The following is a 57075-nucleotide window of genomic DNA, read 5'->3' as shown; positions in this document are numbered from 1 at the left end:
TCAGAGGACCGACGAGCTGCGCACGGTCGCGGCGCTCGCGAACATCGGCAAGGCGGGCTCGGCGCTCGCCGTGCTGGGCGACGATGTCATCGAAACGGCTGATCCGCCCTCGGCGGCGGCGGACCTCTGGCTCGCGCTACCTGCAATAGAACGCGAGGTGACGGCGATTTTTGCATCGGGCCGCGAGGCCAGGACCATCATAAACGACCGTATACAGGAGGGCCTGATCGCCGAAGGGAGCATCAAGGGCGATGCCTATCCTGTCACCGTTTATGAGCGGATCAACACGACACGCGAGGAACTTCGCCATGTCTCGACCTATCGTGCCGGGCAGACACTTGAGGTTGGCGCCGGCGGTGCTCGCGATGTCGGCATTGCCGCCGGGCGCTACGACGTCGTCAAAATCCTTCGCGGGGGCAAGGTCGAACTCGCCGATGGGCGAAAGCGGCTTCGCTTCGACCCGCTCAAGCTTTCTCCGACCGAGCGGCGCGACCGTCTGCAGCTCACGGAGAAGAAGGCTCTGGTTCTGCGCGAGGGTGATCGCATCCGCTGGACAGCCAACGACAAGGAGCGCGGGCTCTTCAATTCGGCGCTTGCCCGGATCGCGGCTGTGGAGACCGGCGCGATCGTCGTCGAAACGGCGGACCGTCAGCAATTGCGCTTGGCAACCGGCGATCCGATGCTGTCGCGGCTCGACCTCGCCTATAGCCTCAATATGCACATGGCGCAGGGCATCACGACCGACAAGGCGATCACGGTGATGTCGTCCCACGAGCGGTTTTTGTCGAACCAGCGGTTGTTCAACGTCGGGGTGACGCGTGTCCGCGATGCGCTCACCATGATTGTCGATGATAAAGAGAAGCTCTCCCGCCAATTGGACATGAATCCGGGCAACAAGACATCCGCGCTGGAGACCCTCGGCCGGATCGATATCGACGGCGGCAGGAGTACCGTGCCGGTGGCGCCATTCGATCCTGGACCTATCGACGACCTTGGTCTTCCGGACCTGCCGCCATCGCCCGCCACCACAGCGGACGGACCCACCAAGAGTGAGACGCCCGATGCGCCCGACAAGAGTGGCCGAGGTGACACTTTGCCCTCGCTGCCCGAGCGTAGCCTGGGGCTCGACCTGTGAGAACAGAGACCGGCAGAGGCTCCGGATCGACGGGATGGCGGTTGTAAGATTCGTGGGAACGCTTCGGACCGGTCGCATGCACCGGCGCCTGCCGACAGGAGATGAAAATTGGCGGAGAGTCCTTGAGTTCTTTGGTCGGTAGCATTCTGATCACGCTGCCGATGACGGTGAATCTCATGAAGCTCGCCGCGTCGATCGATGCAAAGGGCGGAAACAGGAAGGACCCGCGCGCGCTCAGACAAGTATGGAGAGCCAAGTCGTGCAGCGCTGAACAAGGCCCGCATTTTTGTGATTGTCGCTAATGACACTTTACCCTCGGGCAAAGTGTCACAGACGACAAAGGTTGAGCCGAGGTGATTTGGGGGATTCACTTTTCGTTCCCCATGTGCTTGATTCGTTCCCATGCTGGAAACGCCACTCCAATCCCGTCCGGATAATCGTTCGCTCGATATGCCGGAGCTGCTCGAGGTCCTGGCGCATAGCTCCGCACGTCCGCGCTATGCCTTCATGGTACTCAACCTCATCGCCAAGGCGGCTGGACCCAATGGCAGCGCAGGCCCGCTTATCAGGAATGAAGGCGAGCAGGTCACTGTCCGCGACTGGCTATGCGATGCACTATCGCCGATGGGCCACCGGGATCCACGCCGGCTGGCCCTCGTGGAACGCGTCCGCGATGAAATGGCAGGAGACGGCATCCTCCCGGCCGATCCAGACGAGGCTGCGCGTGCGCTTGACGTCGAGGTCCGATTGCGCGTCAGGGCATCAGGCAAGACCAACGTCAGCCGCGCCGTCTCGGACCTCGTTCGCGCGGGTCTGCTGTTCCGGCATTATCAGGGCTATTGCGTCGATCATCACAATCGTGGCGGGCAACGCCAGGCGGTCTACACCCTTTCTCCCGCCGCGTGGAGCCTTCTTCAGGCCCGCGTATAAGGATTGCCGCAGAGGTTTGAGCGTCCCGGCGAGCACTCCTGCCGCCGTAGAGAAGAATCTGCCCTTAGAGGCTCCGCCCGACAAGCTCGCGCATGATTTCGCTCGTTCCGCCATAGATGCGGCGGACGCGCGCGTCGCGCCAGATGCGCGCGATCGGATATTCATTCATATAACCCGATCCGCCATGGAGCTGCAGCGCAGCGTCGCACGCTTCCCACTGCATCTCGGTGTGCCAATATTTGCTGGCTGCGGCCTCGTCGGCGGTGAGATCGCCGGCGACATGGCGCGCAATCGCCCAGTCGAGATGCGCCCAGCCGACCTGCAACTTGGCCTTGATGTCGGCGAGGACGAACCGTGTGTTCTGGAAATCGATCACATTCTTGCCGAAAGCCTTGCGGTCGCGCGTGAAAGCCACCGCCTCGTCGAAGGCGCGCTGCGCCGCTGCTTGCGCCGTGATCGAGATCGAGAGCCGCTCCTGCGGCAGGTCGCTCACGAGATAGACGAACCCGCCGTTCTCTCTTCCAAGCAGGCTCGAGGCCGGGACACGAACGTCGTTGAAGAAGAGTTCCGACGTATCGGACATCCATTGGCCAACCTTGTCGAGATTGCGACCCCGCGCAAAGCCGGGGCGGTCGGCCTCTACGAGGAACAGCGAGATGCCCTTGGCGCCAGCATCGGGGTTGGTCTTGCAGACCGTGATGATCACATCGGCGTTCTGGCCGTTAGTGATGAACGTCTTGGCGCCGTTGATCACATAGCCGTCTCCGTCGCGGCGGGCCGAGGTGCGCACGCCTTGGAGATCGGACCCGGCGCCCGGCTCGGTCATCGCGATCGCGACAATGGTCTCGCCCGAAAGCATGCGCGGGAGAAGTGCGGCCTTCTGCTCCTCGCTGCCATAATGAAGAATATAAGGCATTGTGATGTCGGTCTGCAGCGTGATAGAATCTGCCATCATCGCGTAGGTGAATTCCTCGTTGATGATCGCGTTGAAGCTGAAGTCGAGACCGAGCCCTCCATACGCCTCGGGCATCGTCGGGCACAGCAGCCCGGCCTCGCCGCACTTCAGCCAGAAGTCGCGGGCGACCTTGCCGGCGTCCTCGAACTCAAGGAGCCGTGACGAAAATTCCCGTTCGATAAACTTGCGCACCATCGCGCGAAAGGCCCGGTGCTCGTCACCGAACAGGCCGCTTCCATCACGCTCGAGCATTTCGGTCTCCTCTCTCAAGGCGACACGCTTAGGGAAGAGATTGACAAAGGTAAACCAGTTTATCTAATTGGGCTGTTCGCGCGGCGCGGCTGCGCAGGATGGGAGAGACCGATGAAAATCCTCGTCCCCGTGAAACGGGTGCTCGATTATAACGTGAAGCCGCGGGTCAAGGCCGACGGCACGGGTGTCGACCTGGCCAATGTCAAAATGTCGATGAATCCGTTCGACGAGATCGGTGTCGAAGAAGCGATCCGCCTGAAGGAAAAGGGCGTCGCGACCGAAGTCGTCGCCGTGTCCATCGGCCCGGCGAAGGCACAGGAAACGCTCCGCACCGCGCTCGCGATGGGCGCCGACCGTGCGATCCTCGTCCAGACCGACGATGCGGTCGAGCCGCTCGCGCTCGCGAAGATCTTCAAGGCGATTGCCGACGCCGAACAGCCCGGCCTTGTCATCCTCGGCAAGCAGGCGATCGACGGCGACAATAACCAGACCGGCCAGATGCTCGCAGCCCTCACCGGCTGGGCGCAAGGCACGTTCGCCAGCGCGGTGAACGTCGAAGGCGACCATGTCAGTGTGACGCGCGAAGTCGACGGCGGCCTTGAAACGGTGAAGCTCAAGCTTCCCGCGATCGTCACCACCGACCTGCGTCTGAACGAACCGCGCTACGCCTCGCTGCCGAACATCATGAAGGCGAAGTCGAAGCCGCTCGATACCAAGACCCCCGCCGATTACGGCGTCGACACCGCGCCGCGGGTCAAGGTCGTCAAGGTTTCGGAACCGCCCGTGCGCTCGGCCGGCGTCAAGGTTGCCGATGTCGATGAACTGGTTGCCAAGCTGAAAGCGATTGGAGTGCATTCATGAAAACTCTGGTTTGGGTCGAACATGACGGCAAGGCCGTCAAGGACGCCACGCTCGCGGTGGTCACTGCCGCGTCGAAGCTCGGCGAAGTCCATCTGCTCGTCGCCGGTTCGGGCGTCGATGCGGTTGCCAAGGAAGCCGCGCAGATTGCCGGCGTCGGCAAGGTGCATGTCGCCGACAACCCCGCTTTCGGTCATAACCTGCCCGAAAATATCGCGCCGCTCGTCGCCGAACTGATGGGCAGCCATGACGCGTTCCTCGCGCCGGCAACCACGACCGGCAAGAATATCGCGCCGCGCGTTGCCGCGCTGCTCGACGTGATGCAGATTTCGGAAATCCTCTCGGTCGAAGGCGAAAAGACCTTCACCCGCCCGATCTACGCCGGCAACGCGATCGCGACCGTCGAATCGTCGGACGCGAAGCTCGTCCTCACCGTCCGCGGCACCGCCTTCGAAAAGGCCGCCAGCACCGGTGGTTCGGGTGCGGTCGAAGCCGTCTCGGCTGGCGGCGACACGGGCATCTCGAGCTTCGTTGGCGCCGAAATCGCCAAGCAGGATCGTCCCGAACTGACCTCGGCGAAGATCATCGTATCGGGCGGCCGTGCGCTGGGTTCGAGCGAGAAATATCAGGAAGTCATCGTCCCGCTCGCCGACAAGCTCGGCGCCGCGCTCGGTGCTTCGCGCGCCGCGGTCGATGCGGGCTATGTTCCCAACGATTATCAGGTCGGCCAGACCGGCAAGATCGTCGCACCGGAAGTCTATTTCGCGATCGGCATCTCGGGCGCGATCCAGCATCTCGCCGGCATGAAGGATTCGAAGACGATCGTCGCGATCAACAAGGACGAAGACGCCCCGATCTTCCAGGTCGCCGACTTCGGCCTCGTCGCCGATCTGTTCAACGCCGTTCCGGAACTCACCGGCAAGATCTGAACGAGGAGAGCGCGGTCCCGTCCACCCTCGCAGCTCACGCGGCGTCTTCGTAGCTCTTTGCGAAGGCGCCGCGGTTCCGGAGGATCGCAACGATCTGTGCCGGAGCAAAGATCAGGATGATCAGAGCCAAGGCTGCAGGGACCGAGCCCTTCAGCCAGCCGACGTTCTGGGCCAGCCATGCGACGAGCGTGGGACCGATGCCGAGCCCGATCAGCGACAGGAACAGGAAGAAGATGGCAACGAGCTGCGCCCGTATCTGCGGCGGCGCCAGCAGCGGCGCCGTCGCCGCGAGCAGAATACCGAGGCCGAACTGCAGGGTGAAGGGTATCGCTGCGATCAGGATGGCCAACTCCGCGCTCGGTGCGAGCAACGAAGCGATAAGCAGCGGTGAGGACAGGCAACATACAAAGAGCGCAATCGTGAGCGTTGAATCGAAGCGACCTTTCGCGACCATTCGCCGCGCGATCCATGGCAGCAACAGGCCGCCGGCAAGGCTGGTGGCGACCCCTACCGTTCCGAACAAATAGCCCGCATCCGGCGCGGCAAGGCCGTAGGACCGGATGAGGTGCGTCGGGAACCAGGTCAGGATGCTGAAATTGATGGCCGATACGAGCGCCGTCACGGTGTAGAAACCGATATAGGTCCGGGGATGCGCGGAATAGTAGCGCTTGAGCTCGCCGATCGATGCGCTTGCACTGCCGCTGCCGCCCGCCGCAGGCATCGCCGGGAGTATAAAGGGGGCGAGCAGGGCGAGCAGGACCGCGGGCGCGCCGACCAGAATCAGTGTGAGGCGCCATGCGCTCATGTCGCCTACGAGGGGTAGTGCGCCCGACGTCGCCGCGAAATCCAGGACGGCGCCGCCGATCAGCATCGAGCCCGAGCCGCCGCACACGCCGATCATCACGAATATACTGATCGGCAGCGCGCGCTTGTTGGCCGGGAACAGTTCGGACAGGATCGACATCGCCGCCGGAACGAGCGCGGCCTCGCCGACGGCCACGCCGATGCGAAGCGCGACGAGCACAGCGAAGCTGTTCGCGAAAGCCGCGGCGAACGTGCTGAGCCCCCAGAGGAGCGCGCCGCCGAAGATGAGCATGCGCCGGCTGCTGGTGTCGGCGATACGCGCGAGCGGCAATCCGGTCAGGGCATAGACGATCGCGAAGGACGTGCCGATCAGCAGGCCGATCTGGACGTCGCTGATACCGAGGTCCGCCTTGATCGGCTCGACAAGCAGCGCCAGCGCAAGGCGATCGACAAAGGATATGATGTAGAGGAGGCTGAGAAGGACAAGCGCGGTCCACGCACGCGCGGAGCCGATCGCGGGTGCCGGGCTCGCCCCTTCGCTTCCGGGCGCAGTCGAGGGAGCGGCCGCGATGCTCACGCCCTTGTCTCGATCGCCTGTCGCTCCCCGTCATAGGCGGGATAGCTGTCCTTCATGCTTGCCGTATTGAGGAGCATCGAGGCGACGAGCCGGTCGGTTCCAGGCTCGAATATCTTCGTACGGACCCACATGCTCTCGGTCCTTCGGCTTTGCGAAATGCCGACGACCTCGCGCTCGAGCTCATAATCATGCCCCGCCAGCACCGGCCCGTTCTCAAGCCTGATCTCCTGGTCGACGAACAGGTCAACACGCGGCGATTTGAGCGGCCAGGGATCGTCCGATGCGACATGATGGACGAGCACGCTCACCATCTCTAGCGGCAGCACAGGCGAACCCCATGGCGTGTCAGCATCCGGCATGTTCCACGCCGATCGCTCGGTGACGCGCTCGAGCTTCTGGCGGAGGGTGAAGGGATAGAGATCGCCCATGGCTCTGTCGGGATCCATGCGAACGGCGACGCGCAGACGCTTCATTCCGACCGCCACCTTCTCGAGGATGACCCGGTGCAGATCGGCCGGTCCGAGCCCCGCGAGCTTGTCGTCGAGCGCCGTCGGTCCGCCGCCGCGGACGCTTGCGGTGCCGCGAAGGACCTCGGTTCCGTCGCGCTTGGTCATGTAGATGGTCGCACGATCGCCATTCTCCGGGTCGGTCTCAAGATGCGCCGACACCTCCTCGCCCTCATAGCAGGCGGCTTTGTAACTCGCGGACAGGCAGCCACTGGCGAACCAGTGCGATCCCCATGCGGCGACACCGAGCGGCTCGAACTGGCTGAAATGGGTCGGCCCCTCGATCGTTGCGGCCGCAAAGCCCAGCTTCTGCGCCGTTGCATCGTCATGGATCGAGGCATGCCCGTCGTAGCTCTGCTCGCCGAGCATATTCTTGGGGCTGCGGAAAGGACCGCTGATCCTGGTGCCGCTGCGCTCGATCGGCGTGCCGAAAATCTCCGAGGTCATTGCAAATATTCCTTCGGGCGGACGATCGTCCGCGCTCACATGGTCAGAACAATCCGGTCAGTTTGGCCCCGTCGAGAAGGATATTCTGTCCCGACATATACCCCGCTTGCGAACTGCACAGAAAAGCGCAGGTGGCCCCGAACTCTTCTGTTTTTCCGAACCGGCCGGCGGGAGCCTCGGCGAGCTGGAGCGCAATCTCATCCTCGAGGCTGATGCCCTTCTTCTCTGCGATAAACGCGAGATTCTTGCGCAGCCGCGCCGTCTCGAACTGCTCGGGGAGAAGATTGTTGATGGTTACGCCTTGGCCGATGTAGCTCGCGGCTATCCCCTTGGAGAAGCCCGTAAGGCCGAGGCGCGCCGCGACGGAAAGGCTGATCACTTCCTTGGGCGCCTTCACCAGCGCCGAGGTGATGTTCACGATCCGGCCGAAGCCGCGCTCGGCCATGCCGTCGGCAAACGCCCGGATCAGGAATATGGCGCTCAGCATGTTGGAATCGACGGCGGCCTGCCACTGGTCGCGGTCGAACTGGCGCCAATCGCCTGGCGGCGGGCCGGCCGCATTGTTGATCAGTATGTCGGGCGCCGGACAGGCCGCAACGATCGCCTCGCGTCCCGCTTCGCTCGTTGCATCGGCGACGATTGTCGAGACGGGGCTTCCATAACGCTCCCCGATTTCGCGGGCTGCCTCGGCAAGCACCTCTTCGCGGCGCCCGTTAATGAATATATGCACGCCATTGTTGGCAAGGGCTTCGGCGCACGCCCGGCCGAGTCCCTGGCTCGAAGCGCAAATGATCGCCGTCCTGCCGCTGATCCCAAGATCCATCAGTGTCTCCCATTCATGTCAGAAGCATTCGAGTGAGGCGTCTAGCGCGGTGCGGTCCACGGTGCGCAGCGTTGCGAGAAGCGGCGCGATCTTGGGCAGTTCGCGGCGGATGAAGAAGCGGCCCGCCGTTCGCTTTCCGTCGTGAAAGGCGTCGGCCCCGGCCTCGCTCGCGATCATCAACTCGAGCCAGATCCAGGCAATGACGAGATGGCCGACCGCATCGAGATAGAGCGACGCATTGGCCAGCCGCTCCTCGCTGTCGCCAATTGCGAGGAGGACCCGTGTCACCTCTTCGACCTCTGCGAGAAAGCCGTCGACAATTTGGGCAAGCTCGGCGAGCGCGCCACCGCAAATGACCGCTCTCGCGGCGGTCCCGGCGATCTGGTCGCGGAGCAAGGCGAACGCGGCGCCATTCTCCATCGACACCTTCCTCCCGAGAAGGTCAATCGCCTGAATACCGTGCGTTCCCTCGTGGATCGGGTTCAGGCGGTTGTCGCGGTAGAATTGCTCCACATCATAGTCGCGCGTGTACCCATAGCCGCCATGAACCTGGATCGCGAGGCTGTTGGCCTCGAGGCAAAATTTGGACGGCCAGCTCTTGGCGATCGGGGTCAGCAGGTCGAGAAGAAGACCGGTCGCGCGCGCCTCTGCCTTGTCGGCGCAGCGGATGCGATCGACCAGCGATGCGCAGTAGAGGTTGAAAGCCAGCGCGCCCTCGACAAAGCTCTTCTGGGTCAGCAGCATCGAGCGCACGTCGCTGTGGCCAATGATCGGTATTTGCGGCGCATCGGGATCCCGGTCGCGCAGCGCCCGCCCTTGTGGACGCGATCGGGCATATTCGAGCGCGTGGAGATAGCCAGTGTAACCGATGACGGCAGCACTTGTGCCGACGCCGATCCGCGCCTCGTTCATCATCGTGAACATGTAGCGCAGACCATCGCCCTCGGCGCCGATGAGATAACCCACGGCTCCCGCAGACCCGCCGGGCAGATACCGGCCCTCGCCGAAGTTGAGGAGAGTGTTTACGGTACCGCGCTGACCCATCTTGTGGTTGAGTCCGGCAAGACTGACATCGTTGCGGACAAGACTCCCATCGTCCTGTTCGAGGTCGCGCGGCACGATGAAGAGCGAAAGCCCCTTTACGCCGGGAGGCGCGCCTTCGATGCGCGCCAGAACGAGGTGGGTGATCGAGCCGCTCAGTGCATGCTCGCCGCCCGAGATCCACATCTTGTTCCCGAACAAGCGATAGGCGTCGCCATCAGCGATGGCCTTGGTGCGGACATCTCCCAGCGACGAACCCGCCTGCGGTTCGGATAGACACATCGTCCCGAAATTTTCGCCCGCGAGAAGCGGAACGGCATAAGTCTCCACCTGTTTCGGCGTGCCGTGCTCGATAAGCAGGTTTGCGGCTGCCATGGTGAGCAGCACATAGCCGGACACCGCGGGACTCGCGGCCTGGATCCACGCGAAGGCGGCTTTCTCGACCACGAAGGGCAGCTGCATGCCTCCAAGCTCGGATGGCTGCGCCGCGGCGAAGAGCCCGGATCGCCGAACCTGCTCCAGGGCATCGCCGATCTCCTTCGGGATGACGACGCTTCCGTCTGGCATCATCTCGGGTTCGCGCTGATCTGCGAGCTTGTTGACCGGCGCGACAACATCGGTTGCGAGCCGCTCGGCCAGGTCGATCACCGCAGCATAAGTCCCGTGATCGAGGTGGGCGTAAAGCGGCTCGGACGAGAGCCGATCGATGTCGAGCCAGTCGAACAGCAGGAAATCGATGTCGGCACGGGACAGGATCAGTGACATATGGTGGACCGTTGCTGACCGCGCGTTGCGTAGGCGGGTGGCGTCCACTCGCGGAAGATCACCGGCGGGGGCAGCGTCCGCCATCTCCGTGCGGGCTCAGCAGCTTGCCCGCAGCGCCGCATCTTCTGCGTCATGTCCCTCTCCATATCGTTGGAGCGAACTATCCGCGATCCGCGTGGTCCTGTCTGTCAAACTGTTGACAGCGCGGGCGGCCGGCGGGTCAGCCAGGGCCGAGACCTTGTTCGCCGAAACGGCGAAGCTGATCGATGTCCTTGATGAGCAGGTAGCGGCCATGATTGATGACCAGGCCGCGCGTACGAAGTTCGGTCAACGCCTTGTTGACGGTCTGGCGCGAGGTGCCGACCATCGCGGCGAACTCGGACTGGGACAGCGGCTGGGTCAGGAGGACGCCATCTTCGGTCTCGCGTCCGAAGGCACGCGCGGCCTCTTCGAGCCGCTGGGCTAGCCAGGCGACGATGCCGTCGAGATTGGAGCCGGCAAAATAGGAAATAAGCAGGCGCATATTCATACTGAGCAGGCGAAGCATTGCGTCGCCCAGATCGGGATGATCCGCGCGCAGGCCGTCGATCTGTGCTTTGGTAACGACCTGAAGTTCGCAGTCCTCATAGGCCTCGGCGGTCTGCGGTCGCTGCCCGCCATCGATCACGCTGCTCGTGCCGAAACACCCGCCCTGGTGGTAAATCTGGAAGAGCAGCTCGCGTCCGTCATCGCGCAGAACAGTCAGACGCACCGCCCCGCGGACAATCCGGAACATCGTATCGCCGGCGTCGCCCTCGGCGTAGATGAGCGAGCCCGCCGGACGCTCGATCCGCGTTGCCGCGCGCTCGAAGGCCGCCTGCGCTTCGGAACCCATCCATTGGTACATGTCGAAGCTGAGCTGTTTCACCTCGACGGAGTAAGACGGCTGCGTAGGGGACGCAACAGGCTTGGCCGCGACATGAGCCGTTGCCATATTATCGTGCCGTTCGGTGCCGAAGCGCAGTGCGGCGCAAGATTATAGCTCGACGTCCATGTTGCCGGACTTCTCGATCCCGTGGCCGAAGATGTCGCGGAGGTGATATTGCTGCTGCGCGAAGGACTTCCCGCCGCCCCAGCCGAGTTCCATGGCCCAGCCGGACGGCGTCATGAAATAGAAGGTCAGGGCCTCGTCGTTCGAATGCTTGCCAAGCTGCAGGGCAACGTCGATGCCCTGCGCCCTGACGATGTCGTGGGCGAGCCCGAGGTCGTCGAGTTCGCGATATTCGAGCATCATGTGGTTGAGTCGCGACGGCCCGTTGACGCCGAAGGCGAGCGAATGCTGGCGGTCGTTGCAGTGCATGAACACCGGATAGACCGTGCCTTTGGGCGACTGCAGATGATATTGGATCGCGCCCTTGAGTCCGAGAAGCGAGTAGAAGCGGTGTGACGCTGCGGGATCATCGGCCTGGATCAGGATATGGCCGATGCCTTCGCTTCCCGTGACGAACTTTCCATGCATGCGGCGCCCGGGGTGGAAGGGCAGGTGCACCTCGATGAGCGGCGCGTAGAAGAGTTCGACGGGGTTTCCGCTCGGGTCCTTAACCTTGACAAGGCCCAGCACCCGGCGCTCGGCCGCTTCCTCGGGCGTCGCGCGGCGATAGCTGTGGCCCGCCGCGTCGAGCCGGTCGAGGATCGCCTGCATCGCTTCCTCGTCGGCGACGCGCCAGCCGGCATAGGCGATGTCGTCGGTCTCGCCCGGATGGATAACGAAGCGGTGGTGCCAATAGTCCATCCGGAAATAGAAGCGGTCCGCTTCCTCGCCCTCGACGAGTTCAAGGCCGATCACGTCGGCGCCGAAGCGCTTCCACGCCTCCGCGTCGGTGACGTTGAGGCCGACATATCCAAGTTCGGTAACGCTGCTCATATCAGTCCCATTCTGCTTATCTCTGGTCTGTCGCTTTAGTCGTCGCGCTCCGGCGAATAGGTGGTGGCGTCGAACCTCGCGCCGCGGCTTTCGCGCATCTTTGGCAGCCAGTAGGGGAGTTTGCTCATCATTCCGCCATCAGCGAGGAGCGCCTGGCCTGTAACCATCGCGGCCGCATCCGACGCAAGGAAGAGCGCGATGTCGGCGATATTGTCGGGCGACGCGAGCCGCTGGAGCGGGGTCTCCTCGGCAAAAAGGCGGATGATGTCGGGAGGAAGCGTTGCACGTCCGCGCTCCGTCATGACCGCGCCCGGCACGACCGCGTTGCACCGGATATTGTCGCGGCCATAGGTGACGGCGACCTCGCGCGTGAGGGCGTGGAGGCCGGCCTTCGCAGCGCTGTAAGCGGATAGATCCATAGTCGCGGCAAGCGCACTGGCGGACGACGTGTTGACGATCGCGCCGCCTCTCGCTCGGATCATGGCCGGGATCGCGTAGCGGCAGCCGAGCATCGCGCTGGTGAGGTGTGCGTCGAGCGTCAACCGCCACTTGTCCGCCGTCATGTCGGCGATCTCGCTGTCGGGCGCGATTGTTCGCGGCACGCCGGCGTTGTTGAACAAGAGATCGAGGCGGCCGAACTTCTCCTCGGCAGCGGCGATCGCGCAGGCGATATCGGTCTCGACCAGAATATCTGTGCGTTTGAAGAGGGCCTGTCCGCCCGCCGCCGCGACGGCTTCGACAAGCGCTTGACCTCCAGCCTCGTCGACATCGGCAATCACCGGACGGCCGCCTTCGGCCGCGAGCTTGAGCACGAGCGAACGGCCGATGCCGGCGGCACCGCCGGTTACCACTGCTACCTGACCCTCAAACCTCATGCTGCGTCTTTCGCTCCTGCTCTCGATCGATGACGCCGGCCCCGGCGGTCCGCACCGCCGGGGCCGGCGCGCCCCTTTTTAGAATTTCACGGAGGCCCCGACACCGACACGGCGCGGCGTCTCGTAGGTGACGTCGGTGGTGAGAGGGCCGTTGCGAATTTCGCGGAACACCCTCTCGTTAGTGAGATTGGTTGCCCAAAGCGTGAACCGCAGATTTTCGTTCGAGGCGGTCCAGCTCAACTCGCCGCTGAGCAAGCTATAGGGTTTTTGCGAGAAGCGGTTGGCGAAGTCGAAATAGACGCGCGAGCTGTGATAGAAATTGCCCGACACGCCGATCCGGCCCGAGCCGATATCGCGGCCCCAGTTGAACCCGAGGTTGAAGCTGGTGCGCGGCGAGCGGGTCATCTGGTTGCCCGACGCGTCTTCCGACACGGGCGTATTGCCGCCGGTGGGGAGGGGGATGAACCCCTGCGCAAGCGGGAAATCCTTGTAGTCCGCATGGGTGAAGGCGCCCGACGCCCGGATGGTCAGGTCATCGGTCACCGCCGCGGTGACTTCGAGTTCGCCGCCATAGACTTCGGCGCTCGCGGCATTCTGGAGGATGAAGGTGTTTCCGGTCGGCGCGCGCGCGAGAACCTGGAGGTTCTGATAATCATAATAATAGAGCGAAAGGTTGGTGCGCAGCCAGCTCAGCGGGTCCGCCTTGATGCCGACTTCGAAGGAGTCGATCGTCTCTGGCGCGACCGCTGTCGGGGTGGTGGACGTATAGTTGTACACCCCGCTCTTGTAGCCCGTGCCGTAGCTCGCATAGACATTCGCGTCGTCCGCGAATTCGTAGCGCAGCGCGATGCGATAGGTGACGCGGTCGAAGGACTGGCTGGTTTCGCCGAAGAGGTTGTTGCCGTTCACGACCTGGGTGAACTTGCGCTTCTCCCAGGTGTAGCGAAGCCCGCCGGTCAGGAAGAGCTTGTCGACAATCTCGTAGGTACCCTCGCCGAAGCCCGAATAGGATTCGGTGGCGAGTTCGGGGCTGAGCAGCGTCGATGTCTGCGTCGTGCCCGGGCCGCCGGGGCGCGAGATGATGCGGATGCCGGCGCTCGCGTCGAGCCAGAAGCCATAGGCGCCGAGCAGCCATTGGAAGCGGCCCGGGTTAGCCGAGAGCAGGCGGATTTCCTGGCTGAAGGACTCGGTGGTGATATCGGGCTCGGTCGCCGAGACGATGCCGAGAAGAATGTTCGACGCGTCTGAGTCGGTGCTCTGCAGCGTCTTGTTGTGCATATAGCCCGAGGTCGTCTCGAGGTTCACCGCGCCGAGTTCGAACTTGGTGCGGAGTGCGAGATTGTAGCGGCGGAAGTCGAGCTGCGGCAGCGAGTCCACCGACGTCTGCCAGGGGCCCGTCGGCAGGATCACGCCTGCGAAGCGGCGGCCGGCGGTGTTGTCATTCAGCGGCTGGGTCGCGTTGGTGGTGCTGTTCTGGTCGGTGATTTCGCCGGTGAGCACGATGCGGGCGCTGTCGCTCGGCTGCCACAGCAGCTTGCTGCGCACATTCACCACCTCGATGCCGCCGAGCTTTCCGCCGCGAACGAGGTCCAGGATATAGTCCTCGGTCTTGCGATAGACCCCCGAGATGTCCATCGCGAGCGTGTCGCTGAGCCCGCCCGTCGCATAGCCGCGAATGTCATAGTCCATCGAGTTGTTGCGCAGGAAGCCAAGGCGGCCCGAGAGGCTGCCGCGCGCATCGAAGGACGGATCGGGCGTGATGATGTTGATGAGGCCGCCGGTTGCATTGCGTCCGAAGACGGTGCCTTGCGGACCGCGCAGCACCTCGACCCGCTCGACCTCGGCGAGGTCGACATAGGTCGAGAAGGGATCGGGCTGATAGACGCCGTCGATATAAGTCGCGACATTGGCCTCGTCCGCGGCCGACACGCTCGACGAGCCAACGCCGCGAATGACCGGAAGGAAAAGGCCGATATTCTTGCCGCCGAAGAAGCCCGGCACGACCTGCGTCAGACTTCGGATGTCCTGGATGCCGGCGGTCGCGATCGAATCTCCCGTCACGGCGGTGACCGCGACCGGGATGTCCTGAAGGCGTTCCTCGCGGCGGGTCGCCGTGACGACGATGTCTTCAAGGCCGCCGCTCGACGTCGCCTGCTCCTGCGGAGCCGTTTCGGCCGGATTTGACGGGGTGCCGTCCTGTGCGTGGACGGCAGCGGGCGAGACGCCCGCCAGCAGCAGGGCGCAAAAACGCAGTCGCTTCATATTCTCTCTCCCCTCCAACACCGGCCCCGTTTCCCCAGGGTCTCGGCAGATGTGATTGCCCGCGTCGGCGGGCTGGTTTCAGGTGGCGTTGTTCAACAGGAACCCGTTGAGATGCGGCTTGTGCGCCACATGCTTTTCCATGAGGATTTCGGCGCGCGTCACGTCGCGTGCCTTGATGGCGCGCGCGATTTCGGCGCGCTCCATGATGAGGAGATGCGCCGAGGGCGGTACCAAGGTGGTCATCCCCTGCCAGAGATAGAAGCTGGCAAGGCGGCGCATCCCGGAGACCCGGCCGTCGAGGGCAGGGGAGCGTGCCATGGTCCACAGCATCCGCTGATAGTCGTTGAGGTTTGCCACATAGCCCTGACGCTGGGCGGTTGTTTCCAGCGAATTGGGATCACCCCGTTCGGCGATGGTGACGAGCTGATCGGCCTCGTCTCCCTCATAGCGGCGGGCGGCGAATGCGGCGGCCGCGGCTTCGAGCTTGGCGAGCGCGACGAAAAAGTCGCTGATCTCCGTCGCGGATGGCGAGACCACCCGGTAACCCACCTGGGGCAGCACCTCGACGAAGCCGCTGCTGCGCAGATGGGCAAGGGCGGCGCTGACCGGCTGACGGCTGGTATCGAACTGCCGCGCGAGCTGTGTCGCTGAGAGGGTTTCGCCGAACTTATATTCGCCGACCATCATTCGCCGCTCGATTTCGTTGGCGATACGGCCCGCCTTGCCGGACGGATCTGCGACCGTCCCCTGGCTCACCAGTTCGACGGGAAAGAAGGTCTCGCGCTCGTTGCGACGTGCCTGACCCATGGTCGCCTCTCCTCTGCTCTTGTTGCCTCGGACTATGACGGGGGTAGCATGTTACGTCAATCGGCAATTTGACGCATATAAAGGACTATATATCAGAGAGATAAGGCTATTGAGAACGGTTATCAATCGCGAATCATCGATCAGTTGGCATGCTACATAGCGCGGCGTGATTCGCCATCAATTCGCAGTAAGATGATATAATTCAGTATGTTAATTGAAACATCAGCCATATTGCCATCGCTTCGGGTGTCATGTTACATGTCAGGAAAGCCCGCCATGGAATGCGGGCGCAGGAGAGGGATTGTGGGCATGGCAGCTAATCAGGACCTGCTGGACGGGCTTCTCGATGAGAATGAGGCAGAGGGCCTGTTCCGGATAAACCGGCGGATGTTCACCGACGAGCGCATCTTCGACCTCGAACTCGAGCATATCTTCGCAGGCAACTGGGTCTATCTCGCGCACGAGAGCCAGCTCCCGAAGCCCAACGATTTCTTCACCGGCCATATCGGCCGTCAGCCGATCATCATCACCCGCGACAAGGAGGGCGAGATCGGCGCCTTCCTCAACGCCTGCCAGCACCGCGGCGCCACCGTCGAATTGCGGAGGTGCGGTAACAAGAAGCTCTTCATCTGCCCGTTCCACGGCTGGAGCTATTCGAACACCGGCCGCCTGGTGAGCTGCGGCGACGTGATGGAGGCAGGCTATACCGATGCCTTTGACAAGAGTGCGCTTGGCCTGCAGCGCCTTCCGCGCGTCGAAAGCTATCGCGGGTTCATTTTCGGCAGTCTTCGCGCCGACGTGCAGTCGCTTGAGGATTATCTCGGGGCGGCGAAGGCCTTCATCGACCTGATCGTCGACCAGGACGACAATGGCGAGATCGAACTGATCCCGGGGCCGCAAACCTACACGTATGACGGTAACTGGAAGCTCCAGGCCGAGAATGGCGTCGACGGCTATCATGTCGGGATGATCCACGGCAATTATGTGCTCACGACCAAGAACCGGGCCCGTATCGCCGCGGACAATGACGTGGTCGAGCCGGTCGATGTCGCGGGCTTCAGCAACCTGCCGGGCGGCTATTATGCCTTTGAGAACGGCCATGCCGTTCTATGGAACGAGCTTCCCAATCCAGAGGTGCGGCCGTCCTACGCCAAGCGCGACCTGTATGTCGCGAAATATGGAGAAGAGCGCGCGCACTGGATGACGCACACTTGGCGCAACCTCTTCATCTTCCCGAACCTCTTCTTGATGGACCAGATGAGCAGCCAGATCCGTACTTTCCGTCCGCTGTCGCTCAGCAAGACCGAGGTAAAGGCCTTCGCATTCGCACCGAAGAGCGAAGATCCGGCGATCCGGCCGAAGCGCATCCGCCAGTATGAGGATTTCTTCAACGCCTCAGGGCTCGCGACGCCCGACGATCTCGCGGCGTTCAACGCGACGCAAGCCGGGTTCCAGGCCAATGACGCCGAGTGGAGCGACGTATCGCGCGGCGCGCGCAATGTCATCGTCGGCGCCGACGAGCGTGCGCGCGCTCTGGGGTTCGAGCCGCAATTTTGCGGGACGCAACTCCAGGACGAGGGGCTGTTCCTCAACCAGCACCGCAACTGGCTGCGCCAATTGCGCGAGGGACAGGAACGCTCTGCCGAGCAGGCCCTGGAGGCTGCCGAATGAGCGCGGAGATGTTGGCGGAAGCCCGTGCGCTCGTTTTGATGGAAGGTTGGCACCTCGATAACCGCGAATGGGACGAGTGGCTCGCGCTCTATGTTCCCGACGCGGTCTACTGGCTTCCGTGCTGGCTCGACGAAGACCGGCTGACCACCGATCCGCAGCGCGAGATGTCGCTCATCTACTACGCCAACAAGACCGGCCTCGAGGATCGCGTGTACCGCATCCGGACCGAGCAGTCGCTGGCCTCGACGCCGATGCCGCGCACGTGCCACATCACCAATGTGGTGCGGGCGATCGAGGAGGACGGCGAAATCCGCGTCGATTCCAACTGGATGGTGCACAGCTACCGGCTGGAAGTCGCGCATTGCTTCTTCGGTCAGCAGACGCACCGGCTCCGCAAGACCGACGACGGGCTGAAGATAGCGTCGCGCCGCGTCGTGCTGGCGAACGATATCATTCCCAACGTCCTCGACATCTACAGCGTTTAACCGCGTTCATCCCAAGGGCACTCCGGCCGGGCGTTTCGACGCCCGGCCATTTTTTGTGCCCTAATCGATCGAGAGAACGTCTCTCGCGCGGCTGGCCGCGGGCGCTACGCCAGCCTCGGCCGGACCGATCTCGGCAAAATATCTGTCCATCGCGTCCTGCTTCACCGGGCCGAAGCCCCGAACCTCGCGCACCCGGTCGAGGAGCTTCGCTACAGCTTCGCGGTCGAGTTCGCCCATCCGCGAAATCATTCGCTCGACAAGAGCCGCATAGTCGGAGGCGAGGCGCCGCTCGTCCCGCCGTTCGGCGGTGCGGGCGAAGGGATCGATCCAGCTTCCGCGGATCGCCTTGCCGAGCGAGAGGACACGCAGCGCCGGCATCATGATCCAGGCCGGGAACTCCCGCTTGCGCGGACGTTCGCCCGGGCCGGCACCGCCAAAGATCGGCGGCGCGAGATTGAACGCGATGCGTCCGCCCGGGGCAAAGGTCGCGTCGAGCTCGGCCCTGAGCGCGGGGTCGGTTAGCAGGCGCGCGACTTCATACTCGTCCTTGATCGCGAGGACCTTCGCATAATTGTTGGCAACGATGGTCGCGATCGCGGTCGATGCGGGGTCTGCCGACCGTTCGGCGGCTTCCACGCGATCGACGAGGTCGCGGTAGCGCGCGGCGAGCGCCTCGTCCTGGTAGCGCGCGAGGTGCGCCGCGCGGTGCGCGACGATTGCGGGCAGGTCTTTGGGCAACTCGGCCGCGGGGCGTTCCTCCTTCTCCAGGGCGGCGGCGATGCGCTCGGGATGGGCCGCGATCAGGCGGCCGAGGGCGAGGGCCTTCAGATTCTGCGCGATCGCGACGCCGTTGAGCGCCACGGCTTTCTCGACGGCTGCCAAGGTCACAGGCAGCAGCCCCTTCTGGAGGGCGATGCCGACCATCATGAGATTGGCCGAAATCGTATCGCCGGTGAGCCGCAGCGCAAGGTCGCTCGCGCCCGCGGCGTGCACGGCGCCACTGCCGATCGCGCGTGCGAGCCGCGCGTGAAGCACCTCGGGCTCGAGCCGGAAGTCGCGGTCGCGCTGGAGCGCAGCGGTTGGCGATACGTCGATGTTCGCGATCGCCGTCGTCCGTCCCTCGGCGAGACTGTTGAGAGCCTCCGGGGCGAGGGCCGCGACCATATCGAATGCCACGAGGAGATCGGCTTCCCCGGCGCCGATACGCTGCGTCCTGATGGCCTCCGGCGTTTCTGCGATCCGGATATGGCTGTAGACGGCGCCATTCTTCTGGGCGAGGCCTGTCATGTCGAAGAGCGAGGCGGCCTTGCCGTCGATATGAGCGGCCATGCCGAGGAGCGCGCCGACGGTAATCACGCCCGTGCCCCCGATCCCGGCGACCATCAGATTGAAGCTCCCATTTTCGATCGCAGCCGGCATCGGCGCCGGTATGTCACCGAACCAGCTTTCATCAATCGCAACCCCTTCGGGCTTGCGCGGCTCGGCGTCATAAACGGTGATGAAGGAAGGGCAGAAGCCGCGGTTGCAGCTGAAATCCTTGTTGCAGCTCGACTGGTCGATCATGCGCTTCCGGCCAAGTTCGGTCTCGCGCGGCGCGATGCTGACGCAGCTCGACTGCTCCGAGCAATCGCCGCAACCCTCGCAGACCTGGTGCGCGATGAACATGCGCTTGGCGGGATTGGGAAATGTGCCGCGCTTGCGGCGCCGGCGCTTTTCCGCCGCGCAGGTCTGTTCGTAGATCAGCCCGGTGACGCCGGTGATCTCGCGCAGCTCGCGCTGCACCGCATCGAGTGTGTCGCGGTGGCCGATCGCGACGCCCTCGGGGAAGCCGCCCGTCCGCCGGTGGTAATCGGGATTGTCGCTGAGAACGACGATGCGCCCGACGCCTTCGTGCCGCAATTGCTGTGCGATCTCGGCGACGCTCAGCGGTCCGTCGACGGGCTGGCCTCCGGTCATCGCGACCGCATCATTGTAGAGGATCTTGTATGTGATGTTGGCGCCCGAGGCGACGGCGGCGCGGATGGCGAGGAGGCCTGAGTGATAATAGGTCCCGTCGCCCATATTCTGGAAGATGTGCGGCAAGTCGGTAAACGGCGCCATCCCGAGCCAGTTTGCGCCTTCGGCGCCCATCTGCATCGGGGTCAGCGTCTCTTCGGGCCGGACGAAGGATACCATGCCATGGCAGCCGATTCCCGACATCGCGTGACTGCCCTCGGGGATGCGCGTCGACCGGGTGTGCGGACAGCCCGAGCAGAAGAAAGGCGCGCGGCGAACGTCGAGCGGAACGGGTACGCTTCCGCTCTTGCCGCGCAGCCGGTCCCGGATATCGGTGAGATGTGCCGGAAGGGGCGCAAGAAGTTCGAGCCGGTCGCAGATGGCAAGCGCGATCGCGGCGGGTTCGAGCGAGATGGTCTCGGAGAAGATCGTCTGCCCGGCCTCGTCGCGCTTACCGACGATGCGCGGGGCGCCGTCGCGGTTGATGAAGATCGATGCGGCCTGGATTTCGACGAAGGCCTTTTTTTCCTCGATTACGAAGAGGCTGTGCAGCCCTTGCGAGAATTCGACGAGGCCGTCCGCCTCGAGCGGCCAGACGCAACCGGGCTTGTACAGGGCGACGCCGAGCCCGAGGCAGGCATCCTCGTCGAGGCCGAGGATCTCGAGCGCCTGGCGTGTGTCGCCGTAGCTCTTGCCCGCTGCGACGAGCCCGAGGCGCGGAGCCGGTCCGCGGAAAATTGTCCGGTCGATGCGGTTCGCCCTGATGAAGGGCCCGATGAGCGGCATGCGATGCTCGTTGACGATCTGCTCGTCGCGGAGCGGTGAGAGGGCCCGCCGCCGCGCGTGGATGCCTTCCGGCGGGGGTGACGGAAGATCGGGCAGCGACGCGGCAAAACCGTCGAGATCGATGTCGAACGTCCCCGCCTGTTCGACGATCTCGTTCACGCACTTGATCGAGACCCACGAGCCGCTGTGGCGCGAAAGCGCATACCCGAAAAGGCCATATTCGATGAGTTCGCCGGGATCGGCGGGATAAAGGATCGGGATGCTGCTCGCGACGATGGCCTGCTCGCTCTGGAAGGCGACGGTCGAGGATTTCCCGGCGTGATCGTCGCCGAAGAAGACGAGCACGCCGCCCTTCGCATGTGCGCCCGCGTAATTGCCGTGCTTGAACGCATCGCCCGAGCGGTCGACTCCGGGTCCCTTGCCGTACCATGCGGCGAATACGCCTTCGTGCCGCGCGCCGGGTAGCTGGTCGATCTGCTGCGTGCCGGCAACCGCAGTCGCGGCGATGTCTTCGTTGACGCCCGGCTGGAAGACCACGCCCGCCTCCGCAAGCCGGTTCTTGACCGACCAGAGCGCGGTGTCGACATTGCCGAGGGGAGAGCCGCGATAGCCGCTGATATAGCCTGCCGTGTCGAGCCCAGCGCGCTTGTCGAGGTCGGCTTGGGCAAGCAACACGCGGACGATCGCCTGCGTCCCGCTCAGGAATATCCGGCCTTTCGGCTGCGTCCATTTATCGTCGAGCGATATGCCGATCCCATGGTCCATTCGCCTGTTCCTCTCCAATTTGAATATTTGATGCCGGAGCGGCGGCTAAATGTCTGTCGCATTTGCGACAGTCCCCAAAAGGTTATCTTAGCCCGGGACCGGGGCCTGAGGACCGACAGTTGTTGCTCAGAAATGGACAGAGGTTCATGCGATCCACCGCGGCCCCGGGCAATTGACATACCAAGTGTCCGGTTTGTAAGTAGTGGGCAGCAGAGATCGAGGTGAGGGCAAAATGAAGCTGGTTCGGTTCGATGGTGGTGCTGGCGCGCGCGCAGGCGTGGTGGTCGGCGATGCCGTTGTCGATCTGGAGCCGCTTGGTTTCCTTGATCTCTTGTCGGTGGTGCGGGAGGGCGTGGGGGCGCTGGCTCGCATCACCGACTTTGCCACATCCGCGGCGTCGATACCGCTGGCATCGGTTCGGCTTCTCGCGCCGATCGAACGACCCGGCAAATATCTCGCGATCGGCATGAATTATCGCAAGCATGTCGAGGAGGGCGCGAAGCTTGGCATCGCCGAGCCCAAGAAGCAGCTCTGGTTCAACAAGCAGACGACCTCGATCACCGGTCCTTTCGATGGCATCGTGAAGCCCGATGTGTCGGACCAGGTCGATTATGAAGCAGAGCTTGGCGTCGTGATCGGCAAGGCCGCGAAGCATGTGTCCGCCGCCGATGCGCGGTCGCATATTTTCGGCTATTTCGTCGCCAACGACGTCTCGACGCGCGACTGGCAATTCCACTCGCAGACGATGACGATGGGCAAATCCTTCGACACCCATGGACCTATCGGTCCGTGGATCGTGACCGCCGACGAGATTGCCGACCCGCACGACTTGCCCATCCGCTGCTTCGTGAACGGCGAAGAGCGCCAGTCATCGAATACCGGAATGATGCTCCACAATATCTACGAGCAGATCGAATACCTCTCGACTGCCTTCACGCTCGAACCGGGCGATCTCATCGCGACCGGCACGCCCGAGGGCGTCGGCATCGCGATGGACCCGCCGGTCTTTCTAAAGGTCGGCGATGTCGTGCGCTGCGAGATCGATGGCGTCGGCGCGATCGAAAATCCGGTGGTCGCCGAAGCCCGCTAGGCCTTCTGTCTCGGCCAGGTGGCGTCGACCATCTTGCGCCATCGTTCGATCGTCGGGCCCAGATAGGCGTCGACATCGTCGAACAGCGTGCGGATCCCGAGCCCGGTGGTGAGCGCCGCGCTCATGCGCACAATCTCTTCGGCGTCGCCGGTCGACCAGCCATTTTCCGAAAGGATGCCGACCCAGCGGCGATAGACGCCGAGGCGGTAGCGCGGCACGATCTCGCGGATCCCGCCCTTGAGCTCGGGATCCTTCGATGCGTTGATCGTGATGTCGAGCGACACCCAGAAATCATCGTTGAAGAAATAGAGCCGGAAATCGTCGAGCATGAGGTCGATCGGGTCCTCGCCCTTCGCGAGTCCTGCCTCGATGATCTCCTCGGTCTTGGTCGACGCGCGCGCGAAGGCATATTCGACCGTCGCGAGCGTCAGGCCATGCTTGGTCTCGAAATGGTGGAGGAGCGCACCCTGGCTGACACCCGCCTGCTCGGCGACCGCGGCCGTCCTCAGCCCCGAAAAACCGCGCGCGGCGATCACCTCGAACGTTGCGTGCGCGACGCGCTCGCGCATCTCCTCCGAGCGTTCGCCCTGTGACCGCCGCTGGCGTTTCACACTGCCTTCAGGAACGGCAGTACGACCTCCACGAACCGGTCCTTCTTCTCGATCTGTGTCCAATGCCCGCATTCCCCAAACACATGCAGCTCCGAATGGGGGAGCAATGCCGAGAAACGATAGGCCACGTCAACGGGAACGATCACATCTTCGCGCCCGTGGATGATGAGGGCAGGGGCCTGGATATTACGAATATCCTCCTCGGGTGTCGCCAGCCGGTCGAGCTTCGCCTGGCGCGGTTCGGGAAAGAGACGCGAGAAAGCCTCGTGCGAGCCCGGACGAATGCTGGCGTTGTGGCGCGACAGCACGATGGCGTCGGTTACGAGGCCCGCATTATAGGCGAAGGTTTCCATGAGCTTGCGCATGTTCGCCTCCGACGGCTCATAGCCCCAGACGTCGAGCAGGCCTTTCGACATTTCGAACCGGAGGCCGGCGGCGCCCATCAGCGCGAAGCGGCGGACGCGATCGGGGTGGCGCGCCGCGACCGCCAGGCTGAGCGCTCCGCCATAGCTGTTGCCGATGAAGGAGGCTCGTTCGATGCCAAGCGCGTCGAGGAAGCCGACGATGTGATCGACCCAGAAATCGAGCGTGAAGTCGCTCACGTCGTCGGGAACCTCGGTGTAGCCGAAGCCGACCATGTCGGGCGCAAGGACGTGGAAATGCTCGCTGAGCGCGGGTATCACACCGTTCCAATTGGCAAAGGCGGTGACACCGGGCCCCGAACCATGGATGAGGACGAGCGCGGGCAGCGAGGCGTCGCCGGCTTCGATATAGTTTGTGCGAATACCGTTCGCGACGATCGACTGGCCGATTTCGGGGTTGGTCATGCTGTATCTGTCCCTGGGTTGGAGCTTGAACGCTCAGAGCATCGTGGTGCCGCCGTTGACGCTGACGACCTGGCCGGTCACGAAACCGGCTTCGTCGCGCGCCAGATAGGCGACCATGCTGGCGACTTCGTCCTCGGTACCGGCACGCCCCATCGGGATCACGCTCACCACCTTGGCGATGAGATCGGGATTGCTCTTCTCGATCTCGCGATATTGCGGGGTTACTACCGCGCAGGGGGCGACGGTGTTGACGGTGATGCCGTCCTTCGCGAACTCGCGCGCGAGCCCGGTGGTCATGCCGTGCATACCGCCCTTGGCGGCATTGTAACCGGCATGGTCGAAAAGGCCGTTGCGGACGCTGTCGGCGCCGATGTTGATCACGCGGCCCCAGCCCGCGAACTTCATATGCGGCAGCGCGTGCCAGCTGCACCAGATCGCGGTCCAGAGGTTGCGGTCGATCGTTGCGCGAAGCGTCTCGGGCGTATGTTCGAGGAAGGGGCGCAGAATGCCGCCGCCGGCATTGTTCACGAGGATAGCGGGCGCGCCGAGCCTCTCGACGGTTTTGGCGATGAGCTGCGCTGCCGTTTCTTCGTCGGCCAGATCGCCCCAGAAGGCGCCGCCGGTGTCGCCCGCCGCCTCGCGCGCCGCGCTCTCGTCGAGATCGGCAAACATGACGCGCGCGCCATCGGCCTCAAGGCGCCGCGCAATCGCGAGCCCGATACCGCGCCCGGCGCCGGTAACAATCGCGACGCGGCCGTGATGATGGGACTCACGCATGGGCGAGGATCGCGCCGCCCTTGCCGAAGCGCGGGTCGGGAATGCTGCCCCAGGTGTCGAGCACCTCGGGCTTTGCTTCGAGTTCGCGCGGCGGCCGCGCGCCTTCTTCCTCAAACTCCTCCATGCCGAAGCTATATTCGGTCGTCATCCCGTCGGGATCGAGGAAATAGAGGAAAATGCTTCCCGACGGTTCGTGACGACCGGGGCCGAAGACGATCGGCACCTCGGCCTTCTTCATCCGGTTGATCGCACGCCCGACGTCGTCGATGTCCGACACCATGAAGTTGACGTGGTTATAGCCGTCTGACGGTCCGGTGAGGATCGCGAAGCTGTGATGATATTTATTGGGAAAAGCGCGAAGGAAGGCGATCTTCCCCGGCACATGGTCCGAGATCAGGAAATTGAGCTTGCCGACGAGCGAGCCTTCCACCGTGGCAAAATCGGCGACGTTGAGCACGACATGGCCAAGACGCGCGATGGCGGTGTGGCCCGCCTCGAAATCATCCTGCAGTTCGGGCTCGACATGGAACTCGAAATGCAGCCCGCAGCCCGGCTCGCGGAAGCGGAGCGCCGCCCCGACCTTCAGTTCACCTGCTTCCTCGGCGGTCAGCCATTCGGGCGCAAAGCCCTCATCGTCGAGATAGGTGAAGGCGCGGTCGAGGTCGGCCTGGCTTTCCAGTTCGAACGCCGCGCGGGCGAGGCCCGGCGTATCGCCCTCGCGCAGCACGAGGTTCTGCGGCAGCTCGCTGCAGCGAAGATAGGCAGTGTCGTCGTGGCGCCGGTCGACGGTGAGGCCGACAAGATCGCGGTAAAAACCCAGCGACTGTTCGAGATCGGACACATCGAGCGCGACGTAGGACAGGCGCCGGTAACGGAAGGGTGCAGTCATATCGTCATCCTAGAGCAAGATGCTGATGCGGGCGTGCGGGCGGAGCGCGTCCATATCGAGCACGCATTTCTTCTCGGCGATCCGCAACGCGCCATCGACCTCGATCAGCTGATAGGCATAATGGCCGACGAAGATGTCGGTGTTGCCGTCCTTCGATCGCCAGACGGCGAAGGAAGCGGTTGCGGTAATGGTTTCGCCGTCCTGCTCTGCCAGGACATTGCTGACGAGGTGCCGCGTCTTCGATCGCGGAAACTCGCTGTGGGCGCCCTTCTTCTCGAGACGCACGACCCGCTCGTGGATGCGCGTCCGGTCATCGAAAATATAGAAGAGCGACTTGCTGGGGTCGGCAAAGTCGCCGTCGACGTCGGTCGGCGGCACGAGATAGCTGGCCTCGTCGGCGAAGAGCGCTTCCCATTCGTTAAGCTCCCACCGATCAAGCAGGTCGGCCTCGTGGAAGAGGAAGCTCTGCACCCGGTGCTGGAGCAGCATCGCGTCGATGTCCGCCTCGCGGGTCATGCGCCATACTCCTGGACGCGCCGATCCCACTCGTTCCAGAAGCAGCGCATCTGGAGTTCGTCGTCATAGGCCGAGCCGCCTTCGCGAAGCATACCGCGCGAGATATCATTATATTGCGCCTCGCGTGACGCCTGATAGCCGACCTGGCACTTCTCGATCGCCTCGACATCATCGGGGGTGGCGAAGCCGCCGGGGCCGAGAAATTCGGTGAAGTTGAATAGGCGGAACTTGCGCAGCCACTCCGATTCCTCGGCGGGCGCGAGGGCCCAGGCGTTGACCTCCATATAATCGGGGGCTGTAGGCCAGAAGGTTCGCACCGTGATCGCCATCACGTCATTGATGACGAGATTGGGGAAGATGATCATGTTGCGGCTCTGCTTCGCGATCCGGTCGGCGCGTTCCTGCCCGAGGCGCGCGGTCAAATCCTGCTGGATCGCCTCGATCTCGCGCTTGCCTTCCTCGCCCCAGAGCGGGATCCAGTTGGCGATCGGCCGGCCCCACGGCGCGAAATATTCGATCACCGCATGGCCGTTGCCGAGATCGTGCCCGAAGCCCGCGAGGCGCGTATCGTGCGTCGACCCGTTCGCATTCTTGAGATATTCGAGATAGGTCGAGTGGGTGCTCGCGGCGTGATATCCGTCGACGCTGTTCTCGGCGAGAAGCTTCCAGTTGCCGCGGATCGAATATTCCTGCGTGCCGCCGACGATCGTCATCCCCTTCGCCGACTGCTCGGAGACGAGCTTCAGATAATCGCCGGCGCCCGCGAGATATGTCGCAAGATCCTCGCCGTCGGCGGCGAAGCTCACGAAGAAGAAGTCGCCGAAACGGTCGAAGCGCGGGGCGTGACTGAGCTGCTTGCCAGGGTCCTCCTTGTAATCAGCGGGATATCCGGCATGGCCGGGCACCACCATCAGCCGCCCCGTGTTGGCGAACACCCAGCCATGGTACATGCACTGGAAGGCGGGCGAGGATCCCTTGCGCTCGCGGCAGACGACCGCACCGCGATGCGGGCAGGTGTTGATCAGCGCGTGATATTTGTCTTCCTTGTCGCGGGTGAAGAGCATCGGCCGTCCGGCGACCTTGCGGGTCACGAAGTCGCCGGGGTTGGGCAGCTCGGACGCATGGCCGAGATAGAGCCAGCATTTATCGAAAATGGCGCGGCATTCGCGCTCGAACACCGACTGGTCGACAAAGGCGCGGCGCGGAACGCGGTAGATTCCGCGCGTTTCATCCACGACCGGTCGCAGGCTCTGATCCATTCCTCATCCCTTTCGAGCGTGTCGCTCTGTTGATGGCTCTTTACAAACCGTGCACTTGGTATGTAACATGAGTCGCAATTAGTCAATCGGTGAACAAACACCGCAATGGGAAGAGGGACGATGCCCAGCTATCAAGACATCGCCACACGGCTGCGCGACGCTTATGCAGGCGGCGCTATTCCGCCGCTCCGCGATGCGCTCGAACCGACCGATGCCGCGGGCGCCTATGCGGTGCAGACGATCAACACGCGCTTCTGGGAAGCGCAGGGGCGCCGGATCGTCGGGCGCAAGGCGGGGCTGACCGCAAAGGCGGTGCAAACGCAGCTCGGCGTCGACCAGCCCGATTTCGGCGTGCTGTTCGACGACATGCGCGTCGCCGACGGCGGGCGGCTCGACCCGGCGCGGGCGATCCAGCCGAAGGCGGAGGCGGAGATCGCCTTCATTCTCGGCGCCGGTCTGCCCGGTCCCGGCACGACCGCCGAACAGGTCGCGGCCGCGGTGGCAAGCGTCCACGCCGCGATCGAGATCGTCGACAGCCGCATCGCCGACTGGAAAATCACCTTTGCCGACACGGTCGCCGACAATGGCTCGTCGGCCTTCTTCGTGCTGGCAGACGACGGCCTGCCGCTCGCCGGGCTCGACCTCGAAGGTGCGGCGATGGAGATGTCGGTGAACGGCGCGGTCGCGTCGACCGGCGTCGGCGCCGCGGCGCTTGGCAACCCGCTCAACGCCGCCGCCTGGCTTGCCCAGACGCTGTCGACGCGCGGCGAGCCGCTGCAGGCGGGCGATATCCTCCTCGCCGGCGCGCTCGGGCCGATGGTCGCGCTGACGCCGGGCGACCAGGTCGAGGCGCGCATCGCCGGCATCGGCACCTGCAGCTTTACGTACAAGGCATAGCGAAATGGCGAAAACCAAAGTCGCGATCATCGGCTCGGGCAATATCGGCACCGACCTGATGATCAAGATCATGCGCCTGTCGGATATCCTCGAAATGGGCGCTTTCGTCGGGATCGATCCCGAAAGCGACGGGCTCAAACGCGCCGAACGGCTGGGCGTGCCGATCACGGCGGATGGCCTCGACGGCCTGATCGCGCTGCCGGGCTTTGCCGATATCGCGATCGTTTTCGATGCGACCTCCGCAGGTGCCCATAAGCACCACAGCGACGTGCTGATCGCGCACGGCAAGCGCGTCGTCGACCTGACCCCGGCGGCGATCGGTCCTTACACGATCCCGCCGGTGAACGGCGACGCGAACCTCGATGCCGCCAACGTCAATATGGTGACCTGCGGCGGGCAGGCGACGATCCCGATCGTCGCCGCGGTGAACCGCGTTTCGAAAGTCCATTATGGCGAGATCGTCGCGTCGATCGCGTCGAAAAGCGCTGGCCCCGGCACCCGCGCCAACATCGACGAGTTCACCGAGACGACAAGCCAGGCGATCAGGGAGGTCGGCGGCGCGACGCGCGGCAAGGCGATCATCGTTCTCAATCCCGCCGAACCGCCGCTGATCATGCGCGATACCGTCTATTGCCTGTGCGATGACGGCGACCGTGCCGCGATCGCGAAGAGCGTCGAAGATATGGTCGCCGAAGTGCGGGCCTATGTGCCGGGATACCGGCTGAAACAAGAGGTGCAGTTCGAAAACATCGGAGGCAACGCGCCGCTGCGTATCCCCGAAATGGGCGGCAGCTTCACCGGGCTCAAGGTCAGCGTCTTCCTCGAGGTCGAGGGCGCGGCGCATTACCTGCCCGCCTATGCCGGCAATCTCGACATCATGACCTCGGCGGCGCTCAGGACCGCCGAGAAGATCGCACTCCGCATGAAGCAGGATATGGCGGCATGACCTTCGACCCGACGACCAGCAAACTGTATATCCAGGACGTGACGCTTCGCGACGGCATGCACGCGATCCGCCACCAATATGGCCTCGATAATGTAAAGGCGATCGCCAGGGCGCTCGATGCGGCGAAGGTCGATGCGATCGAGGTCGCGCATGGCGACGGGCTGCAGGGGTCGAGCTTCAACTATGGCTTCGGCGCCCAGACCGACTGGGACTGGATCGGCGCGGTCGCCGAAGTGCTCGAACATAGTGTGCTGACCACGCTGTTGCTTCCCGGCATCGGCACCATCCACGACCTCAAGCATGCCTATGAGATGGGCGTGCGCTCGGTGCGGATCGCGACCCACTGCACCGAGGCCGATGTCGCGAAGCAGCATATCGAATTTGCGCGCGGCATCGGCATGGACGTCTCCGGCTTCCTGATGATGAGCCATATGTCCGAGCCCGAGCCGCTCGCGCAGCAGGCCCTGCTGATGGAAAGCTATGGCGCGCATTGCGTCTATGTCACCGACAGCGGCGGCGCGCTGACGATGGACCAATATGCGGCGCGGCTGCAGGCATACGACCGGGTGCTCAAGCCCGAGACGCAGCGCGGTGTTCATGCGCACCACAATCTCAGCCTCGGCGTCGCGAACAGCATCGTCGCGGTGCAGAATGGCGCGATCCGCGTCGATGCGAGCCTTGCGGGCATGGGCGCCGGTGCGGGCAATGCGCCGCTCGAAGTGTTCATCGCCGCCGCCGACGTCCATGGCTGGAAGCATGGCTGCGACCTTTATGCGCTGATGGATGCGGCCGAGGACCTCGTCCGCCCGCTGCAGGACCGCCCGGTGCGCGTCGACCGCGAGACGCTGACGCTGGGATACGCGGGGGTCTACTCCAGCTTCCTCCGCCATGCCGAGAAAGCCGCCGCCGAGCATGGACTCGACACCCGCGCCATCCTCGTCGAACTCGGCCGCCGCAAGATGGTCGGCGGGCAGGAGGATATGATCGTCGACGTCGCGCTCGATATGCTGCGGGCCGGCAAATGACCACGCCGGCGGCCATCGACGAACAGGTTCGGCTTGCCGCCCGGGCGCTCGCGTCTGCAGGTCTTGTCCATGCCTTCGGCCATTGCAGCGCGCGGCTCGACGCGACGAGCTTTCTCGTTTGCGCGCCGCTCCCTATGGGGCGCGTCGCCGACGAGCCGGGGACCGTTGTGCCGCTCGACGGGCCGCTTCCAGAGGGTGTCCTCGGCGAAGTGCGCATCCACCGTGAAATCTACCGCCGGCGTTCCGGGGTCGGCGGCGTATGCCGCATCATGCCGCCCGCGGTGATGGCACTCTCGGCCGCCGGCCTCGTGCCGGTCCCGCGCCACGGCATCGGTGCCTATTTCAAGTCGATCCCGTTCTGGAACGATCCGCGCCTGCTCCGCAGCGACGCGGCCGCCGCGGATCTCGCCGACATGCTCGGCGACGCTCCCGCACTCGTAATGCGCGGCAATGGCGCCGTCGTTGTGGGTGAAAGCCTGCCGCAAGCGGTGACGCTCGGATGGTTCCTCGAAGACGCAGCGCGCATCGAGCGCGATGTCCGGGCCATGGGCCTCGACCTGGAAGCGGCTCGGCTGACTTCGGAAGAAATCGACGCGCGGCAGACTTGGTCAGGTGGGGTGGTCGAGCGGATGTGGCGGCATCTCACGGGAGACATGCTATGAGCTATTCCTCGATCTATGCGGCGAGCGTCGCCGATCCCGCGGCTTTCTGGATGGAGGCGGCGCAACTGATCAATTGGGAGCAGGCGCCCACACGCGCCGGAGACGCGCAGCCCGATGGCATCTGGACCTGGTTTCCGGACGGCCGTCTCAACACCTGCCACAATGCCGTCGATCGCCATATCGCTGCCGGCCGCGGCGAACGCACCGCGCTGATCCACGACAGCGCGATGACCGGCCGCGTCACGCGCTACACCTATGCGGATATCCAGCGCGAAGTCGCACAGGTTGCGGGTATGATCCGCGCGCAAGGCGTCGATCTTGGCGACCGCGTGATCATCTATATGCCAATGGTGCCCGAGGCGGTGTTCGCGATGCTCGCCTGCGCGCGCATCGGCGCGGTGCATTCGGTCGTATTCGGCGGCTTCGCCTCGCACGAGCTCGCCAAGCGCATCGACGATGCCGAACCCAAGCTGGTCCTGACCGCATCTTGCGGCCTCGAACCCGGCCGGACCGTCGCCTACAAGCCCTTGCTCGATGCTGCTATCGCGCTGGCCACCCACAAGGTTCTATACACCGTCGTCCTGCAGCGGCCCGAGCTGACCGCGTCGCTCGAAGCCGGCCGCGATATCGAGTGGAGCGAGGCGTGCGCGGCGGCCGAGCCGGCGGATTGCGTTCCGGTGTCCTCCGACCATCCGCTCTACATCCTTTATACCTCAGGGACGACGGGCATCGCCAAGGGCGTCGTCCACGACAATGGCGGTCATGCCGTTGCCATGGCCTGGTCGGTTCCGAACATCTATGGTGTCGGAACCGACGAAGTCTTCTGGGCGGGATCCGATATCGGCTGGGCGGTCGGGCACAGTTACATCGTCTACGGTCCGCTCATCCACGGCTGCACGAGCGTCATGTATGAGGGAAAGCCGGTCGGAACTCCCGATGCAGGCGCCTTCTGGCGGGTCATTCGTGACCATGAAGTCGATGTCTTCTTTACCGCGCCGACCGCGATCCGCGCGGTAAAGCGCGAGGATCCCGAGGGCCTCCTCCTCGCCGAGAAGGGAAGCGGCCGCCTCCGGGCGCTCTATCTTGCCGGCGAGCGTGCCGATCCCGACACCTTGGCCTGGGCGGAGACGATGCTCGGAGTTCCGGTCATCGATCACTGGTGGCAGACCGAGCTTGGCTGGCCCGCGCTGGGAACCTGCATCGGTCTTAGCGACACGCGCACCCGTCACGGCAGCGCCGGGCGCCCTATTCCGGGCTATAGTTTCGCAATCCTTGATAGCGAGGATAAGGAGCTGGCCGCCGGTGAGATCGGCGACATCGTCCTTAGCCTCCCGCTGCCACCCGGCTGCTTCCCCACGCTCTGGCAGCGTCACGCCCATTTCCAGGACGCCTATCTCAGCCAGCATCCCGGCTTCTACACCACAGGCGATGCCGGCATGGTCGATGACGACGGTTTCGTCCATGTGATGAGCCGTATCGACGACATCATCAATGTCGCAGGCCACAGGCTGTCGACCGGGGCAATCGAGCAAATAGTCTCCGCGCATCCCGCGGTCGCCGAGTGCGCTGTGATCGGAGCCAACGACGTCATCAAGGGGATGATTCCCATCGGCTTCATCGTCCTGAAGGCTGGCGTGCAGGTATCCGACGACGAGGTTTCGCGCGAGGTCGTGGCGCGTGTGCGCGACGAACTCGGCCCCGTCGCCGCGTTCAAGTCCGTCCATGTGGTGAAAGCCCTGCCGAAGACGCGTTCGGGCAAGACGCTGCGCGCGACGATCCGCGCGATTGCCAACGGGGAGGCCGTTGCCACTCCCGCGACGATCGAAGACCCGGCCGCTCTCGAACATATTTACCAATCGGTCGCCGAAACTTCCAAGGTGGAAGGATAATCTTGACTTAGAAAACATAAACTGGTTTACATAGATTCGAAAATCGTTGCCGACAGCGACAGACTGCGGCCAACTTGGGAGGGTTGATCATGAAGACTGCCACATTCAGAATTCTGGTGTCCGGCGCGGCGATCTTGTCGCCGCTGCATGCTGCTATGGCGCAAGAGGCGGCGGCGCCGGAAGCGCCGGCTGCGCAGGAAGAAACATATCCTGGCGAAATCCTCGTCACGGCGCAGCGCCGCGAAGAACGCGTTCAGGACATCCCGGTCGCGATCACCGCTTTTGGCGGCCAGCAGGTTGAGAAGCTCGGAATTCTGAGCCTTGAGAACATCGCGCCGCGCGTTCCCTCGTTCTATTTTGGCAGCTTTGGCGCAGCCCGCCCGCAGCTTTACATTCGCGGCATCGGTACCCGTTCGTTCGATCCCGGCTCGGAAAGCTCGGTCGGCGTGTTCGTCGACGACGTCTATGCCGGCCGTGCCTCAGGCTCGTTCGGTTCGCTTCGCGATGTCGAGCGCATCGAAGTCTTGCGCGGTCCGCAAGGCACGCTCTACGGTCGCAACACGATCGCTGGTGCGATAAACGTGATTACCAAAGGTCCGACCGACTATTTCACGGGTGAGGCAGAGGCCGGCATCAGCAATTATGACGGCTATAGCCTGTTCGGCGCCGTCGGCGGCCCGATTGCGGGCGATAAGCTAATGTTTCGCGTAGCGGGCTGGAAGGCCGAGCGCGATGGTTACCAGACAAATTTGCAGACTGGCACCAAATTCCAGGGCATCGACAATTGGGGTGGACGGGCGCGGCTGCGCTTCGCACCGAGTGAACAACTCACGATCGATTTGACGGCCGAATTGTCGCGCGACGGCGACAAGGCGGCATTTTCTGGTTTTAGCCGCGGCAGCGGGCCCGCGGAGTCACTTGCCGGAGTCATCACGCCTGCCAATCCTCTCGCGACATTCCTTGGCCGCCCCGGTCGCACACCTATCCCCTATTTTGGCGGCAATGCGGGCAACCTGTCGTTTGATCCTTATCTCGACCGCAAGACCGAGACATATATCGGACGCGTTGAATATGATGCCGGTTTTGCGACGATCACGTCGATCAGCGCGCTGAAGAAGCTTCGCATTTCAGACGGCCGTGATCTCGAGGGCACTTCTCTCGACATTGCGAACCAGCTTAGTAACGAGCGCTCGAAGCAGTTCAGCCAGGAAATTCGCATCACTTCCGATCCAAGCGGGCCAGCGTCGTTCGACGGAAACCTCGATTGGATCATCGGCGCCTTCTATTATCGTGACCGCAGCGCGCGGAGCGACGAATTTCGCCTGGGCGTCGATAGCGTCGTAGCGTTGCTCAGCGGTGGGCCGCAAGTCAGCACCGCAATCTCGGATTATGAGATCGACAGCTATGCCATCTTTGGCCAGGCGACGATCCATCTTGGCGAAAAATTCGAAGTCACCCTCGGCGGCCGCTATACGCGCGACGAGAAGAGGGCGGTGCAGCAGGGCCTGAACACCCGGCCCGGGGTTCCGCTCATCGCCGTGCCTTTCCTGGTCGACAACAGCGCGACCTACGAGAGTTTTGATCCGCGCATCGTCGCCACTTACAAGTTCAGCCCCGACGCAAGCATCTATGCGAGCTATTCGACCGGCTTCAAGAGCGGCGGCTTTCAATATGTGCCCTTCTCGGCGGCACAAGCGAACGTCCTGTTCCAGCCCGAGGACATCAAGACCTATGAAGTCGGTTTCAAGTCCGAATGGCTCGATCGCCGGCTCCGTTTCAACGTGGCGGCCTTCCATTATGACTATAAGGATCTGCAGGTTTCGCGGATCGTCGATCTGGGCGGCGGCTCGGCCGCCAGCCTGATAAGCAACGCCGCTGCGTCGAAGATCTACGGCGCCGACGTCGAACTCCTGCTGCGTCCGAGCGACAATATCGACTTCAGCGTGACCTATGGTTATCTCGACGCGAAATATGACGCCTATTTCACTAACGCTGATGGTGTTCCGCCGACTGCCGCGACCGATTTCTCTGACCGGCGTCTGGTGCGTGCGCCCAAGCACAGCATCAATGTCGGTGCCGAATGGCGGATTCCGACTGGCGATAATAGCGGTCTGACACTGCGCGCCGACTATGCACTGCTCGACGAATTCTACCATGAGCCGGGCAATGCCAATCCCATCTATGGCGGTGCCGTCAGCCTGTCGCGCGAGCCCTCCTACGGCCTCCTCGATCTCCGCGCGGCGTACGAGATTGGTGATTTCCGGATCACCGCTTATGTTACCAACGCGACCAAGCAAAATTATCGCCGCACGGTCCTGGCTCTCGGCTCGACGCTGAGCGACTTTCCGGGCGAACCGCGAATCTACGGCCTCAAAGTCGGTTATCGCTTCTGATCTCCTCCGGCCGTCCTGCTAGGGCTAGCAGTCGGCGGACTTGGGGGCCGGAAGATGTCGGCAACGCGGCATCTCCGGCCCCCTTTTTACGTGTTCATTTGGCATAATTTGATTAGCGGGGCTCCTCCGGCTTGACCCTATTGCGCAATCTAGTAAACATACTTACAAAATGGGTTGTCATGGGAGAGTGGCATGGCGTTCGAGCGCTTGACGCTGACGGTCAAAGGCGGGCTGGCCCGTCTCGAATTCAACAATGCGGTGCGGGGCAACCCGATCGACGAGACCTTCTGCGCTGAAACCTGCGAAGCAGCGACCCTGTTGTCGGTCGATCCCTCGGTACGCTGCGTCCTCGTCACCGCGTTGGGCGACGCGTTCGGCTATGGCGGCGACATCACCAGCTTCGTGAACGATCTCGACTCGCTGCCCGCGAATATCAAGCGCTGGACGACATCGCTCCACAGCGGGATAGCGCGGCTCCAGCGCATGGATGCGCCGGTCGTCGCGGCGGTGCACGGCGTTTGTGCAGGCGGCATGTCGGCTTTCGTCGCCGGCGCCGACATCCTGATCGCAGCCGAGGATGCGAAGTTCGTCGCCGCCTATCCCGGGATCGGCTTCTCGTGCGACGCGGGATCGTCGATCATGTATGCGCGGCGCATGGGCGCGGCGCGCGCGCGCCGGTTCCTCCTGCTCAACGAAAGTCTCGGCGCCGAGGCCGCGCTCGCATGCGGCCTTGCCGACGAAGTCCATTCGAAGGATGCGTTCCGCGCGCGGGCCGAAGAGGTGGCCCGGCAACTGGCCGCAGGGCCGACCAAGGCGTTCGGCGAGATCCGGCGCCTCATGCTTTCGGTCTTCGACCAGCCGCTCGAGACCCAGCTCGAACTCGAAGCCCAGGCGCTCAGCCGGTCGTCGGGGACGCGCGACGCGGCGGGCGCCATCAAGGCGTTCACCGAGCGTCGTCGACCCGAATTCGGAGGGGTGTGACATGTGGCTCTTTCCGGAAATCCGTAGCCTTGGCCAATATCCCGAATATTGGGCGCGCCATGATCCCTCGCGCGCGGCACTCCGCACGGCGGCGCGGGTCGTCGACTTTGCCGAGTTCGATCGCGCCTGCGCGCGCGTCGCCAACTATCTCTCGGACGGGATCGCGCGTCCCGGTGAGCTGGTCGGCTTCATGGGCAAGAACAGCTTCGACTTCTATTTCGCGCTCTTCGGCTGTGCGCGCACCCGCGCCGGCCTCGTCATCTTCAACTGGCGCCTCGCGCCCGCCGAGCTCGCCGCGCAGATCGCCGACAGCGAGGTCCGCCATGCGATCGTCGAACGCGAGCAGGCGGAGCTCTGGCAGGCGGCGTGCGCGCACCTCAGCACGCCCCCGCAGGCGATCTGGATCGACGAGCAGGAGACGCTGGAAAAGCGCGTGGCGGGCTGTTCCGAAAAGCCGGTCGCCAAGCGGCCGCATCTGGAGGACACGGCGTTCCAGCTCTACACCTCGGGTACGACGGGGAATGCCAAGGGGGTGATGCTCTCGCATGGCGGCACCAACATGATGCGGCTCTCGGAGCATCTCGAACCGACCTACAAATGGCAGGCGGGCGACAGTTTCGTCAACGGCCTGCCCAATTTCCATCTGCTGCACATCGGTATCATGCTGCAGTGCCTCTACAATGGCGTGGCGATCGACATCGTGCGGCAGTTCGACCCCGCCGCGATGCTCGCCACCATCGACCGCATGAAGCCGACGCTCCTGACGCTGACCCCGACGATGCTCCAGATGCTGCTCGACCATCCCGATGCAGCGAAGACCGATTTCTCGTCGATCCGTCTGACGCTCTATGCGGGCTCGCCGATCAGCCTCGGCCTCATCAAGCGCGCGATCGCCACCATGCCCGGCGAGTTCATGCAATTCTACGGCTCGACAGAGGCGGGCGGGGCGACATCGATCCTCCGGCCCGACGAGCATGATCTCGAGCATGAAGAAAAGCTCAAGAGCTGCGGCCGCCCGCTGCCGCTGATCGAGTTTCGCATCGTCGACGCCGATGGCCGCGAAGTGCCCGACGGCGAACCGGGCGAACTTCTCATCCGCCAGCCGTCGATCACCACGGGCTATTGGCGCCAGCCCGAACTGACCCAGCAGGCAATCGAAAATGGCTGGTATCGCTCGGGCGATATCGCGCGGCGTGACGAAGAGGGGCTCTATTATATCGTCGACCGCGCCAAGGACATGATCGTCTCGGGCGGCGAGAATATCTACTCGGCCGAGATCGAGAATGTGCTGTCGACCCATCCGGCGGTTGCTGGCGTCGCCGTCATCGGTGTCCCCGATCCGCGCTGGGGCGAGAGCGTGAAGGCGATCGTCATCGTGCGCGAGGGGCATGCTGCCGACGAAGATGTGCTGGTCGCCCACTGTCGCGGCCTGCTCGCCGGCTACAAGGTCCCCAAAAGCGTCGATTTTGTCGAGGCCTTCCCGCTCGTGCCGTCGGGCAAGGTGTCCAAGAAGGACCTTCGGGCGCCCTATTGGGATGGGCAACAGCGCAGCGTCGCATGAGCGGCGATCCGCTGCTCGTCGAACGCCGCGGTGCGGTAGCGCTGCTTACCTTCAACCGCCCCGATAAGCTCAACGCGCTTACGTCGGCGCTCCGCCGCGCCTTTATTGCCGCTCTTTCTGACCTCGCGGACGACGACGAGGTGCGCGCGGTGGTTCTGACGGGCGCGGGGCGAGCCTTTTCGTCCGGGCTCGATCTCGGCGAGATCGCGGCCTCCGGGGCAAGCGTCGAGGACAATGTCGGCGCCGAGAACATGGTCGATGCGATCGCCGCCTTTCCGAAGCCGCTCATCGGCGCGATCAACGGTATCGCGGTGACGGGCGGGTTCGAGATCGCGCTGGCACTCGATATCCTGCTCGTCGCCGAGGAAGCCTCCTTCATCGACAGCCATGTCCGCGTCGGCATTACACCGGGCTGGGGGTTGTCGCAGCGCTTGGCGCGGGCGGTCGGACTATCGCGCGCCAACGAGCTGTCGCTATCGGCGCGTCCACTTGCCGCGCATGAAGCGGTGGCTTGGGGCCTCGCAAATCATGTCTATCCAGCGGGCGAGCTCGTGCCTGCGGCGCTCGCGCTGGCCGATCAGATCGCCGCGCACGCGCCTGGGGGCGTTGAGGCGATGAAGGCGCTGATCCGGTCCGGGTTCGAGGCCACGCTCGAGGCAGGCCTTCGCATGGAAGACGCAGCGGCGCGCGCCGCCAATCTCGACGTCGCACCCGACGCGGTCGCGGCAGGCTTTAACCGCGCCCGCGCGCAGCAGGGCGAGGGCGGTTCAAGAGAATAGCCGGCCGCCGTCGACCACAGCGACCTGTCCGGTCGTGAAGCCCGCGCGCATGAAATAAAGATAGGCTTCGGCGGCTTCGACGGGAAAGCCCATCCGCGGCAGCGGCTGGGCTTTCGTCATCGCGCCCCGCGCATCCTCGGGAACCTTCGCCCACATCTCGGTCGCGATCAGCCCCGGCGTCACCGCATTCACCCGGACCGGCGCAAGGTCGACCGCGAGGCCGCGCGCGAGATGTTCGACCGCGCCGGCGATCGCGGTCGACATCGTCGATCCCCTGGTCGGCCGGTGCGCGTAGAGCCCGGCCGTCAGCGTTATCGAGGCCTCGGGCGACAGCTTGGGCAGCGCGTGCTTGACCGCGAGCAGCGGCCCCCAGAAGCGGGCACCCATGGCGCTTTGCGCGGCCGCCAGGTCGAAGTCGGAGCCGATCGTGAGCCCGCGGGGGAGCCGGTCGCCTGCCGTGTGCACGAGATGATCGATCGCGCTGCAGCCTTCGAAGAAGGCAGCGAGGCTGGTCTCGTCGGTCGTATCGACCACCGCGCCGCTGGCCTGCGCTCCAAGCCGCGCGAGCGCATCCTCGATTTTTGCCAGGTTCGTCGAACCGATATGGACAGTGGCGCCGGCGGCAATCGCGGACTCGGCAACGGCGAAGCCGATCCCCGAGCTTCCCCCGAGAATAACGATGTGACGGCCTTCGAGCATGTCGCGTCTTTCCTTCAGAGCCGGATGATCATCTTGCCCTTGTTCTCGCCGCGATACAGTCCGGCGAGCGCATCGGGGCACGCCTCGATACCCGAGAGGATATCTTCTTCATAGGCGAGCTGACCGGTACGGACCCATTCGGCAAGCTGCGCGACGCTCGCTTCATAGCGGTCCATATGATCGAAGATGACAAAGCCTTCCATGCGCGCGCGCTTGACGAGCAGGTGCCGTTCGATGCGCGGGCCTTCGGGCCAGGGATCCCAACGATCGATGGCAGCCGTGCCGCAAACGACGACGCGGGCACGGAGCGCGAGATGCGCCAGCACCGCGTCGCTGATCGCGCCCGCGGTATTGTCGAAATAGATATCGATGTCCTCGGGGCAGGTGCGGGCAAGCGCAGCGCGAAGGTCGCCCGCCTTATAGTCGATAGCGGCATCATAGCCGAAACGCTCGAGACAGAGCTTCACCTTGTCGGGACCGCCCGCAATGCCGACGGTACGGCAACCGAGCAGCTTGCCGATCTGTCCGACCGCCGACCCGACCGCTCCGGCTGCGGTCGAGACGAGCAATGTCTCATCGGGCGCCGGTTTGCCGATGCCGGTGAGCGCGAGGTGCGCCGTGACGCCGTTGATCCCCAATATGCCGAGGCTCAGCGACAGCGGAAGATCGGTCTCGGAGATCTTGCGAACGACGGCGCTCGCGGGCGCGGCCGCCTCTTCCTGCCAGCCGAACCAGCCGGTGACCGCGTCGCCGACCGCATAGCCGGGGTGACGCGTTTCGGTGACGACACCAGCGGTAAGCGCGCGCATCACCGAGCCGATGGCCACCGGTTCGGCATAATTGCCCTTGTCGGCGATCCAGCCGCGCATCGCGGGCTCCACCGACAGAAAGTGGTTGCGGACCCGGATCTCCCCTTCGCCGAGCGGCTGGTGCGGCGCCTCGACGATCTCGAAATTCTTCGCTTGCGCAATGCCTTCGGGGCGGCAGACGAGGAGGCACTGGCGGTTCATTGGGCAAGTCCCATGCTGCGGCGTGCGGCGGCATAATCGCCGGCAAGCCAGTCGAGCCATTCCGCGGCGGGTCCCGCCGACTTGATCGCGCCGATCCCTTGGCCCGCGCTCCAGATATCGCGCCACGCCTTGCTGTTCGCGCCGCCATTGTTGATGTTGATCGCACCGCCGCTCGTTGCCGGGACAAGATTATCGGGGTCGAGTCCGTTCTCGACGAGCGAAGGCTTCAGGAAACTCGCCTTCACGCCGGTAAAGCAGCTCGTGACGAGCACATCCTTCGCGCTCCCCTCGACAAGCATGGCTTTGAACCCGGGCTGAGTGTTGGCTTCGCTCGAGGCGAGAAAGGGCGAGCCGATATAGGCAAGGTCGGCGCCCAACGCTTCGGCCGCGAGGATGCCGCGCCCGTTCGCGATACAGCCCGCGAGCAGCAGCAGCCCGTCCCACCATTCACGGATCTCGCCGACGAGCGCGAAAGGCGACTGGTCGCCGGTGTGGCCGCCGGCGCCGGCGGCGACCGCGATGATGCCGTCGACCCCCATTTCGGCGCATTTCTGGGCATGGCGGTTGCGGATGACATCCTGGAAGACAAGGCTGCCGTTGGCCTGCAGTTCGCGCACGAGCCCGGGGTCGGCGGCGAGCGCCAGCACGACGATCGGGACTTTGTGCTTCAGCACGACATCGAGATCGGGGGCGAGCCGCTCGTTGCTCTTGTGCGCGACGAGATTGACGCACCAGGGCTGCGTGCCGACGCTTGCCGCAATGCGCGCGAGATCCTTGTCGAGCGCTTCGGTGCTACGCGGATTGAGCGCGGGCATCGCGCCGATGATGCCGGCGTTGCACTGCGCGATGACGAGATTGGCCGTCGAGGCGATGAACATCGGCCCCGCCATGACCGGGAGGCGAAGGCCGGATTTGAGCCGGGCGGCGAGGCCGGCGCTCGTCATGCGGCGCTCCGCCAGGCGATCCGGCCCTCGTCGAGGACGAGGCGCTCGCCGACATGGGCGCGGAAGGCGGCGCCGTGTGCGTCCGGCCAGATGCTGAACGCAAGCGTGTCGCCGGGAAAGACGATGCCGGAAAAACGGCAGGAGAGCGCGCTCGTCTCGGCGGGGTTGCGGCCCAGCGCGCGCGATAATGCCGCGCCTGCGACGCCATAGCTGCCAAGGCCGTGCATGATCGGCCGGTCGAAGCCCGCCGACCTGGCAAAAGCGGGGTCGATATGGAGCGGGTTCCAGTCGCCCGAGAGGCGGTAGATCAGCGCGGCGCGCGGCGAGAGGGAGGTGCTTGTTTGGGCGCCCGGCGCCGTCTCTGGGATGACCGTCGATGCGCGAGGCGCCGCAGGACCACCGAAGCCGCCGTTGCCGCGCAGCAAGAGCGTCTGGCGAAGCGTGCAATAGGTGGTGCCGTCGGCGGCATTGGCGATCTGGCGCTCGAGCTCGAGGATCGCGCCGCGGCCCTCACCGCGGTCGGTGAGGCCGACGACCCGCGCTGTCCCGAGGACATCTGCGCTTGGGGAAAGCGGCGCATGAAAGGTTGCGGCCTGCGCGCTGTGCACGAGGCGGCGGAAGTCGACGCCGAAGGCGGCGTCGCGGATCCACATGCCGGGCGAGCAGAGCGTGACCGCGAAGGTCGGGAGGACCGACAGCCTTGTCTCGTCGAGAAAGGCGAGGTCTCCCTCGTCCAGCGGGTCGTGGCCGAGCCCGACGCCGAGCGCATAGAGGATGGCATCGCGCGCGATGTAGCTCTGCCGCGCTTCGCCGAAATCATGCGCGAGGATGCGATCGGGCCGGAAGGTCATGGATCAGACCGGTTCCCAGGTGAAGACGTCGGCCGAGCGGTGCAGCGGGTAGAAGTCGTTCGCGAACTGGTCGAAGACGCGCTCGGCGACCGTCTCGGGGGTCCAGCCGTCGGCGGTGTGCGCGGTACGGATCGGGCGCGGCTGCGAGAAGAGGAAGATCTCGTTGTTGCGCACCGCGAAGATCTGCCCGGTCACCTTGGCGCCGGCATCGCCGGTGAGCGCGACGACGAAGGGGGCAATCTTGTCGGCCTCGAGCTTCTTGAGGCCGTCGACGCGCTTCTGCTGCTCGGGCGTATCGGTCGGGATCGAGTCGATCATGCGCGTCCAGGCGAAGGGCGCGATCGCGTTCGAGCGCACGCCGAAGCGCTGCATGTCGAGCGCGATCGATTTCGAGAGGCCGACGATGCCGAGTTTGGCCGCGGCATAATTGGCCTGCCCGAAATTGCCGATGAGCCCGCTCGTCGAGGTCATATGGACATAGGCGCCCGACGCCTGCTCCTTGAAGAAAGGGGCGGCGGCGCGGCTCGTGTTGAAGCTGCCCTTCAAATGCACGGCGAGCACCGCGTCGAAATCGTCGGGGCCCATCTTGTGGAAATAGACGTCGCGCAGGTTCCCGGCGTTGTTCACTACCGCGTCGATGCGGCCGAAGCCGTCGACCGCGGCCTTGACCATCGCGCAGGCGCCGTCCCAGTCGGCGACGCTGTCATGATTGGCAACCGCCTTGCCGCCCATTGCGACGATCTCGGCGACCACCTGTTCGGCGGGCGAGCCTTCGTCGCCGCCCTCGCCGGTCAGCGATACGCCGAGGTCGTTGGCCACCACCGCGGCGCCGGCCTTCGCCATCTCGAGCGCGATACCGCGGCCGACGCCGCGTCCCGCGCCGGTCACCAGCACGGCTTTTCCGTCCATCATTCCCATATGTTTCGTCCTCAATAGCTTTTGGGGAGATCGAGCACCTTCTCGGCGATGAAGCTCATGATCAGCTGCTCGGTGATCGGGGCGAGGCGGGTCAGCGCGCTTTCGCGGTAGAGCCGCTCGACATGATATTCCTTGGCGTAGCCGAAGCCGCCATGCGTCGCGACCGCCTGCCAGGCGGCATCGTGGCACGCGCGTGCGGCGAGGAACTTGGCGCTGTTCGCCTCGGCGCCGCAGGGCAGACCGCTGTCATAGAGGCGCGCGGCCTTTTCGACCATCAGCCAAGCCGATTCCAGATACATCCATTTCTCGGCGAGCGGATGCTGGATGCCCTGGTTCTGTCCGATCGGGCGGTCGAACACGATGCGCTCCTTGGCATATTGGGTCGCGCGCCGCAGCGCGTCGCGGCCGATACCGATCGCCTCGGCGCCGATCAGCACCCGCTCGGGGTTGAGACTGTGAAGGATGTAGGAGAAGCCCTTGCCCTCCTCACCGATCCGGTCCTCTTCGGGAATGAACAGGCCGTCGATGAAGATCGCGTTCGAATCGACGGCCTTGCGGCCCATCTTGGGGATGAGATGGACGTCGATCTTGGCGCGGTCGAGGTCGGTGTAAAAGATGGTGATACCGTCGGTGGGCTTGGCGCAATCCTCGAACTTGGTCGTGCGCGTGAGCAGCATGATCTTGTTCGCGACCTGTGCGGTCGAGGTCCAGACCTTCTGCCCGTTCACGACATAACCGCCCGGCACCTTCTCGGCGAAGGTCTTGATCCGCGTCGTGTTGAGCCCCGCATCGGGTTCGGTGAAGCCGAAGCAGCACTGGTCCTCGCCGGCGACCAGCCGGGGGACCCAACGCGCCTTCTGCTCGGGCGTGCCTTTCACGACGATCGGGTGCGGGCCGAACAGATTGATATGGATCGTCGAGGCCGCGGCGAAGCCGCCGCCCGACGCGGCCACTTCGTTCATCATCGTCATCGCCTCGGTGACCCCGAGGCCCGAGCCGCCATATTCCTCGGGCATGGTGATGCCGAGCCAGCCGCCGTCCGCCATGGCGCGGTGGAAATCCTTCGGAAACTCGCCGGTATTGTCGCGGTCGAGCCAATATTCATCGTCGAACGGCGCGCAGACGGCGCGGACGCCTTCGCGGATCGCGGCGAGATCGTCTTCGGTGGGAAGCGGGCGGGTGGCAGTCATAACCTCTCTCCGTGGTCAGGCGCTGGCAAGCGTGCGGCGCGCGGCCTTCAAATGCGGGATGTCGACCATTTTCCCGTCGATGCCGAGCGTTCCCGCATCGGGGTTCGCGGCAAAGGCATCGACGATCTTCTGCGCCTCGGCGATCTCCTCGTCCGAGGGGCTGAAGCAGCGGTTGATGATCGCGACCTGGTCGGGATGGATCGCGATGCGCCCGGTGAAGCCGTCGCGGCGCGCGCGGCGGCAATCGGCCTCGAGCCCTTCGGGGTTGCGGAAATCGGCATAAAGCGTGTCGACCGGCGCGACGCCTGCCGCGGCCGAGGCATAGAGACAGAGCGAGCGGGCGAGGCGGTAGGGATCGGTCCAGTGGCCGTCCTCTTCCTTATTGCCCGTTGCGCCGATCGCGGCGGCGAGATCTTCGGCGCCCCAGGTGAGCGCAACAAGCCGCGGATGCGGCGGCGCGTAGCTGCCGAGGTTGAACATTGCGAGCGGGGTCTCGGTCGCGACGACGGCGATCTTGACACTGCCTTGCTCCATTCCGGCCTTGGCCTCGAGGCGGTCGAGCTCCTGTCCGATCCGTTCGATATCGGCAGCGCCATTGGCCTTCGGGATGAGCAGCCCGTCGAGCCCCGGCTTCACCACCGCCGCGAGATCGTCGAAAGTCAGGCCGGTGTCGAAGGGGTTCACCCGCACGAAGAAGGACCAGTCATGCTCGCTCCTGTCGTCGAGGAGCGCGGCGACCTGCGCGCGCGCGGCCTCTTTCATGCTTGGCGCGACGCTGTCCTCGAGGTCGAGGATCAGGACGTCGGCGCCGATGCCGCTGGCCTTGACGAATTTCTTCTCGCTGTCGCCGGGCACGAAGAGGAGCGAGCGAAGCCTCACGCGGGGCTCCGCATCATCAGTGCGCCGCGCAGCGTGCGGCAGACGATCTCGTCCTTCTGGTTGAGCCCGATATGCTCGAAGGTGACGATGCCCTGCGTCGGCCGCGACTTGCTGTCCCTGAGCTCGAGCACCGTGGTGCGCGCGCGGATCGTGTCGCCGGCGAAGACCGGCTTGGGGAAGGTCGTCTCGCTCATCCCGAGATTGGCGATCGTCGTGCCGAGCGTCGTGTCTTGCACCGACAGCCCGATGACGAGCCCGAGGGTGAAGATCGAGTTCATCAGCGGCTTGCCGAACTCGGTCGTCGCCGCATAGGCATGATCGATATGGATCGCCGCCGGATTATAGGTGAGCGAGCTGAACAATATATTGTCCATGTCGGTCACCGTGCGGCGGATCTCGTGATCGAAAGCCTGGCCCACGCTGAACTGCTCGAAATAAAGTCCCGCCATCTATTCTCTCCCTAGTCGAGGCGGCCGAGGATCGAGACCGCCGCGACGCTGTTGAACGGCGCGCCGCCAAGATTGTGCGTCAGCCCGAAATCGACCTGCGAAAGCTGCCGGTCGCCGGCGCGTCCGCGAAGCTGGTTATAGACCTCATAAGCCATACGCAGGCCCGACGCGCCGACCGGATGGCCGAAACATTTGAGGCCGCCATCGGTCTGGCACGGGATCGCGCCGCCGCGATCATATTTGCCGTCGAGAATGTCGAACACCGCGCGGCCCGAATCCGAGAGGCCGAGATCTTCCATCGTCACCAGCTCGGTCACCGAGAAACAGTCATGGACCTCGGTCAGCGAAATCTCGGCGCGCGGATCGGCGATGCCAGCCTCGGCATAGGCGCGCTTGGCGGCGACCTGGGTGTTGCGCACCGAGGCACCGTCCCATTCGCCATACCCCATCTCCCAGCCGTTGCTCGCCGAGAGCTGGATCGCTTTCACCGTGACCGGATTGTCGATACCGAGGCTTTTGGCGATCTCGGGGGTCGTCACGATCGCGCAGGCCGCACCGTCGGAGACGCCGCAGCAGTCGAACAGCCCGAGCGGATCGGCGATCATCGGAGCTTTCAGGATCGTCTCCATCTCGACCGCTTTTCTGAGATGCGCCTTGCCATGAAGTGCGCCATTCTGGTGGCTCTTCCAGCTCACATGCCCCATCGCACGCTTGAGATCGCCGCCGTCGAGGCCGTGTGCGGCGCTATAGGCGCCGGCGAGCTGCGCGAAGGTACCCGGCGCCGAACCATAAGGCATCCACAAATCGTTCGCGAGGCCCTTGGTCCGGAGCGGCAAGCCGCCATAGCCCGTGTCCTTCAATTTCTCGACGCCGAGCGCGAGCCCGAAGTCGATCGCGCCCGAGGCGACGGCATAGACCGCGGCGCGCAGCGCCTCGGTGCCCGTCGCGCACATATTCTCGACCCGGCTCACCGGGATGGTCTGAAGCCGGAGCGCATGAGCGAGGGGGAGGGCGCTGTTGCCGACATTGATGTCGTCGAGCGCATTGCCCATCCACGCCGCCTCGATCTGGCTGCGGTCGATGCCGGCGTCGCCGATCGCTTCTTCGAACGCCTCGATCATCAGATCGTCGGCGCCGCGGTCCCAGCGTTCGCCGAAGACCGAGCAGCCCATACCGATGATCGCGACCCTGTCCTTGATACCCGTCGCCATCGCTCAGGCCTCCATCTGCGGCCGCTGGGCGGGCGCACCTTTCCAGAAATAGGTCCGCATGCCGCGCTTTTTGTCGATTGACTTGATCCGCAGGCGCATGCCGAGCGCGTCGCCGACCGCAAAGCCGGCGCCGCTAGCGTCGGTGAGCTCCATCAGGATGCGCGCGCCATTGTCGAACTGCACGAGCCCGAACCAGAAGGGTGGGTCGGGCGTGTAGTTCAGGCGGTCGGCGGTGACCGACGCGACCTTCGCCGGCAGATCGGCCAGCCGCACATCCTCGAGCGCCTCGCGTCCCGTGGCGCCGGGACGCACGGGGATAGGGGTCTTGGGGAACTGGACATTGCCCTGCTCGTCGCGGCCCCCGATGAAGCCGAGCGTGTCGCGGCCATAGCGCTCGACCACAGTCGCCTGCGCCTTTTGTTCGAATTCGGAGCGGACCCCGAAATCGAGATCGACGCCGCCGCTGAGCGAGAGGAAGCGGACATAGTCGGTCAACGCCTCGCCCGCGCCGAGCGCCGCCCGGACCGAGCTCGCGCCGGGCACTTTGGCATCGACGCGGAAAATCAGCGCGTCGCAGCCGCTGCCAAAGCCCGCGAGCAGGACATGGTCGCCCGGACGCGCGGCGTCGAACGCGAGGCCGAGCGCGAACAGCGCATGCGCGGCGCCAAGATCGCCCGCCTGCTCGGCGAGGGTGGCGGCAAGGTTTGGCGCGGTGATGCCGGTGCGGCGCGCGATATCTTTCCACATGCCTGAGAGCGGCTCGTGGACCGCCGCCCATTTCACATCGCCGGCGGCGATCCCGGCCTTCGCGCAGGCATCGTTGATCGCCGGAGCGATGATCGCGCTGCTCGCAATGTCGCGCACGAAGCGCTCTTCGCTCGGATAAGCGGTTTCGTGACCGCGCGAGGCGTAGCTGTCGAGCAGGTCGTGCGCCTGCGAGGCCCAGCCGACGAGCTTCGCAGGCCCATCGCTACCCGTGCGCACCGCGCTGCCGCCGTCGCCATAGGCCAGATGCGCCGGGCTGCCGGGCTTCGCCGGACGCCGCTCGCCCGCCGCAATCACGCTGTCGTCGGCGCCGAGCAACGTGTCGAGCAGTGCCGCGACCGCGCAGCGCCGGCTCCCGGCGACATCGAGCGTGCGCGTCGTGAGCGGCAGCGCCAGCGCGTCGACGAGCAGGCTCGCATGCGCGCGGTCGATGAAGGGCGCCGAGGTCGATGCGAAGCAGATGCGCGCGGGCGCCGACTCGGTGAGCGCCCGACTCGCTTCGGCGGCGAGCGTGAAGGCATCCTCGTCCCAACCCGCGACGGCGCGATAGCCCGCCTGGCGTCCGCCGAGTCCGAAATGTTTCAGCGATCTGGCAGCCTGCGCCCGGTCCAGGCGCAGCAGCGGCAAATAGCCGCCGACAGCCACAATCGACCCCGGTTGATGGGTCACCTCTTGCTACCTCCCGCCATTGTTCAGTTGTTTCCTGCAACCATCCTTGACAGCAATTTTTGAAGTTGTAAACTGGCTTACGAAATTAGGGCGACGCCAAGTCGCTTGCCAGAAATCAAACGGGGAAGAGGTTCACCATGGACATATTCCGGTCCGACGTGCTCGCGGGCAAATCCATTCTCGTGACCGGCGGCGGATCAGGGCTAGGCCTCGAAATCTCGAAGGCGCTGGCTGCCAAAGGGGCGACGGTCCATATCTGCGGCCGCCGCGCTAACGTCCTCGAAGCCGCCGCTGCCGAGATCGCGCTGGAGAACCCCGGAAAGGTACATTGGCATACTTGTGACATCCGCGACGCCGATCAGGTCGACGCGATGGTCGAGGCGATGTGGAAGGTCGGACCGGTCACCAGCCTCCTCAACAACGCCGCCGCCAACTTCATCGCGCCGACCAAGGGGCTGAGCCCGCGCGGCTTTCGCGCCATCACCTCGACGGTGATGGACGGCAGCTTCCACGTCACGCTCGCTCTCGGCAAACGCTGGATCGACGAAGGCATCAAGGGGTCGGTGGTCAGCAACCTCGTCACCTGGGTGTGGACGGGTTCGGCCTTCGTCGTTCCCTCGGCGATGGCGAAGACCGCGCTCCACGCCATGACCATGTCGCTCGCGGTCGAATGGGGGCCTTATGGCATCCGCCTCAACGCGACCGCCCCCGGACCCTTTCCGACCGAAAGCGCCTGGGAGAAACTCAATCCGATCCCCGATGCGAAATCGTCGGCGACGAGTGAAGAGACGGTGCCGCTCCGGCGCTACGGGGCGATGCCCGAACTCCAGAACCTCATCACCTTCCTGTTCTCGGACGGGTGCGACTATCTCACCGGACAGACGATCGCGATCGACGGCGGCCAGCATCTCGCCGGCCCCGGCACCTTCGCCGACCTGACCGGCATGACCGACGCGCAGTGGCAGACCGCGCGCGAGGCGATCGAGCAATCCACGCAGCGCGACAAGGCCAATCGGGCAGGCTGAAGACCAAGAGATTAAAGGGGCCTAGGCGATGATCGAACGCAATATTTTTAGCGAAGAACATGAAATGTGGCGCGAGTCCGTCCGCAAATTTGTGGAGAAGGAAATCGTCCCGCATCATGACCGGTGGGAAAAGGAAGGCATCGTCCCGCGCGAGCTCTGGCTGAAGGCGGGCGAGGCGGGCATGCTCTGCTGCACCGTGCCCGAGGAATATGGCGGGCTCGGCCTCGACTATCTTTTCGACGCCGTCGTCTATGAAGAATTGTGGCGCGTCGGCGCGAGTGGTCCCGGCTTCCTGATCCACACCGACCTTGTCGCAACCTACATCCTCTCCTTCGGGTCCGAGGAGCAGAAGCGCCACTGGTTGCCCAAGATGGTCCGGGGCGAGGCGATCGGCTCGCTCGGCATGACCGAGCCGCACGCGGGCAGCGACCTCAAGGCCGTGCGGACGCAGGCGGTGCGCGACGGCGACGAGTTTGTGATCAACGGCCAGAAGGTCTTCATCTCGAACGGGCAGCTTTGCGACGTCATCGTGCTCGCGACCAAGACCGACAGCCAGGCCGGCGCGCACGGCGTAACCTTGTTCCTCGTCGATGCGGCGACCCCCGGATTCAACCGCGGCCAGAATCTCGAAAAGCTCGGCATGAAGGCGCAGGACACGTCCGAGCTCTTTTTCGACAATATGCGCATTCCCGAGAGCGCAATGCTTGGCGGCGAGGGGCAAGGCTTCAAGCTCATGATGACCAAGCTGCCGCAGGAACGCCTTGCGCAGGCGATCCGCTCGGCGACGGTCACCGAGGTGATGCTCGAATGGACGGTCGACTACACTGCCGAGCGCCAGGCGTTCGGCCAGTCGATCGGCGATTTCCAGAACACCCAGTTCGTGCTTGCAGATCTCAAGGCGCGCTCGGTGATGGCGCGCGTCTTCACCGACAAATGTATCGACCTTTTCATGAAGGGCGAGCTCGATCCCGTCGACGCCGCGATGGCGAAGATGGTGACGTCCGAACTGCACTGCGAGACTGCGGACAAGTGTCTCCAGCTGTTCGGCGGCTGGGGCTATATGTGGGAATATCCGATCTGCCGGGCCTATGCCGATGCGCGCATCGTCAAGATCGCGGGCGGCTCGATCGAGATCATGAAGACGATCATCGCGCGCGAGATGTTCAAGGGCAAGCTCCAGAAGAACCGGGGCTGACCGGATTATGGCACGCGGTCCAAAAGATTCCGAAACAGTTCCTTTTGAAAATCTATCAATCGGGGCTAGCGGTGGCGGTGCAAACCAACACCAAGGATCTGCTGTGACCAAAGACCTCAACACCGGACTTCGCTTCGGCTTTCTCATTCACGACGTGTCGCGCCTGCGCCGCGTCGTGGTGGACCGGGCGCTTAAGCCGCTCGGCATCACCCGCTCGCAATGGTGGGTGCTCGCCTTCCTGTCGCGCCGCGACGGCATGACCCAGACCGCGCTCGCGGCGGACCTCGACCTCACCAAGGTCGCGATCGGCGGCTTGCTCGACCGCATGGAAGCGGCAGGGTTCGTCGAACGCCGCGCCGATGCGAGCGATGGCCGCGCGCGCCGCGTCTATCTGACCCGCGCCGGCAGCAAGATGGTGATCACCATCCGCGAGAATGTGGAGCAGATCGAGCTCCAGATCCTCGAAAATGTGTCGGAGGATGCGCTGAACCAGGCCGCCGCGACACTTCTGACCATCAAGGAGACGCTCCTCGAACTCGCCGGAAGCGAGGCCGAGGCGCTGGGCTCCGATCCAGAATTCATGACTTAGCAATCAGGAGAGATATGGTGTTGGGTTTGCAGGGCAAGGTAGCGATCGTCACAGGCGGCGGTCAGGGTATCGGCAGGGCGCTTACGCTCCGCCTCGCAGCCGAGGGTTGCAAGGTCGCGATCTTCGATCTCAAGGCGGAAGCCGGCGAGGAAACCGCCGGGATCGCGGGCGAGGGGGCGGTCATCAAGACCTATGCGCTCGACGTCAGCGACCAGGACGCGGTGAACGCCGCGGTCGAGGCGGTCGAGGCCGATCTCGGCCCCATTTGGGCGCTGGTCAACAATGCCGGCTGGGACAAGCCGTCGCCGTTCCTCGCGACCGACAAGGCGCTCTGGGACAAGATCATCGCGATCAACCTCTACGGTCCGCTGTTCACCCATGCCGCGGTTGCACCGCGCATGGTCGCGCGTGGCGGCGGGCGGATCATCAATATCGCGTCGGACGCCGCGCGCGTCGGGACGAGCAACGAAGCAGTCTATTCGGCCTGCAAGGGGGGCCTGATCAGCTTTACCAAGTCGGTCGCGCGCGAGCTTGCCTCGAAGGGCGTGCTGCTCAACGTCGTCTGCCCGGGCCCGACCAACACGCCGATGATGGCGAGCGTGCTCGGCGAAGGCGAGCAGGCGGTGAAGTGGAAGGACGCGATGGTTCGCGGCATTCCGCTGAAGCGCATGGGTGAGCCCGAGGATTATGCGGGCATCGTCGCTTTCCTCGCATCCGACGATGCGGGCTTCATCACCGGCCAGACCTTCTCGGTCGCCGGTGGCATGAACATGATTTAGCGCGATGAACAACGTCGAACGCCCGGCGGTCGACGGCAATTGGGAGCGGACCTTCGTCACCAATACGGGCCCTTGGTCCATTGGCGAAATCTGGATAGATCGCGAGTCCGCCCGCTATTGCCTGTTGGTCAAGCCCGAACATTGCAATGCCACCGGCGCCATGCATGGGGGCGCGATGGCGACCTTCCTCGACGGACATGGCATGGTCGTCATTTCGCTCGAGGAAGATGGGAGCAACCACACTCCGACCATATCGCTGCATGTCGACTTCTTGGCGCCGCCGCTAGCGGGCGACTGGCTCGTCGCCCATGTCGAACTGATCAAAAAGACGCGCACCATGATCTTCACGCAGGCGATCGCCCGGGTCGGCGAGCGCGTGATGGCGCGCTCGCACGCGATTTACCGAAACAATTAGTGAAAGGATTTCACCATGAGCAGCACTCCTGAATTTGAAGACATTCTCTACGAGATTCGCGACCGCGCAGCGTGGATCATCATCAACCGCCCGAAGCTCTATAATGCGTTCCGTGCACAGACGATCGAGGAACTGATCGCGGCGTTCAAGCTTGCGTCCGATAACAAGGGCGTCTCGTCGGTCGTCCTGACGGGCGCCGGCGACAAGGCCTTCTGCACCGGCGGCGACCAGAGCGCGAAGGACGGCCAATATGACGGCCGCGGTATCGTCGGCCTGCCGATCGACGAGCTCCAGTCGATCATCCGCGACATTCCGAAGCCCGTGATCGCGCGCATCAACGGCTTCGCGATCGGCGGCGGCAATGTGTTCGCGACGCTCTGCGACCTCTCGATCATGGCCGACACCGCGAAGCTCGGCCAGGTCGGCCCCAAGGTCGGTTCGGTCGACGCGGGCTGGGGCACCGCCTTCCTCGCGCGCCATGTCGGCGACAAGAAGGCCCGCGAGATCTGGTACCTGAACCTCCAGTATAGCGGGCAGGAAGCGCTCGAGATGGGCCTCGTCAACAAGGTCGTGCCCGCCGACGAACTCGATGCCGCCGTCAACGAATGGACCGACATCATCGCGCAGCGCTCGCCGACGGCGCTGGCGCTCGCCAAGCGCAGCTTCAATGCGGACAGCGACAATATCCGCGGCATCTCCATGCTGGCGCTGAACTCGGTCAAGCTCTTCTACGACACCGAGGAATCGAAGGAAGGCATGCGCGCCTTCCAGGAGAAGCGGACGCCCGATTTCCACAAATATGTGAAATAGGGCGGACGAGCGACCGACATGGCTCCCGTTTCCTTCCTGCCCGCCGATATAGCCGACTGGTTGCCGGTCGGCGGGCGCGTGCTGGTGACGGGAGCCTCGGGCGAATCTGTGCTTCTCGCCGAGGCCGTGATGGCAGCCGGTGAGCGGCTCGGCGCGATGACCTTCACCGGCATTTTCGTGCCGGGACTCAATCGCCATAGCTATCTTGCGAGCGCTGCGGCGCGCGTCGAGACCTTCTTCGTGACCCCGCCGCTCAAGAAGGATCTGGGCGGGCGCGTCGAACAGCTGCCGCTTTGCTACAGCGACATCCGCCGCCGGCTCCGCAATATCCAGATCGACGCGCTGATCTGCATGGTAACGCCGCCCGACGACGAGGGCGTCTGCAGCTTCGGGCCCGCGGTCGATTTCGCGGCCGAATTCTGGCCGCATATCCCGGTCCGGATCGCGCACATCAATTCCGCGATGCCGCGAACGCGCGGCGACAGCGGCATCCCTTTCAGCGCGCTCACCGCCTATGTTGAGCAGTCGGCGGGGTTCGACGGCGAGCCCGATGGCAGCGCCGACCCGGTCGCTGACGCGATCGCGGGCCACGTCGCGCCTTGGATCACCGATGGCGCCACGCTTCAGACCGGGGTCGGCAAGGTGCCTGGCGCCATCTTGCGTGCGCTCACCGGGCGGCGGAACCTGCGTGTCCACAGCGGACTTGTCGGCGACGAGGTTGTCGATCTTCTCGAGGCGGGCGCGCTCGCAATGGGACAGGCGGTCACCGCGGGGGTCGCGATCGGCTCGCGCCGGCTCTACCGCGCGATCGAGGGGCCAGAATTTGCCTTTCTTCCTGCCGCGGTCACGCACGACCGCGCAATCATCGCGGGCATAGCCAATTTTGTCGCGATCAATTCGGCGCTCGAGGTCGATCTCCTCGGCCAGGCTTTTTCGGAATTCGGGCCGCGCGGGCTGATATCGGGGCCAGGCGGCGCGCCCGATTTCACGGCGGGCGCGCGGCAGGGCGGGGGGCTCCGCGTCATCGCGCTGCCGGCCGCCGCCGATGGCGGCGCGATCAGCCGGATCGGGCTGCCGGGCGCCTCGGCGGGACCGGTGACGCTCGGCCGCATGGACAGCGACATCATCGCCACCGAGTTCGGCGCTGCCGATATCCGGGGGCTTTCCTACGACGAGCGCGCCGAAGCGCTCGTCGCCATCGCCGCCCCGCAGCACCGCGAGGCGCTGACCGCCGGCTGGCGCGCCTATGCGGCGAAACTTTGAAAAGGACGAGATATGAGCAAGGTCATCATCAGCTGCGCGATCACCGGATCGATCCACACCCCTTCGATGTCACCGCATCTGCCGGTGACCGCCGAAGAAATTGCCGAAAGCGCGCTCGGCGCCGCCGAGGCGGGTGCCGCGATCGTCCATCTCCATGCGCGCAATCCCGAAGACGGGCGACCTGACCAGAGCCCCGAGGCGTTCGAGCCCTTCCTCAAGGTCATCAAGCAGTCGTCGAACGTCGTGGTGAACCTCACGACCGGCGGCTCGCCCTATATGCCGGTCGAAGAGCGCGTGCAGCCCGCAGCGGTCTGGAAGCCCGAGGTCGCGAGCCTGAACATGGGGTCGATGAACTTCGGGCTGTTCCCGATGCTGAAGCGCTACAAGGAGTTCAAGCATGAGTGGGAGCCCGCGATGCTCGAGGGCAGTCACGACCTCGTCTTTCGCAACAGCTTCAAGGACATCCGCTACGCGCTCGAGACGTTGAACGCGACCGGCGCGCGCTACGAGTTCGAATGCTACGACACGAGCCACCTCCACAATCTCCATTATTTTTGGACCGAGGGCCTCGTGCAGGCGCCGCTGTTCATCCAGACCTGCTTCGGGCTCCTTGGCGGTATCGGCCCGCATCCCGAGGAAGTGCTGCATATGAAGCGCACCGCCGACCGGCTGTTCGGTGACAATTATCGTTGGTCGGTGCTCGGTGCCGGCGCGTCGCAAATGAAGGTCGCTGCGCAGGCGGCCGCGATGGGCGGACATGTCCGCGTCGGCCTCGAGGACAATCTCTGGCTCGACAAGGGCGTCCTCGCCCCGAGCAACGCGGCGCAGGTGACGCGGGTGCGCCAGATCATCGAAGGGCTCGGCCTCGAGGCCGCGACACCCGACGAAGCGCGCGAAATCCTGGCGCTCAAGGGCGGCGACAAGGTCGGCTTCTGACGATGCGCCCGCTCGCCGACGTCCCCGCCGCCTTTCCGCCCGATCGCCTCGCGATCGTGCACGGCGCGGCGCGTTGGACCTGGGGCGATCTCGATCGCCGCTCGGCACAATGGTGCGCGTGGCTGACCTCGCGCGGTGTGACGGCCGACGATCTCGTTGCCTTCGCGCTGCCCAACGGGCCCGACTTCATCGCGCTCGCCTTCGGCACTTACCGCGCGGGCGCCACCCCGGCGCCGATATCCTGGAAGATCACGGCGCATGAGCGCACAGCGATCATCGCCGTCATGCAGCCCCGCCTCGTCGTGGGCGGGGAGGAGGGGCCTGCGCCGGGCGATCCGCAGGGCGAAGCTTCGAGGCATGTCGCGGCATCGTGGAAGGCTTGTACGAGCGGCGGCAGCACGGGCGTGCCGAAGGTCATCGTCGACGGGAGAAGCGCAGGCTTTCCCGAGGGGACCGACTTCATCGGAATTCCGGCGAACAGCTGCGTGCTGGTACCGGGGCCGCTCTATCATAACGCGCCCTTCAGCGCGGCGGTCTTCGCCCTCTGGAAGGGCTCGACGATCGTCACGATGGACAAGTTCGATGCCGTGACGGCGCTGGGGCTGATCGACGACGAGGGCGCTACATGGGCGCTGATGGTTCCGACGATGATGCACCGGATCATGGCGCTCACGCCGACGGCGCGCGCCTGTCACGACCTCTCGCGCTGGGCGATGGTGGTCCACACGGCGGCCCCGATGGCGCCCTGGCTCAAGCAGGCGTGGATCGAATGGTGCGGGCGCGATCATATCTGGGAAGTCTATGGCGCCACGGAGGGTCTGGTGCGCTGCTGGATCGGCGGGCGCGAATGGCTTGAGCGCCCGGGTTCTGTCGGGCGTCCGATCGGCGGCGGGCGCCTCCGGATCCTGCGCGACGACGGGCAGGTGTGCGAGGCGGGGGAGGAAGGCGAAGTGTTCGCCATGCCCCCCGGGGGGCCGGGCTCGACCTATCGCTATATCGGCGCCGAACGGCGGGCCACGTCCGATGGGTGGGAATCGGTCGGCGATATCGGCCGGCTCGATGCCGATGGCTATCTCTACCTTGCCGACCGGCGCACCGACCTCATCATCTCGGGCGGCGTCAACGTCTGGCCGGCCGAAGTCGAGGCGGCGATCCTCCGACACCCGGCGGTCCGCTCCTGCGCCGTCGTCGGCATTCCGCACCCCGATCTCGGTCAGGCCGTTCATGCCGTTGTCGAAGCCGATACGGGCACGCTCAGCCTCGCCGAGCTTGGCCAGTTTCTCAATCCCTGGCTTGCGCGCGAAAAGCATCCGCGCAGCCTCGAAACCCGGACCCAGCCCGTGCGCGACGACGCCGGCAAGGTCCGCAAGGGCCGGCTTGCGCCCGCCCCCTGACCGAAGGAAAGACGATGACCAATCCGCCGCCCGCCATGGAACAGTTCCGGCTGGAGTTTCAGGACAATGGCCTCGTCCATCTTGTCTTCGACGCGCCGGGACGGACGATGAACGTCTTCTCGAACGCCGCGATCCATGAGCTCAAGGCCTTTGCGGCCTGGCTCGGTACGAGCGATGTCCTCGGCGTACTTGTCCGGTCAGGCAAGGACAATGCCTTTTGCGCAGGGGCCGATCTCACCGAACTCGGCGTTGCATATGACATGATCGTCGCGGCGCCGGCGCGCGAACGCTTCACCATCGCCTTCGACCATTTCTTCCCGCTGAGCGCTGCCCTCCGCGCGCTTGAGACCGCCGGCAAGCCGGTGGCCTCGGCGATTGCCGGCCTCGCGCTCGGGGGAGGCTGCGAGCTTT

53 protein-coding genes (2 of these 53 cut by a window edge) are annotated in these 57075 nt (G+C 64.5%); 26 read left to right on the top strand and 27 right to left on the bottom strand.

All coding sequences use genetic code 11. The features are described from left to right. Together mobF and LH19_RS26510 are read left to right on the top strand one after the other, a co-directional pair. A protein-coding gene (mobF, locus tag LH19_RS26515) for a MobF family relaxase (RefSeq protein WP_054735197.1) crosses the window boundary here: on the top strand, window positions 1-1135 show its 3' end. The gene continues 1880 nt to the left of window position 1, outside the view; only the last 1135 of its 3015 coding nucleotides appear in the window; its start codon lies beyond the left edge, outside the window; the stop codon is at window positions 1133-1135. A gap of 402 nt (window positions 1136-1537) precedes the next feature. Then, window positions 1538-2065 carry a hypothetical protein gene (locus tag LH19_RS26510; protein WP_054735193.1) on the top strand — a complete coding sequence of 176 codons (528 nt, stop codon included), beginning with the start codon at window positions 1538-1540 and terminating at the stop codon, window positions 2063-2065. A gap of 64 nt (window positions 2066-2129) precedes the next feature. Here LH19_RS26510 and LH19_RS26505 read toward each other — a convergent pair whose 3' ends face one another. Further along, window positions 2130-3272 (bottom strand): acyl-CoA dehydrogenase family protein, encoded by a 1143-nt coding sequence (locus LH19_RS26505; RefSeq protein ID WP_054735189.1) that lies wholly within the window; start codon window positions 3270-3272, stop codon window positions 2130-2132. Window positions 3273-3383: 111 nt separating this feature from the next. Here LH19_RS26505 and LH19_RS26500 point away from each other — a divergent pair, with 111 nt between their 5' ends. Both LH19_RS26500 and LH19_RS26495 read left to right on the top strand, forming a co-directional pair. After that, window positions 3384-4133 carry an electron transfer flavoprotein subunit beta/FixA family protein gene (locus LH19_RS26500; RefSeq protein WP_054735187.1) on the top strand — a complete coding sequence of 250 codons (750 nt, stop codon included), beginning with the start codon at window positions 3384-3386 and terminating at the stop codon, window positions 4131-4133. Beyond that, entirely contained in the window at window positions 4130-5059 is a 930-nt protein-coding gene (locus tag LH19_RS26495) for an electron transfer flavoprotein subunit alpha/FixB family protein (RefSeq protein ID WP_054735184.1), read from the top strand. Before LH19_RS26500 ends, LH19_RS26495 begins: the two co-directional genes overlap by 4 nt. 34 nt (window positions 5060-5093) lie before the next feature. On the opposite strand, the gene LH19_RS26490 is transcribed toward LH19_RS26495, so the two are convergent. The 9 genes from LH19_RS26490 to LH19_RS26450 all read right to left on the bottom strand — a co-directional run bounded on the left by LH19_RS26490 (window position 5094) and on the right by LH19_RS26450 (window position 15869). Beyond that, window positions 5094-6440: an MFS transporter gene (locus LH19_RS26490; RefSeq protein WP_054735181.1), complete on the bottom strand. Its 1347-nt coding sequence runs from the start codon at window positions 6438-6440 to the stop codon at window positions 5094-5096. Beyond that, the gene (locus tag LH19_RS26485; protein ID WP_054735178.1) at window positions 6437-7393 is read right to left on the bottom strand and encodes a hypothetical protein; all 957 of its coding nucleotides are present in this window, start codon (window positions 7391-7393) and stop codon (window positions 6437-6439) included. Before LH19_RS26485 ends, LH19_RS26490 begins: the two co-directional genes overlap by 4 nt. A gap of 43 nt (window positions 7394-7436) precedes the next feature. Continuing rightward, a complete protein-coding gene (locus LH19_RS26480) occupies window positions 7437-8216 on the bottom strand; it encodes an SDR family oxidoreductase (RefSeq protein WP_054735174.1) in 780 nt (259 codons plus the stop codon). Between the two features lie 18 nt (window positions 8217-8234). Beyond that, window positions 8235-10022 carry an acyl-CoA dehydrogenase gene (locus LH19_RS26475; protein WP_054735172.1) on the bottom strand — a complete coding sequence of 596 codons (1788 nt, stop codon included), beginning with the start codon at window positions 10020-10022 and terminating at the stop codon, window positions 8235-8237. Window positions 10023-10242: 220 nt separating this feature from the next. Beyond that, window positions 10243-10995, bottom strand: coding sequence for a Crp/Fnr family transcriptional regulator (locus LH19_RS26470; RefSeq protein WP_082396433.1), 753 nt, complete (start codon window positions 10993-10995; stop codon window positions 10243-10245). Between the two features lie 42 nt (window positions 10996-11037). Then, entirely contained in the window at window positions 11038-11925 is an 888-nt protein-coding gene (locus tag LH19_RS26465; protein ID WP_054735166.1) for a VOC family protein, read from the bottom strand. Window positions 11926-11960: 35 nt separating this feature from the next. Then, window positions 11961-12800, bottom strand: a complete 840-nt coding sequence (locus LH19_RS26460; RefSeq protein ID WP_082396432.1) for an SDR family NAD(P)-dependent oxidoreductase — start codon at window positions 12798-12800, stop codon at window positions 11961-11963. Window positions 12801-12878: 78 nt separating this feature from the next. After that, window positions 12879-15062: a TonB-dependent receptor gene (locus LH19_RS26455; protein WP_054735160.1), complete on the bottom strand. Its 2184-nt coding sequence runs from the start codon at window positions 15060-15062 to the stop codon at window positions 12879-12881. A 78-nt stretch (window positions 15063-15140) separates the two neighbouring features. Continuing rightward, window positions 15141-15869: a GntR family transcriptional regulator gene (locus LH19_RS26450; protein WP_054735157.1), complete on the bottom strand. Its 729-nt coding sequence runs from the start codon at window positions 15867-15869 to the stop codon at window positions 15141-15143. A 309-nt stretch (window positions 15870-16178) separates the two neighbouring features. Here LH19_RS26450 and LH19_RS26445 point away from each other — a divergent pair, with 309 nt between their 5' ends. Both LH19_RS26445 and LH19_RS26440 read left to right on the top strand, forming a co-directional pair. Next, window positions 16179-17540 (top strand): Rieske 2Fe-2S domain-containing protein, encoded by a 1362-nt coding sequence (locus LH19_RS26445; protein WP_054735153.1) that lies wholly within the window; start codon window positions 16179-16181, stop codon window positions 17538-17540. Next, entirely contained in the window at window positions 17537-18025 is a 489-nt protein-coding gene (locus LH19_RS26440; protein ID WP_054735150.1) for an aromatic-ring-hydroxylating dioxygenase subunit beta, read from the top strand. Before LH19_RS26445 ends, LH19_RS26440 begins: the two co-directional genes overlap by 4 nt. Window positions 18026-18085: 60 nt before the next feature. Here the strand turns inward: LH19_RS26440 and LH19_RS26435 are convergent, their stop codons facing one another. Next, entirely contained in the window at window positions 18086-21571 is a 3486-nt protein-coding gene (locus LH19_RS26435; protein ID WP_082396431.1) for an indolepyruvate ferredoxin oxidoreductase family protein, read from the bottom strand. Between the two features lie 232 nt (window positions 21572-21803). On the opposite strand from LH19_RS26435, the gene LH19_RS26430 reads away from it, so the two are divergent. After that, window positions 21804-22661, top strand: a complete 858-nt coding sequence (locus tag LH19_RS26430) for a fumarylacetoacetate hydrolase family protein (protein WP_054735147.1) — start codon at window positions 21804-21806, stop codon at window positions 22659-22661. Here the strand turns inward: LH19_RS26430 and LH19_RS26425 are convergent. From LH19_RS26425 to LH19_RS26400, 6 genes are read right to left on the bottom strand one after another with little or no spacing between them, the layout of a single operon-like run. Then, window positions 22658-23230 (bottom strand): TetR/AcrR family transcriptional regulator, encoded by a 573-nt coding sequence (locus LH19_RS26425; RefSeq protein ID WP_158514509.1) that lies wholly within the window; start codon window positions 23228-23230, stop codon window positions 22658-22660. The genes LH19_RS26430 and LH19_RS26425 overlap by 4 nt on opposite strands. Window positions 23231-23268: 38 nt before the next feature. Continuing rightward, window positions 23269-24099: an alpha/beta fold hydrolase gene (locus LH19_RS26420; protein WP_054735138.1), complete on the bottom strand. Its 831-nt coding sequence runs from the start codon at window positions 24097-24099 to the stop codon at window positions 23269-23271. A 33-nt stretch (window positions 24100-24132) separates the two neighbouring features. Further along, on the bottom strand, window positions 24133-24876 hold the full coding sequence (locus LH19_RS26415; protein WP_054735133.1) for an SDR family NAD(P)-dependent oxidoreductase: 744 nt from the start codon (window positions 24874-24876) through the stop codon (window positions 24133-24135). Further along, complete coding sequence (locus LH19_RS26410) at window positions 24869-25765, bottom strand: VOC family protein (protein WP_054735129.1); 897 nt, start codon at window positions 25763-25765, stop codon at window positions 24869-24871. Before LH19_RS26410 ends, LH19_RS26415 begins: the two co-directional genes overlap by 8 nt. Before the next feature lie 9 nt (window positions 25766-25774). Next, window positions 25775-26281, bottom strand: a complete 507-nt coding sequence (locus LH19_RS26405; protein WP_054735128.1) for an aromatic-ring-hydroxylating dioxygenase subunit beta — start codon at window positions 26279-26281, stop codon at window positions 25775-25777. Further along, window positions 26278-27540 (bottom strand): aromatic ring-hydroxylating oxygenase subunit alpha, encoded by a 1263-nt coding sequence (locus LH19_RS26400; protein WP_054735125.1) that lies wholly within the window; start codon window positions 27538-27540, stop codon window positions 26278-26280. The genes LH19_RS26405 and LH19_RS26400 overlap by 4 nt, the downstream gene beginning before the upstream one ends. A gap of 120 nt (window positions 27541-27660) precedes the next feature. Between LH19_RS26400 and LH19_RS26395 the strand changes: the two genes are divergently transcribed. The 9 genes from LH19_RS26395 (at window position 27661) to LH19_RS26355 (ending at window position 38673) form a co-directional block, all read left to right on the top strand. Beyond that, the gene (locus LH19_RS26395; protein ID WP_054735123.1) at window positions 27661-28437 is read left to right on the top strand and encodes a 2-keto-4-pentenoate hydratase; all 777 of its coding nucleotides are present in this window, start codon (window positions 27661-27663) and stop codon (window positions 28435-28437) included. 4 nt (window positions 28438-28441) lie between these two features. Next, window positions 28442-29383: an acetaldehyde dehydrogenase (acetylating) gene (locus tag LH19_RS26390; RefSeq protein ID WP_054735122.1), complete on the top strand. Its 942-nt coding sequence runs from the start codon at window positions 28442-28444 to the stop codon at window positions 29381-29383. Further along, the gene (dmpG, locus tag LH19_RS26385; protein WP_054735119.1) at window positions 29380-30408 is read left to right on the top strand and encodes a 4-hydroxy-2-oxovalerate aldolase; all 1029 of its coding nucleotides are present in this window, start codon (window positions 29380-29382) and stop codon (window positions 30406-30408) included. The genes LH19_RS26390 and dmpG overlap by 4 nt, the downstream gene beginning before the upstream one ends. Beyond that, window positions 30405-31070, top strand: coding sequence for a class II aldolase/adducin family protein (locus LH19_RS26380; protein WP_054735115.1), 666 nt, complete (start codon window positions 30405-30407; stop codon window positions 31068-31070). The genes dmpG and LH19_RS26380 overlap by 4 nt, the downstream gene beginning before the upstream one ends. Continuing rightward, window positions 31067-32959 carry an AMP-binding protein gene (locus tag LH19_RS26375; RefSeq protein ID WP_054735112.1) on the top strand — a complete coding sequence of 631 codons (1893 nt, stop codon included), beginning with the start codon at window positions 31067-31069 and terminating at the stop codon, window positions 32957-32959. Before LH19_RS26380 ends, LH19_RS26375 begins: the two co-directional genes overlap by 4 nt. Before the next feature lie 89 nt (window positions 32960-33048). Then, the gene (locus tag LH19_RS26370) at window positions 33049-35352 is read left to right on the top strand and encodes a TonB-dependent receptor (protein WP_054735107.1); all 2304 of its coding nucleotides are present in this window, start codon (window positions 33049-33051) and stop codon (window positions 35350-35352) included. A gap of 192 nt (window positions 35353-35544) precedes the next feature. Then, a complete protein-coding gene (locus LH19_RS26365) occupies window positions 35545-36333 on the top strand; it encodes an enoyl-CoA hydratase/isomerase family protein (RefSeq protein ID WP_054735104.1) in 789 nt (262 codons plus the stop codon). A gap of 1 nt (window position 36334) precedes the next feature. Continuing rightward, window positions 36335-37894, top strand: a complete 1560-nt coding sequence (locus LH19_RS26360; protein ID WP_054735101.1) for a class I adenylate-forming enzyme family protein — start codon at window positions 36335-36337, stop codon at window positions 37892-37894. Further along, complete coding sequence (locus LH19_RS26355) at window positions 37891-38673, top strand: enoyl-CoA hydratase (RefSeq protein ID WP_054735098.1); 783 nt, start codon at window positions 37891-37893, stop codon at window positions 38671-38673. The genes LH19_RS26360 and LH19_RS26355 overlap by 4 nt, the downstream gene beginning before the upstream one ends. Here the strand turns inward: LH19_RS26355 and LH19_RS26350 are convergent. From LH19_RS26350 to LH19_RS26305, 10 genes are read right to left on the bottom strand one after another with little or no spacing between them, the layout of a single operon-like run. Next, a complete protein-coding gene (locus LH19_RS26350) occupies window positions 38662-39372 on the bottom strand; it encodes an SDR family oxidoreductase (RefSeq protein ID WP_054735095.1) in 711 nt (236 codons plus the stop codon). The genes LH19_RS26355 and LH19_RS26350 overlap by 12 nt on opposite strands. Before the next feature lie 14 nt (window positions 39373-39386). Further along, on the bottom strand, window positions 39387-40382 hold the full coding sequence (locus LH19_RS26345) for an NADP-dependent oxidoreductase (RefSeq protein WP_054735092.1): 996 nt from the start codon (window positions 40380-40382) through the stop codon (window positions 39387-39389). After that, complete coding sequence (locus tag LH19_RS26340; protein WP_054735088.1) at window positions 40379-41326, bottom strand: NAD(P)H-dependent flavin oxidoreductase; 948 nt, start codon at window positions 41324-41326, stop codon at window positions 40379-40381. Before LH19_RS26340 ends, LH19_RS26345 begins: the two co-directional genes overlap by 4 nt. Then, entirely contained in the window at window positions 41323-42177 is an 855-nt protein-coding gene (locus tag LH19_RS26335) for a MaoC/PaaZ C-terminal domain-containing protein (protein ID WP_054735085.1), read from the bottom strand. Before LH19_RS26335 ends, LH19_RS26340 begins: the two co-directional genes overlap by 4 nt. A gap of 3 nt (window positions 42178-42180) precedes the next feature. Continuing rightward, window positions 42181-43095, bottom strand: coding sequence for an SDR family NAD(P)-dependent oxidoreductase (locus tag LH19_RS26330; protein WP_054735082.1), 915 nt, complete (start codon window positions 43093-43095; stop codon window positions 42181-42183). 11 nt (window positions 43096-43106) lie between these two features. After that, entirely contained in the window at window positions 43107-44285 is a 1179-nt protein-coding gene (locus LH19_RS26325) for an acyl-CoA dehydrogenase family protein (protein WP_054735079.1), read from the bottom strand. A 15-nt stretch (window positions 44286-44300) separates the two neighbouring features. After that, a complete protein-coding gene (locus LH19_RS26320; protein WP_054735077.1) occupies window positions 44301-45164 on the bottom strand; it encodes an HpcH/HpaI aldolase/citrate lyase family protein in 864 nt (287 codons plus the stop codon). Beyond that, the gene (locus LH19_RS26315) at window positions 45161-45613 is read right to left on the bottom strand and encodes a MaoC family dehydratase (RefSeq protein WP_054735074.1); all 453 of its coding nucleotides are present in this window, start codon (window positions 45611-45613) and stop codon (window positions 45161-45163) included. Before LH19_RS26315 ends, LH19_RS26320 begins: the two co-directional genes overlap by 4 nt. 11 nt (window positions 45614-45624) lie before the next feature. Then, the gene (locus LH19_RS26310; protein ID WP_054735071.1) at window positions 45625-46824 is read right to left on the bottom strand and encodes an acetyl-CoA acetyltransferase; all 1200 of its coding nucleotides are present in this window, start codon (window positions 46822-46824) and stop codon (window positions 45625-45627) included. Between the two features lie 3 nt (window positions 46825-46827). After that, the gene (locus LH19_RS26305; protein ID WP_082396430.1) at window positions 46828-48258 is read right to left on the bottom strand and encodes a 3-oxoacyl-[acyl-carrier-protein] synthase III C-terminal domain-containing protein; all 1431 of its coding nucleotides are present in this window, start codon (window positions 48256-48258) and stop codon (window positions 46828-46830) included. Between the two features lie 137 nt (window positions 48259-48395). Between LH19_RS26305 and LH19_RS26300 the strand changes: the two genes are divergently transcribed. The 10 genes from LH19_RS26300 to LH19_RS26255 form a co-directional block, all read left to right on the top strand. After that, entirely contained in the window at window positions 48396-49283 is an 888-nt protein-coding gene (locus tag LH19_RS26300; RefSeq protein WP_054735061.1) for an SDR family oxidoreductase, read from the top strand. 28 nt (window positions 49284-49311) lie between these two features. Beyond that, entirely contained in the window at window positions 49312-50478 is a 1167-nt protein-coding gene (locus tag LH19_RS26295; RefSeq protein WP_054735058.1) for an acyl-CoA dehydrogenase family protein, read from the top strand. A 103-nt stretch (window positions 50479-50581) separates the two neighbouring features. Further along, window positions 50582-51067 carry a MarR family winged helix-turn-helix transcriptional regulator gene (locus LH19_RS26290; protein WP_054735054.1) on the top strand — a complete coding sequence of 162 codons (486 nt, stop codon included), beginning with the start codon at window positions 50582-50584 and terminating at the stop codon, window positions 51065-51067. A gap of 17 nt (window positions 51068-51084) precedes the next feature. Beyond that, window positions 51085-51846, top strand: a complete 762-nt coding sequence (locus LH19_RS26285; protein ID WP_054735440.1) for a glucose 1-dehydrogenase — start codon at window positions 51085-51087, stop codon at window positions 51844-51846. 4 nt (window positions 51847-51850) lie between these two features. Further along, the gene (locus LH19_RS26280) at window positions 51851-52261 is read left to right on the top strand and encodes a PaaI family thioesterase (RefSeq protein ID WP_054735050.1); all 411 of its coding nucleotides are present in this window, start codon (window positions 51851-51853) and stop codon (window positions 52259-52261) included. A gap of 15 nt (window positions 52262-52276) precedes the next feature. Continuing rightward, window positions 52277-53071: an enoyl-CoA hydratase-related protein gene (locus LH19_RS26275; protein ID WP_054735048.1), complete on the top strand. Its 795-nt coding sequence runs from the start codon at window positions 52277-52279 to the stop codon at window positions 53069-53071. Between the two features lie 18 nt (window positions 53072-53089). Further along, window positions 53090-54334, top strand: a complete 1245-nt coding sequence (locus LH19_RS26270) for an acetyl-CoA hydrolase/transferase family protein (protein WP_054735045.1) — start codon at window positions 53090-53092, stop codon at window positions 54332-54334. A gap of 12 nt (window positions 54335-54346) precedes the next feature. Next, window positions 54347-55270, top strand: a complete 924-nt coding sequence (locus LH19_RS26265; protein WP_054735043.1) for a BKACE family enzyme — start codon at window positions 54347-54349, stop codon at window positions 55268-55270. Window positions 55271-55272: 2 nt separating this feature from the next. After that, entirely contained in the window at window positions 55273-56664 is a 1392-nt protein-coding gene (locus LH19_RS26260; protein ID WP_054735039.1) for an AMP-binding protein, read from the top strand. Between the two features lie 14 nt (window positions 56665-56678). After that, a protein-coding gene (locus tag LH19_RS26255) for an enoyl-CoA hydratase-related protein (protein WP_054735036.1) crosses the window boundary here: on the top strand, window positions 56679-57075 show its beginning. It continues 776 nt past the right edge of the window; the window shows 397 of its 1173 coding nt (coding positions 1-397); the start codon lies at window positions 56679-56681; the stop codon falls past the right edge of the window.

Origin of the sequence: Sphingopyxis macrogoltabida (genome assembly GCF_001314325.1) — a bacterium.
GTDB classification, from domain to species: Bacteria; Pseudomonadota; Alphaproteobacteria; order Sphingomonadales; family Sphingomonadaceae; genus Sphingopyxis; species Sphingopyxis macrogoltabida.
The sequence above is the reverse complement of the archived record's forward strand: the minus strand, read 5'-3'. Positions and strand labels throughout refer to the sequence as shown.

Excerpts from the sequence above, each read along its gene's own strand:
- LH19_RS26510 (WP_054735193.1), top strand. The coding sequence starts at position 1,538 with ATGCTGGAAACGCCACTCCAATCCCGTCCGGATAATCGTTCGCTCGAT.
- LH19_RS26505 (WP_054735189.1), bottom strand. The coding sequence starts at position 3,272 with ATGCTCGAGCGTGATGGAAGCGGCCTGTTCGGTGACGAGCACCGGGCC.
- LH19_RS26500 (WP_054735187.1), top strand. The coding sequence starts at position 3,384 with ATGAAAATCCTCGTCCCCGTGAAACGGGTGCTCGATTATAACGTGAAG.
- LH19_RS26495 (WP_054735184.1), top strand. The coding sequence starts at position 4,130 with ATGAAAACTCTGGTTTGGGTCGAACATGACGGCAAGGCCGTCAAGGAC.
- LH19_RS26485 (WP_054735178.1), bottom strand. The coding sequence starts at position 7,393 with ATGACCTCGGAGATTTTCGGCACGCCGATCGAGCGCAGCGGCACCAGG.
- LH19_RS26480 (WP_054735174.1), bottom strand. The coding sequence starts at position 8,216 with ATGGATCTTGGGATCAGCGGCAGGACGGCGATCATTTGCGCTTCGAGC.
- LH19_RS26475 (WP_054735172.1), bottom strand. The coding sequence starts at position 10,022 with ATGTCACTGATCCTGTCCCGTGCCGACATCGATTTCCTGCTGTTCGAC.
- LH19_RS26470 (WP_082396433.1), bottom strand. The coding sequence starts at position 10,995 with ATGGCAACGGCTCATGTCGCGGCCAAGCCTGTTGCGTCCCCTACGCAG.
- LH19_RS26465 (WP_054735166.1), bottom strand. The coding sequence starts at position 11,925 with ATGAGCAGCGTTACCGAACTTGGATATGTCGGCCTCAACGTCACCGAC.
- LH19_RS26460 (WP_082396432.1), bottom strand. The coding sequence starts at position 12,800 with ATGAGGTTTGAGGGTCAGGTAGCAGTGGTAACCGGCGGTGCCGCCGGC.
- LH19_RS26455 (WP_054735160.1), bottom strand. The coding sequence starts at position 15,062 with ATGAAGCGACTGCGTTTTTGCGCCCTGCTGCTGGCGGGCGTCTCGCCC.
- LH19_RS26450 (WP_054735157.1), bottom strand. The coding sequence starts at position 15,869 with ATGGGTCAGGCACGTCGCAACGAGCGCGAGACCTTCTTTCCCGTCGAA.
- LH19_RS26445 (WP_054735153.1), top strand. The coding sequence starts at position 16,179 with ATGGCAGCTAATCAGGACCTGCTGGACGGGCTTCTCGATGAGAATGAG.
- LH19_RS26440 (WP_054735150.1), top strand. The coding sequence starts at position 17,537 with ATGAGCGCGGAGATGTTGGCGGAAGCCCGTGCGCTCGTTTTGATGGAA.
- LH19_RS26435 (WP_082396431.1), bottom strand. The coding sequence starts at position 21,571 with ATGGACCATGGGATCGGCATATCGCTCGACGATAAATGGACGCAGCCG.
- LH19_RS26430 (WP_054735147.1), top strand. The coding sequence starts at position 21,804 with ATGAAGCTGGTTCGGTTCGATGGTGGTGCTGGCGCGCGCGCAGGCGTG.
- LH19_RS26425 (WP_158514509.1), bottom strand. The coding sequence starts at position 23,230 with ATGCGCGAGCGCGTCGCGCACGCAACGTTCGAGGTGATCGCCGCGCGC.
- LH19_RS26420 (WP_054735138.1), bottom strand. The coding sequence starts at position 24,099 with ATGACCAACCCCGAAATCGGCCAGTCGATCGTCGCGAACGGTATTCGC.
- LH19_RS26415 (WP_054735133.1), bottom strand. The coding sequence starts at position 24,876 with ATGCGTGAGTCCCATCATCACGGCCGCGTCGCGATTGTTACCGGCGCC.
- LH19_RS26410 (WP_054735129.1), bottom strand. The coding sequence starts at position 25,765 with ATGACTGCACCCTTCCGTTACCGGCGCCTGTCCTACGTCGCGCTCGAT.
- LH19_RS26405 (WP_054735128.1), bottom strand. The coding sequence starts at position 26,281 with ATGACCCGCGAGGCGGACATCGACGCGATGCTGCTCCAGCACCGGGTG.
- LH19_RS26400 (WP_054735125.1), bottom strand. The coding sequence starts at position 27,540 with ATGGATCAGAGCCTGCGACCGGTCGTGGATGAAACGCGCGGAATCTAC.
- LH19_RS26395 (WP_054735123.1), top strand. The coding sequence starts at position 27,661 with ATGCCCAGCTATCAAGACATCGCCACACGGCTGCGCGACGCTTATGCA.
- LH19_RS26390 (WP_054735122.1), top strand. The coding sequence starts at position 28,442 with ATGGCGAAAACCAAAGTCGCGATCATCGGCTCGGGCAATATCGGCACC.
- dmpG (WP_054735119.1), top strand. The coding sequence starts at position 29,380 with ATGACCTTCGACCCGACGACCAGCAAACTGTATATCCAGGACGTGACG.
- LH19_RS26380 (WP_054735115.1), top strand. The coding sequence starts at position 30,405 with ATGACCACGCCGGCGGCCATCGACGAACAGGTTCGGCTTGCCGCCCGG.
- LH19_RS26375 (WP_054735112.1), top strand. The coding sequence starts at position 31,067 with ATGAGCTATTCCTCGATCTATGCGGCGAGCGTCGCCGATCCCGCGGCT.
- LH19_RS26370 (WP_054735107.1), top strand. The coding sequence starts at position 33,049 with ATGAAGACTGCCACATTCAGAATTCTGGTGTCCGGCGCGGCGATCTTG.
- LH19_RS26365 (WP_054735104.1), top strand. The coding sequence starts at position 35,545 with ATGGCGTTCGAGCGCTTGACGCTGACGGTCAAAGGCGGGCTGGCCCGT.
- LH19_RS26360 (WP_054735101.1), top strand. The coding sequence starts at position 36,335 with ATGTGGCTCTTTCCGGAAATCCGTAGCCTTGGCCAATATCCCGAATAT.
- LH19_RS26355 (WP_054735098.1), top strand. The coding sequence starts at position 37,891 with ATGAGCGGCGATCCGCTGCTCGTCGAACGCCGCGGTGCGGTAGCGCTG.
- LH19_RS26350 (WP_054735095.1), bottom strand. The coding sequence starts at position 39,372 with ATGCTCGAAGGCCGTCACATCGTTATTCTCGGGGGAAGCTCGGGGATC.
- LH19_RS26345 (WP_054735092.1), bottom strand. The coding sequence starts at position 40,382 with ATGAACCGCCAGTGCCTCCTCGTCTGCCGCCCCGAAGGCATTGCGCAA.
- LH19_RS26340 (WP_054735088.1), bottom strand. The coding sequence starts at position 41,326 with ATGACGAGCGCCGGCCTCGCCGCCCGGCTCAAATCCGGCCTTCGCCTC.
- LH19_RS26335 (WP_054735085.1), bottom strand. The coding sequence starts at position 42,177 with ATGACCTTCCGGCCCGATCGCATCCTCGCGCATGATTTCGGCGAAGCG.
- LH19_RS26330 (WP_054735082.1), bottom strand. The coding sequence starts at position 43,095 with ATGGGAATGATGGACGGAAAAGCCGTGCTGGTGACCGGCGCGGGACGC.
- LH19_RS26325 (WP_054735079.1), bottom strand. The coding sequence starts at position 44,285 with ATGACTGCCACCCGCCCGCTTCCCACCGAAGACGATCTCGCCGCGATC.
- LH19_RS26315 (WP_054735074.1), bottom strand. The coding sequence starts at position 45,613 with ATGGCGGGACTTTATTTCGAGCAGTTCAGCGTGGGCCAGGCTTTCGAT.
- LH19_RS26310 (WP_054735071.1), bottom strand. The coding sequence starts at position 46,824 with ATGGCGACGGGTATCAAGGACAGGGTCGCGATCATCGGTATGGGCTGC.
- LH19_RS26300 (WP_054735061.1), top strand. The coding sequence starts at position 48,396 with ATGGACATATTCCGGTCCGACGTGCTCGCGGGCAAATCCATTCTCGTG.
- LH19_RS26295 (WP_054735058.1), top strand. The coding sequence starts at position 49,312 with ATGATCGAACGCAATATTTTTAGCGAAGAACATGAAATGTGGCGCGAG.
- LH19_RS26280 (WP_054735050.1), top strand. The coding sequence starts at position 51,851 with ATGAACAACGTCGAACGCCCGGCGGTCGACGGCAATTGGGAGCGGACC.
- LH19_RS26275 (WP_054735048.1), top strand. The coding sequence starts at position 52,277 with ATGAGCAGCACTCCTGAATTTGAAGACATTCTCTACGAGATTCGCGAC.
- LH19_RS26270 (WP_054735045.1), top strand. The coding sequence starts at position 53,090 with ATGGCTCCCGTTTCCTTCCTGCCCGCCGATATAGCCGACTGGTTGCCG.
- LH19_RS26265 (WP_054735043.1), top strand. The coding sequence starts at position 54,347 with ATGAGCAAGGTCATCATCAGCTGCGCGATCACCGGATCGATCCACACC.
- LH19_RS26260 (WP_054735039.1), top strand. The coding sequence starts at position 55,273 with ATGCGCCCGCTCGCCGACGTCCCCGCCGCCTTTCCGCCCGATCGCCTC.